Origin of the sequence: Chromobacterium aquaticum (genome assembly GCF_021129195.1) — a bacterium.
Classification (GTDB): domain Bacteria; phylum Pseudomonadota; class Gammaproteobacteria; order Burkholderiales; family Chromobacteriaceae; genus Chromobacterium; species Chromobacterium aquaticum.
The window spans coordinates 1-55,562 of record NZ_JAJOHW010000108.1; the positions used below are offsets into that span (position 1 = coordinate 1).

Below are 55,562 nucleotides of genomic sequence, written 5' to 3' on the forward strand. Positions count from 1 at the left end.
GTCAGCGGCCGAGCACACCAGGATAGCGCCGTCCATCTGGGCAGCACCGGTAATCATGTTCTTAACGTAGTCGGCGTGACCCGGGCAGTCTACGTGAGCGTAGTGACGGGACTCGGTTTCGTATTCTACGTGAGCGGTATTAATGGTAATACCACGAGCCTTCTCTTCCGGCGCGCTGTCGATCTGGGAGTAGTCTTTGGCTTCGCCGCCGAACTTCTTGGACAGAATGGTGGTGATAGCAGCGGTCAGAGTGGTTTTACCATGGTCCACGTGACCGATGGTGCCGACGTTTACGTGCGGTTTAGTCCGCTCGAACTTTTCCTTAGCCATGGCAAAATTTCCTGAATACGAAACAATACAAAGTAAATGGTGGTGCCCATGGGCAGAATTGAACTGCCGACCTCTCCCTTACCAAGGGAGTGCTCTACCCCTGAGCTACATGGGCCCTTAAAAACAGGCTATACGCTTGGAGCGGGTGAAGGGAATCGAACCCTCGTCGTAAGCTTGGAAGGCTTCTGCTCTACCATTGAGCTACACCCGCCTGCAACAACAACCTACAGCAACTTTCGTCGCACACGCCAAGACGTCAAATTCTGGTGGAGGGAGAAGGATTCGAACCTTCGAAGGCAGAGCCGTCAGATTTACAGTCTGATCCCTTTGACCGCTCGGGAATCCCTCCTGAAAGAGACCCGAATAATATAGATAGCTCTGAACACCGTCAACAGCTTTTTGCGCTTTTTTCTAATTATTTTACGCAAAAAACGAAAACGCCCTGGCTCTGCCAGGGCGATCTCAATGAATTCATGAGCTTAGCGTTTACGCCTGCCCAGAGATTTTCAAATATTTCTGATGCAGCTGATCCTGCGTCTCCGGATGGGCCGGATCCAGCGGGATGCAATCCACCGGACAGACTTGCTGACATTGCGGCTCATCGTAGTGACCTACGCACTGAGTGCACAGATTGGGATCGATCTGGTAGATCTCTTCGCCCTGCGAGATCGCATTGTTCGGGCACTCCGGCTCACAGACGTCGCAGTTGATGCATTCGTCGGTAATCATCAAAGACATAGTAAATTCCTCAAGTATTCCACATCATGAATTTTGTCACCCGACAGTCGGGCTCGCAAGCTCGCCCCGTTATATATTTATGAGCCCGCCTGCGGATACTGGCTCAACCGGGCTCCTCCGCCCGGCGCAGCAGGCCGTAGTGCACCTGCCCGGCCTTGGCCTGTTTCAACACTTCCCAGCCCGGCAATGCTTCCGGCCAGCGCCGTGCCTCGACATATACCACGCCGTCCTCGCTCAGCATCGGCGGCAACAACGGCAGCACCTGCTCCAGTAGGTCGGAATCGAACGGCGGATCGACGAAGACGACATCGAAACGCTCGCGGCAAGCTTTCAGATAAGCCAGGGCCTCCTGCGGCGCCACGTCTATCGCCATCGCGGACAATAATTGCCGATTGGCTTTCAAGGATTCGGCCACGACGCGGGATTTCTCCACCATCACCACCCGACGCGCTTCGCGCGACGCCGCCTCGAAGCCCAGGGCACCGCTGCCGGCGAACAGATCCAGGCAGGATTTGCCGTATAGCTGCTGCCCCAACCAGTTAAACAGCGTTTCCCTCACCCGGTCCGGCGTTGGCCGTAAACCCTGAGCGTCAGGAAATGGCAGCAGACGGCGCCGATACTCGCCACCGATGATTCTGACCGTGTTACGCGACTGACTCATAATGCCCTGCCCAAAAAACAAGGGGCTGAGTGTACCCCGATACGCGCCGACGCGCCTCATTGTTGCGCAAACCCGCCACCATCTGTCGCACACGATGTCACAGTAGGCAGTTTATTCCTTATATATAGATTCCGGATTTTCTCGTTCGTCGCCACCTGGCAGCAACAATTGGGTAAGCCATCTCATTTGAGGATACAATTTAGCCATTTACCGAATTCAGCCGGCCTTAACGCATGTTTAGCTTCTTCAAAAGAAAAACCAAATCCGAACCCACGCAGCCGATGGAGGCGCAAACCGATAGCACGGTGGAGCTCGCCCCGATTGAGGCAATGGAGTTCCCGGCACCGCAAGCACATGCCGAGCCCTTGGCGCCAGAGCCCGCCCCGGTCGCGCCCGAACCTATCGCCGAGCAAGCCCCTATCGCCATCGCCGCGGAGCCCAGCGCCCCCGAGGCCGAACCTGCCTCCTTGAAAAAGATGAGCTGGACCGAGCGGCTGAAAGCCGGCCTGTCCAAAACCAGGGACAAGCTTGGCAAGTCCCTGGCCGGCCTGTTTGGCGGCGGCAAGATCGACGAAGACTTGTATGAGGAGTTGGAAACGGTGTTGCTCACCGCCGATATGGGCGTGGACGCGACCAACCATCTGCTCGGCGATGTGCGCGAACGCGTCTCACTGAAAGGACTGAAAGACTCCGCCGAACTGAAAGGCGCGCTGAAGGAATCGCTGAGCGACTTGATCTCCCCGCTCGAGCAAGGCCTGGACGTCAACGGCAAGAAGCCTTTCGTCATCATGATGGCCGGCGTCAACGGCGCCGGCAAGACCACATCGATAGGCAAGCTGGCCAAGTACTACCAGAGCCAGGGCAAGAGCGTGCTGCTCGCCGCCGGCGATACTTTCCGCGCCGCCGCCCGCGAGCAATTGATGGCCTGGGGCGAGCGCAACAATGTCACCGTGATCGCCCAGCAAGGCGGCGACTCCGCCGCCGTCTGCTATGACGCGATTCAGGCAGCCATCGCCCGCGGCATCGACATTGTACTGGCCGACACCGCTGGCCGCTTGCCCACCCAACTGCACCTGATGGAGGAAATCCGCAAGGTGAAGCGGGTGATCCAGAAAGCGCTGCCGGAAGCCCCGCACGAAATCATTCTGGTGCTTGACGCCAATATCGGCCAGAACGCGATCAATCAGGTCAAGGCCTTCGACGATGCGCTGGGCCTGACCGGTCTGATCTTGAGCAAGCTGGACGGCACCGCCAAGGGCGGCGTGATCGCCGCCATCGCCAAGCAGCGCCCGGTTCCCTTACGCTTCGTCGGCGTCGGCGAAAGCATAGACGACCTGCGCCCGTTCAAGACCAAGGACTATATCGACGCGCTGTTCGACTGAACGCGCAGTCCTTTGCGCGCTCTCACACATGCCGTCACCAGCTAAAGCGGGAACAGAATAATGATCCAGTTCGACCAGGTTACCAAGCGCTACCCCGGTGGCAATGAAGCCCTGAAAAACCTGTCCTTCAACATCGACACCGGAGAAATGGTCTTTCTCGCCGGCCACTCCGGCGCGGGCAAATCCACCTTGCTCAAACTGGTCGCCGGCATTGAGCGGGCTACCGCCGGCGGCGTTATCGTCAACGGCCAGAACCTGTCCAAGCTGCGCTCCAGCCAGATTCCCTATGTGCGCCAGCATATCGGCCTGGTGTTCCAGGATCACAAAATCCTGTTCGACCGCAGCGTGTTCGACAATGTGATGCTGCCACTGGACATCATCGGCTTCGACCGCCGCGACGCCGCCAAGCGCGTGCGCGCGGCGCTGGATAAGGTGGGCCTGCTCAGCAAGGAAAAAACCATGCCGATCCGCCTATCCGGCGGCGAGCAGCAGCGCCTGTGCATCGCCCGCGCCGTGGTGCATCGCCCCAGTATTCTGCTGGCAGACGAGCCATCGGCAAACCTGGACCGCGCCTATGCGCTGGACATCATGGAATTGTTCAAATCCTTCCACCAAGTCGGCGTCACCGTACTGATCTCCGCTCACGACGAAACCCTGATGGAAGACTACGGCCGCCGGATCATCCGGCTGCGGGAAGGACAATTTGCCGCATGAAACACTATCTCTACCTGAACTGGCAAAGCGCCAAACTCGCGCTGCTCAAGATTTTGCGCCAACCATTCGGCAGCCTGCTGACCCTGCTGATGCTGTCGCTGGCGCTCGCCCTGCCGCTATCGCTCTACCTTGCCATCAGCAGCGTGCAAGACTGGGTGGGGAGGCTGAGCGCCACGCCTCAAGTCACCTTGTTCATGGAGTTGTCAGCGGAAGAAGCGGATCTGGCCGCGGTGACTTCTACCTTGACCCATCACCCCAAGGTCAAGAGCTACAGCTTTGTCAGCAAGGGCCGCGCGCTGGCCGATATGGAAAAGCGCAATGGCTTGCCAGGCCTGACCGATGGCCTGGACAGCAACCCCCTGCCCGACGCCTTCGTGGTTACTCCGAAGGCGCTGGAGCCGCGCGAACTGGAGATGCTGCAAAAAGAGCTTTCCGGCCTGCCCATGGTGGAGCAAGCCCAGTTTGACGCGGACTGGGCCAAGCGCCTGTACGGCATGGTGGAAATGGGCAAGCATCTGACCTGGTTCCTCGCCGCCGCGCTCGGCATCGCACTGGTCCTGGTCACCAACAACGCGATCCGCATGCAGATCCTGGCGCGCCAGGATGAAATCGAAGTGTCGAAACTGATAGGCGCGCCGGACAGCTTCATCCGCCGTCCCTTCATGTACCACGCGATGTGGCAGGGCATACTCGCCGGACTCGCCGCCTGGGGGCTGACCGCCTGGCTGACCACGGTGGCCAACCCGGCGATTCGCGACTTTGCACAGCTTTATGGCGAACGAGTCGAATTACGCAATTTGAGCCCGGTTGAACTCGCCATCGCCATCGCCGCATCGGCAATGCTGGCCATGCTCGGCGCCCGCTTGGCCTCGGATCACCACCTGCGCAAGATAGAGCCCAAATAACCCGTGACGAGCCGCTATGTAAGCGGCTCAACAACTATTAATCAGTCTGTTCACGCCGCTAGAAGGCCACTGCGTTACTATCGAGTCAATAGAAAAAATCATTGACGCAGGAACCTTTCATTGCTAGCACTCTCCATATACGAGTGCTAACATATCACTACCCAAGGAGGTAGTTATACAGATGACCACAACATTTGCTTTGCCCGTCCCGTCCACCAGCGGCAGCCTGGAGCAATACATCCAAGCTGTTAACAGCGTACCCATGCTGACGCCTGAGCAGGAAAACGAGCTTGCAACGCGCTTTCAGGAGCAAAATGACCTGGAAGCCGCGCGCCAGCTGGTGCTTTCGCACCTGCGCGTGGTGGTATCAATTTCCCGCGGCTACTCCGGCTACGGCCTGCAGCAAGCCGACTTGATCCAGGAAGGCAATATCGGCCTGATGAAGGCGGTCAAGCGCTTCGAGCCCGATCGTGGCGTGCGCCTGTTCTCCTTCGCCGTGCACTGGATCAAGGCCGAGATTCACGAATTCATCCTGCGCAACTGGCGCTTGGTGCGTATCGCCACCACCAAGCCGCAACGCAAGCTGTTCTTCAATCTACGTAGCATGAAGAGCAGTTTTTCCGCGCTGTCGGAAAACGAGGCTCGCCAGATTGCCGACGATCTTGGCGTCAAGCCGGAAGAAGTCCGCGAGATGGAAACCCGCATGAGTGGCCAGGATATCGCGCTACTGGCGGACGACAACGATGATGACAGCTACGCGCCGATTGACTGGCTGGCCGACCATCACAATGAGCCGACCAAAGAACTGGAGCGTCGCGCTTTCGACCACCTGCAAACCGAAGGACTGCAGCAGGCGCTGGCCACGCTGGACCCGCGCAGCCGCCGTATTGTCGAAGCTCGCTGGCTGGCCGACGACAGCGGCTCCACGCTGCACGAATTGGCCGCGGAGTTCGGTGTATCCGCCGAGCGCATCCGCCAGATCGAAGCCAAGGCGCTGAGCAAGATGAAAACCGCGCTGAGCCAGGGCGTCGTCATCGACGGCTGATTCCGGCCCCGAAGCCACAAAAAAACCACAGGCCTGCCTGTGGTTTTTTCTTTGGACGAACGGCCAAGTTACTCGGTGATGGTCTGGTATTTGGCCGGCAGCTTGGCATAAGCGTCACGCGCCACTTCTCGCAAGGGTTCCCAGTCGGCATTATCATCGTCCAACGTCCCCAGGAACACCCCAGCGTAAGTCGGGAATGACGCCAAAGTCATCCGCAGCGTCTGCTCCGCCTGCGACTGCTGGCCCGCCAGAATCTCCAGCTGCGCGCGTTTCAACATCACCTCGGGATACGGCCGGAACGCGGTCAAGCGATTTTCCAAGGCCAGCTTGCGCGCCAGCTGATCCGGACTTACTTTCAGGTAATCATCCACCGTGTACAAGGCGTGGTAGGCAAACAGCGGCTGGGTCTCGGCGATCTCGATCAGACGCCCCATCCGCGCGGCATCGCGCTTGGCGTCATTGGTCGGCGTGTATAAACCCACCAGCTCCCAGAACATGGACAGACTGCTGAACGAGAGCCAGCCCACCCAGATCAAGGCGGCGAACAGCGGCAGCCGCAGAGGCCAGGCCAGCTGTCGCTGCCCACGCGGCGCCATCGCCGCGAACACCACCAGCATTGCCAGGAAATAGTAATACCACAGCGGATACTCCAGCATGCTGTGCGTCAAGGTCACGGCCAGACAACCCAGCGCCAGCACACCTTCCAGGCTGGCGCGCTGACTGAAGAACGGCCACAACACCCAGATGAAACCAGCGACGATCAATACCGTCACCACGCCGCCCATCTCCGCCAGCAACTGCAAGATCAGATTATGGGAATTGGTGAACAAGCCGCTATTGAAACCGGCGGCGGCGAACTGTGGCAGGGGTTGCAAGCGCACGCTCTCAGCGGCGAATTGCGACCAACCCACTCCCGTGACCGGATGCGCCCGGAAGCTCAACCACGCCTTATGCATTTCCGCGAAGCGGCGCGAGCCCATATCGTCGCCATTGGCCGCCAGGCGGGCCAGGCCAGACGCGTTCTGCAGATTCTCATGCGTCAACCAGGACAATAGGTGATTGAACCAAGGCAAGGCGAACTGCATCGCCAGCACTGACAAGCACGACAGCCACATCGCCCACAGCATGCGGCGCGACTCAGCGCTGCCGATGCGCCAGTGCCACAGCCCTGCCAAGACGGACAGCGCCACCAGATACAGCAGTATGGTGCGCGAACCGGCCCATCCCAACATCAAGGACAGGCCGAAAATCAGGATGGCCAGCCCCCAGCGCGGCAAGTTGCCCGCCGCGTACAAATAAACGGCGGCCACCACCGACCACATCAGATAGTGCGCATACTGATTGCGCTGGCCGATATGGCCGAAAATATTCGTCGTCGGATGCGCGCCATCGTAGAACAAGCCCAGGTCGGCGGCATAACCGGTAAGCTGGGCCACTCCGATCGCTGCCTGCACCAAGCCGCCAGCGAGCAAGCCCCAAGCCAGCCACACCGCGAACCGCCGTTCCCCCAACTCCTCGCGCAAGGACGCCGTGACCGCGGCCAATAATGCCGCCGCCAGCCACGCCAGCGCCACCGCGTAGTTCATGCCGGGAAACAACAGGGCAAGCCAGTATGGCTGCAGCGCCCAGATAGCGGCCAAAGCCAAGCACCACCAAGCCGCTCGCGGCAGCTGCCGGAACAAGCCGCCGCTGGGCAGCAGGAACACCGCGGTGGCCAACAGCAGCCAGACTACATTGATCTCGCCAAACCACTGCGGCAGCGGCACATAATGGATGCGCGAGGCGAAAGGCAGGATGGCGATCAGGCACAAGGCCAGCATCGCCAAACGGGAAGTCAGGGTTCGGAAGGTCATGCCACTAGAAACAATCTTGCTGAGTCAAAGCCGAAGCATACCTGATGTCACGGGAAGCTCAAGCTCGGGTGTACTTAAAAAAGAGGTTTTCTTGTGACAGGTTCGGCAACTGTCATTACAGAAGCAAGACGCGCTTGATCTGGGTCGGCTGGATATTTTGTTGATGCCGCAGCTGCACTCATTGCGACCGCTTGCAATGGCCGCATCTCGCGCTCTGGCCGCGCGGCGAGCATCAGCACAAAACGGGCGGTGTAGTCTGGATAATTGGCAATAGCCATGCGCATCGTCTCCCGCGCCAGTTCAGGCTGCCCATTTAATGCTTGCAACATGCTTAGCTTTACCAAAACCCCTGGATATGGACGGTAGTTTGCGATTCGCGAAAAAAGTTGCAACTTGACTGGCAGCCGCTCCGTCGAAGGCTCAATATAATTTGCCAGGGCCATGTCTACATCTAATGACCAAAGTGGATAACCAGCAACAGAAGTAAGCTCCTCAATCGCATGAGCTCTCATTTTAGGAGCGGCAGCAGGCACACTGTAACGAACAAGTTTTACAAATACAGTACTACCCAAAGCCACATAGAAAAAACATATAACTACAACAAGCACAGAAGCAAATTTGAACAAAGAAGAATTCACCTCCATGGCTCTACCTTGACCAGGTGACAATGCGCATACCAAACAAAACATTAACAAATAAGGCAAGTACCACAACGGATATTCAAAAAAGCTGTGGAAAAGTATAACCATAGCCACTGAAATCAGCAACAGATTTTCAGCAGACTGCCTTCCTCTGCACAGAAATCCCAAAAGGGAAGCAACAACACCAACAACAACAATAAAACAACCGACAAGACCTGCCTCCGCCAACAATTGAAATACAAGGTTATGACTATGAGTAAATAGCCAGCTTTCCGGCGATTTCGGCAGCCCAGCATATACTTCCATGCGAACCGACTCAGCTGAAAATCCACCTACTCCAACTCCAAAAAAAGGATATTCTTTAAAAATATACCATGCTTTAGTCCATTCAATAAAACGCCGCCCCCCCAAGCCCGCTCTCAACAGCCGCTCTGAGCCGCTTTGCACATTAATACTCAAACCACAGCAGTGAAGCACTTGAATTATTGTATGGCTAAAAATCTGAACAAGACACAGCAATACAACGAACCCCAAAAGAGCAGCAACCATACGCCGAACAATCACATCCGGCCGAGATCTGCACCACCAAAACCAAGCCAAAAAAACCAAACCAGCCCCATATACTAAAGACATCCTGGATCTAGACCAAGCCACCATGAGTGCAAAGACAATCAAGCAAAGAATTAAAAAAAACCCATTCAATCTCGAAATAGCAAATAAATAGCAAGCTGAGACCACGCCCCACATTAAAAAATCAGCATACAAATTTCTCTGCCCAATATTTCCGAACACAGCTCCATTAGCATCAAACAATACAAATCCATGCATCTTTGGAGCCAAAGCAAGCAATTGCATCCAACCTAACAAGCTTTGAAGCAAGGCGGAAAAGACTATAACCCTTGCCAAAATAGCCACAAAGCATTCCAAATTCTCTTCGGCACAAAAAGGCACATAGAGCAGCAAAACAAAAAACAGAAAAAGAACTAGAGAAAAAGAATACCCCTCCACACCAGACTGGAGCAAACAATAAATAGCGAAGAAAAGAACAGTCAAAGCCGCATTGGAAAACCTCTCTCGAGCTTGACTAAAAACTGCCACCAAAATAGCCAGAGCAACAAAAGCGAGACAAGCTGCACTCGAGGACCAATCCGGCAATGGATAAAACCGAAAAAAACTAAACATTGGCAACACAACAGCCAAAGATAGCACACCTGCGAATGCCCCTACTCGGTTTAAAAGCATATTACCCCACAAATAGTAAGAGCTCCAAAAGGAGCCCTTAATTCAACACAGCAAAACTATCTGCAGTTGGCTGGCAAGTACTGAGGTGGGACCCCTGTTGAAGGAGCACTACATACCCAAGTTACAGCGCCACTTGCCAAGGTACCAGTCAAAAGGAACGTATTTGCAGTGCCGGTCACATTACCACCCACATTGGAGGCGTTGAGGGTGACAGTCAATACACCATTGCCACTAGTTAATGCATAAGACACTCCAGTTACGTATTTAGTACTAGGAGAAGTAAAGGCAACTCCAGCAGCGCCGGAGCCGGTGCTTGGCATCGTTCCATTCGAAATTGCCATTTCAGAAATAGCAGTTTTGGCTGCTGCTGCTGCGGACAGCCCCTCCGTCACCTTGGCTCGCACCGTATAATCCTGATAAGCCGGGATAGCAATCGCAGCCAAAATACCGATGATCGCAACCACAATCATCAGTTCGATCAGGGTAAAGCCCTGTTGCACTCTATTATTCATAAAACCTCCTGAAATAACACTAACGACAAGAAGACGGCAGATATTGCATATTCTGCCCTTGTCCCGAACAACTCCACAGCACCGCGCCGCTGCTTGCTACACTTGGAGTAAATACCACCCCTAAACCAGGAACCGCGCTAGCTTGAAACGTGGCTGTAATCACGCTCACCCCATTATTAAGAGCTACTTGCACATTGCTTACATAATTTCCAGTTAGTGTACTGGGCATTCCCGCACTGGCATTATTAGCCGGCCATGTATTATTTGCCAGATAAGATTCGCTGACCGTGGTTTTGGCATGGTCAATAAAGGTCAAACCCTCGGATATTTTTGAACGAATCACGTAGTCTTGATACGCCGGTATTGCTATCGCGGCCAGAATACCGATAATCGCCACCACGATCATCAACTCGATCAGGGTAAAACCAGACGCTCCGCTCCTCGTCATCTATCGGCTCCATAGCCTGGTCTGTGCCCGCGTTTCAGCAGGAATCATGCCATCTCTATATCACCACGCTGTCCTTCGCCATATGCCCTACCGCGATGACTGTTTAACGTAAAAGAGTGACGTTTTTGGTCAGTTCCCAAGCTCCAAACCACACTGTGATAGCATCTTAAGTCCTTGTCTTTGCCAGAGCCGTTAGTAACGTTATGAGTTCCAACCACACCTGGCTGCAACGCAGCTTCAATGCCGTCTGGCACCCTTGCACCCAGATGAAGCGCCATGAGGCCTTGCCCATCGTGCCCATTGCCAGCGCCGAAGGCGTATGGCTGACCGACTTCGATGGCAAGCGCTACCTGGATGGAGTCAGTTCCTGGTGGGTCAATCTGTTCGGCCATGGTCATCCGCGCATCAAGCAGGCGATCAAGAATCAGCTGGACTCTCTCGAACACGTGATGCTGGCCGGCTTTACCCATCGCCCAGTGGTGGAGTTGTCGGAGCGGCTAGCCGAGGCCAGCGGCCTGGCGCACGCGTTTTACGGTTCGGATGGCGCCAGCGCGACCGAGATCGCGCTGAAAATGAGCTTTCACTACTGGCGCAACAAAGGGCTTCCGGGCAAGAAGCGTTTTATCAGCCTGGAAAACAGCTATCACGGCGAGACCGTCGGCGCCTTGGCGGTGACTGATGTGCCGCTGTTCTCACATACCTATGCCGAATTGCTCAAGCCCGGCTTGCGCGCGCCTTCGCCTGACGCGCGCCGGGCCTTGCCAGGACAGAGCGCGGCGGATGTCGCGCTCGCGGCAATCCAAAGCATGGAAAAGCTATTGACCGAACATGCCGGCGAAGTCGCCGCCGTCATCGTGGAGCCGCTGGTGCAAGGCGCGGCGGGAATGGCGATGTACGATCCGCTCTACCTCAGCGAGTTGCGCCGGCTCTGCGATCAATTCCAGGTACACCTGATTGCCGATGAGATCGCCGTCGGCTTCGGCCGCACCGGCAGCCTGTTCGCCTGCCAGCAAGCCGGAATCACCCCGGACTTCCTCTGTCTGTCCAAGGGCATCACCGGCGGTTTCCTGCCTCTTTCCTGCGTGTTGACCAGCAGCCCGATTTACCAAGCCTTCTATCACGATGACGTCAGCCGCGGCTTCCTGCACTCGCACAGCTACACCGGCAATGCCTTGGCTTGCGCCGCGGCGCTGGCGGTACTGGATATCTTCGCTGAAGAAGATGTGCTCACACAGAACGCGGCCAAGGCGGCGCGTTTCGACGCGATGATGACAGGCCTGCAAGCTCGCCCGGATGTGCGCGATTTCCGTCGCATCGGCATGATCTGGGCCTTTGAAGTCGCCACCTGCCGCGCCGACTTCGCCCAGGCTTGCTTCGCCGCCATGCTGCATCGCGGCTGCCTGTTGCGCCCGATAGGCAACACCATTTACTTCATGCCACCCTATACGATCAGCGATGAGGACATGGCGTTCTTGATCGCCGCGACCACAGCCGCGCTGGATGAACTGGCGCATGCATCCAACAGCCCGGACGGTCACGGCATCGCTTTGCCTTGATCCGCCTTGCCATGACGGTGGAGTGCAAATAGCATGGGATTTGGCAAGATTTACATCATGAATCCACTTGCATGCGCTCACTCAGCCTGCCACAACAAAACATGGATCCTCTGCTGATAGACACTCAACCGGATAGCGTGGCGGCATGGCTGGATCGGTTGCCATTCACCGACTTGCCTGAATGCGGGCGTTTGTTGAGCCAGTCCTTGCAAAACCTGTCCCGGATTGCGCTGGACAGCCATTTGCGCCACAAATTGCTGAAGCTGTACTTGAAGGCGCTGGATCGCTACTACCCCTTGCTGGAAAACGAGATCCGCCAACATGACAGCCTGGGCAATCAGAAGGTGCGCCAGCTTGCCCTGCTGAGCGTTGAGTTGTTTGCGCTGATCTTCATCACCTTCAAGCAAATCCTGCACGATCGGCTGAACAAACGCAGCCTGCTGGATAGAGAGCAGCCCAAGATCGAGCTGATGGCCTATACCATGATGGCCGCGCGCCAGTTGCTCAGCATCAGCCAGCAATGTTATTGCCCAACTCCACCAGAGTTCTGGTACGACTGTCATCAACTGCACGCCTTCGCCCGCGGCCGTGGCTGGCTGGATAAGGGTCTGGCCAATGACGACACCATCCAGACCATCTATCTGCAGCTATTGCTGATGGGCCTGACGTCCAGCAACCGGCTGGCGCCCACCGAACAAGCGCTGTCGCGGCAATTGATCTTCGACCTGGCGCCCAAGTCCCGCTTGATACCGGTCGAAGCCTTGTCCCAGGCTGTCCATGGCTATCTGGTGGACCAGCAGATCGACTCGCCGCCGCGCTTTCTGCCGATTTCGGCGAACAAGCTCGGCCCCAACTGCTTTCTATTCGATCTTGAGCCGCTGCGCGATATCCTGGAAAAAAGCCGAGAAGCCTTGCAAAAGGCACAGAACAATCGCCAGCAAGGCCTGATGACCGACGAATTGCAGCTTTTGTCTATGCTGGTGGAAGAGTGGCACCAGCCCAAGCGACGCCGGCATCCGCGCCTGAAAACCCAAGCCATCGTCGAAATCATCGCCTCGGTGCCCGGCGTCTGGTTCCATTGCAATGATCTGAGCTGGCAATTGCCGGGCATGGAGGAAGAAAGCGCCGGCCGCCTGCGCGCGCCACCGCCTCCTTGCCTGCTGGCCATTGCCAATCAAAACGACAACGGCCTGCTGCTGCATGGCTTGCCGCGTGAACAATCGCTGCGCGCCGGCGAATTGCTGCTGACCACCCCGCCCGGTCAAGCGGAGAACGCCCGCCTGGCCATCGTCCGCTGGATCTCGCTGCGCGCGGATGGCCGGGAAATCGAATGCGGCGTGGAATTCATCGCTCCCCCGCCACACGCGGTGCTGGCCATGCCCAGCATCACCCACGCTGGTGACAGCTTCCAGTTCGCATTGCGGCTGGAAGAGCGGCCGGGCACACCCAAGTTGCTGCTAATGGCTGGACGTCCGTACAGCCAGCTGCGCGAATTCCATTTGCGCGACGGCGAACAGGAAACGCTGATACGCGTGTCGCGACTGCATCTGCAAACGCCGCTGTTCCAGATCATGGAATATCGCAATAGCAACCATTTCTGATTCAGATCAAGCTTTTAACTCGACACGCCCCTTCCGCTCGCCCAAGATGCAGCGCCAAACCGTATTGAATCAATGAGCTACGCGCTCAAGCGGGCGGCAAACCCGCAACCAGCCCGGCGTCAGCGGCGCGGCTGCGTTTTTTTCGGGTAAACTCCCCGGCATCTATCGTTTGATTCATGGAGTTTTGGATGCGCTCGGTTATTCACGCCGCCGACCGGATTGTGGTCAAGGTTGGCTCCAGTCTCGTCACCAATGATGGCAAGGGCCTGGATATGGCGGCGCTCAATCGCTGGGCCGCGGAAATTGCCGAACTGAAGCGGCGCGGCAAACAGGTGGTGCTGGTTTCCAGCGGCGCTATTGCCGAAGGCTGCCAGCGCCTGGGCTGGACCGTGCGCCCCAAGGGCGTGCACGAATTGCAGGCTGCGGCGGCGGTCGGGCAAATGGGTTTGTGCCAGGCTTATGAAACCGCCTTCCGCGGTTTCGGCCTACAAACCGCGCAGATTCTGCTGACGCATGAAGACCTTGCCGATCGCACGCGCTACCTGAATGCCCGCTCCACGCTGACCAGCCTGTTGAACCTGAACACGGTGCCCATCATCAACGAGAACGACACCGTGGTCACCGATGAAATCCGCTTTGGGGACAACGATACCTTGGGCGCGCTGGTGACCAATCTGATCGAGGCCGACGCGCTGATCATTCTCACCGATCAGCAAGGCCTGTACAGCGCCGACCCGCGCAAACACCCGGACGCGGAATTCATTCACGAGGCCGTTGCCGGCGAAGCCCGGCTGGAAGAGATGGCCGGCGGCGCCGGCTCCAGCGTCGGCACCGGCGGCATGATCACCAAGATACTCGCCGCCAAGCGCGCGGCGCGCAGTGGCGCGGCCACGGTCATCGCCTGCGGCCGCGAGCATCAAGTGCTGTCGCGCCTGGCCGACGGCGAGGGCATAGGCACCCAGTTGCTGCCGCCCACCAGCCGCATGGCGGCGCGCAAGCAATGGCTGGCCGATCACCTGAAGCTGTCCGGCCGCCTGGTGCTGGATGCCGGCGCCGCGCAAGCGGTGCGCGAACGCGGCACCAGCCTGCTGCCTATCGGCGTTTGCGCGGTGGAGGGCGATTTCCTGCGCGGCGAAGCAGTCGCCTGCGTCGATCAGGACGGCGCGGAAGTCGCCCGCGGCCTGGTCAACTACAGCTCCAGCGAGGCGCGCACCATCATGCAGAAGCCGACGCGGGAAATCGAGGCCGCGCTCGGCTACATGATAGAGCCGGAGCTGATCCATCGCGACAATATGGTCGCCTTGTAACACCCTGCCGGCCCGCCGCGCGCGTGGCCGCACCCCAGGCGGTAAGCCGGTCCAGGCTTGCCGTTCACTTAATCACCTGCTTTTTAGAGGATTCACGCGTATGAAAAAGCTGGCCCTTTCGGCGCTTCTGGCTCTGACTTGGGGCTCGGCAATGGCCGAGGACGTACTCCATATCTACAACTGGAACAACGCCCTGTCCGCGGATACCGCCAAGCGTTTCGAACAATCGTGCAAATGCCGGCTGGTACAGGACTACTACGGTGACAACGAGGAAATGCTGGCCAAGCTGGCCGCCGGCGCCAAAGGCTACGACATGGTGTTTCCCACCGCCTTCGCGGTCAGCACCTTGATCAAGCAGGGCAAGACCCAGCCGTTGAACAAGGCGCAACTGCCCAATTGGAAAAACCTCAATACAGGCTACCTGGCGCTGAACGCGCCATTCGACGCCGGCAACAAGGTGGCGGCGCCCACCGTGGTATCGCTGACCTTATTAGGCTACAACGAGACCCAGCTGCAAAAAGCCGGCGTGCTGGCCCAGGCCAATAGTTGGGCGCTGCTGTTCGACCCCGCGGTGCTGGCCAAGATCAAAGGCAGGGTCACCGTGCTGGATTCGCAGCGCGAACTGATGTCCGCCGCCCTGCTCTACCTAGGCAAGGACGCCAATTCCACCTCCCCCGCCGACTGGAAAGCCGCCGCTGAAGTGATCCGCAAGGCCAAGCCCTACTGGGCCGCCTTCAATAACCAGAGTTATATCAAGGAACTGACCGTCGGCAATATCTGGGTGGCCCACGGCTATTCCAACGATCTGTTCCAGGCGCAGCAAGATGCGCAGCACGCCAAACGTCCATTCAAGCTGGCTTACCAGCCGCAGAAAGAAGGCAATATCCTGGCGGTGGACAATATGGTGGTGCTGAAGGATGCGCCGCGGCCGGACCTGGCGCACCGCTTCATCAACTTCATGCTGGACGGCAAGAACGCCGCCGAGATCTCCAACCAGATCGGCGCCACCAACCCGGTCAAGGCCGCGGAAGCGTTCTTCAAGCCGCAGATCAAGGCCAACCCGGTGATCATGCTGGACCCGGCCAAGGGCAAGTACGTGGCCTTGAAGGACCTGGATGTGAAGTCCCGACGCGAATTGAACCGCTTATGGTCGCAAATCAAGATCGGTCGTTGATCGATGCAAAAATCCCGGTCCTGAGACCGGGATTTTTTTCATTCACTGGGCGGGTGCTCGCCCTTGCGCATTTCCACCGCCTTCATGATCACATGGGCCAACATCGCGCACAGGAAGAACAACAGCATCACCCAGGCGATGGAGCGCAGCGTGTCGATGAAGGTATTGAATAATTCCAGCAGCCAGCGTTCACCGGTCAGGTCCAGTGCGGTGCTGCCCTTGCCCGCGGCTGGCGGCAGGTATTTCTCCAGCGACCATTGCCGCACCCCGCCGGACACCCCGGTGACCACGATGGCGAAGAAAATGTATTTGCGCCAGGCGTCGGTCAGATCCTGTCCCAGGATGCGCGCCAGAATCTTGTTGACCGCCGGATCGAAAAAACGCGCGGTGAATACCGAAGTGGCAATCGCCACCGCCAGGGTCAGGCCAAACAGAGCGTAAAACATAATCGTCCCCCGCCGCAGCGGAATGCCGTGTCAAAGCCGGGATTGTACGCCTGAGCGGCGGCGGCGGCGATCAAGGGATTGCCGTGCTGCTGCGCACAAGCGACACCGCCTCAATCCTTGAGCGGCAAGCCGAAATGCTGATAGGCCAGCGCTGTCGCCATCCGACCGCGCGGAGTGCGCTGCAAATAGCCTTGCTGGATCAGGAAAGGCTCGATCACATCCTCGATGGTATCCGTGGACTCGCCTATCGCCGCCGCCACATTGTCCAGACCCACAGGTCCGCCGGAGAACTTCTCCAGAATCGCCTGCAGCAGCTTGCGGTCCATGATGTCCAGACCGGCCGGGTCCACATCCAGCATCGCCAGCGCGGCGTCCGCCACCTCGGCGCTGACCGTGCCGTCGGCCTTCACTTCGGCGTAATCGCGCACCCGGCGCAGCAGCCGGTTGGCGATGCGCGGCGTGCCGCGGCTGCGGCGCGCCACTTCGAACGCGCCGTCGTCCGCCAGCTTGACGTTCAGCAAGCCGGCGGAGCGGCTGACGATGCGGGTCAGTTCTTCCGCGGTGTAGAACTCCAAGCGCGCGACGATGCCGAAGCGATCGCGCAGCGGATTGGTCAACATGCCGGCGCGGGTGGTGGCGCCGACCAGGGTGAACGGCGGCAGATCTATCTTCACCGAACGCGCCGCCGGCCCCTCGCCTATCATGATGTCGATCTGGTAATCCTCCAGCGCCGGATAGAGGATTTCCTCCACCACCGGGCTCAGCCGGTGGATCTCGTCGATGAACAACACATCATGCGGCTCCAGATTGGTCAGCAAGGCGGCCAGGTCCCCCGCGCGCTCCAGCACCGGCCCCGAAGTCTGCCGCAGATTGACGCCCATTTCGCGGGCAACGATGTGCGCCAGCGTGGTCTTGCCCAGGCCGGGCGGCCCGAACAGCAAAACATGGTCCAGCGCTTCCTTGCGGCGCTTGGCCGCCTCGATAAAGATTTCCAGCTGCTCGCGCGCCTTTTTCTGGCCGACATATTCGTCCAGCTGCTTGGGGCGCAATGCGCGTTCCAGCGCCTCTTCCTGGCTGGACAGGCTTTGCTGGGTAACGACGCGCGGCTCGGGCGCGCCGCCGTACAAGTTGTCGGTTTCAATCATGGTGTCAGCCGCCGGCCAAAAAAACGAATGCCCAATCTTACCACCGCGGCGCTATAATCGCCGCTGGTCCGCCCAATCCTGGCGGACCAACGCAACGTCTTCAGGGCGGGGTGCAACTCCCCACCGGCGGTATGATCGCAAGATCGAGCCCGCGAGCGCTTCCGCCTCCCGGCGGAGGGTCAGCAGATCTGGTGACAGGCCAGAGCCGACGGTAATAGTCCGGATGAGAGAAGACGACAAGGCCGCGTGCCGCGCTCAGTCGCCGCCCGCGGCGTGGTCGCTGCGCGCTTGGCGCGCGGGCAGGCTTGCGCCGGCCCTTTTCACGCCCTGGAACCTGTTTCTCAAACTATCAGAGGACCGTTTCCATGAGTATCGCCTTATCCCCCGACACCTTGTCCCAACGCATCGAGGCGGCGCTGAGCGCCTTGCGGCTCGGCCTGCCGGTCATCGTTCCCGACGATGACGATCGCGAAAACGAAGCCGACCTGATCCTGGCCGCCGACGTGCTGAGCGAAGCCGAAATGGCGCGCCTGATCCGCGATTGCAGCGGCATCGTCTGCCTGTGTCTGACCGCCGAGCATGCCGCCCGGCTGCAATTGCCGCCGATGACGCAGCGCAACGGCAGCCGCTACGGCACCGCCTTCACCGTCAGCATAGAAGCCGCTCAAGGCGTCAGCACCGGCGTATCCGCCGCCGACCGGCTGCGCACCATACAAGCCGCCGTCCATCCACAGGCGCAGGCCGACGACGTGGTCAGTCCCGGCCACGTCTTTCCTCTGGTCGCCGCCGCCGGCGGCGTATTGAGCCGGCGCGGCCACACCGAGGCCGCGGTGGAACTGGCGCGATTGGCCGGCTTCCAGCCCGCCGGCGTGCTGTGCGAGTTGATGAATCCGGACGGCAGCATGATGCGCGGCGCGCAAATCCAGGACTATGCGCAGCGGCATGCGCTGCCCATTTTGAGCGTGGCCGAGCTCGCGACCTGGATCGCCGGCCAGAACTTAGCCGCCGCGCCGCTGTCTGCTTGATCTTTGCCTCCAGCCGCGGGCAACTGCCCGCGGCTCTACCGCCGATCCGACCATGCTTCGCTTTCTCTCCTTCCGCAGTCTGCTGCTAAGCAGCTTTCTGATCGTCGCCGTCGTGCCCTCCGCGGTGCTGATCCAACTGCGCAATGAACTGGGGCAGGCCGCCACCACGCTGCGCTCGCACCAGGAGCAGGCCAAGGACTGGCAGGACGCCAACCGCGTGTCTCGCGAGCAATCCGCGCAGTTTGAACGCGCCACGCGCCAGGCCCAGATTCTGAAAGACCGCGCGCTGGCCAATGCCGCCGCCGGCGCCTGGCAGGAAATCGCGCTGTCCCAACAGAAGCTGCTGCGTAGCGGCAATCCGGCGCTGACGCGCAGCGCCGAATCGATCCTATCGATACAACCACAGTTACAGGCGCTGCCTGCGCGCGCCGGCTCACAACGGGACCGCCTGTTCCGGCAACTGGATCAGCACCTGAGCGCGCAAAGCCTGCAGATCAACCAACAATTGGACCAGAGCCAGCGCGAATGGCAGTCCTCGATCACTGAGATGCGCCGCACCGCCGATCGGCTGGCCTGGCTGTCGCTGGTCTCCGCCCTGCTGTTGGCGCTGGCGATGACGCTGCTGATCAGCTGGCCGCTGCGCAAGCTGCAAGCCAAGATTGCGCGCATGAGCGATGGCGCTCGCCTGCAGGACTGGCGGCAATCCGGCCCCGCCGACCTGCAGCGCCTGGCGCTGGAGCTCGCTCAGCTGGATCGGCGGCTGGCGGCGCTGGAAGAACAGAAAGGCCGTTTCTTCCGTCAGGTTTCCCATGAATTGAAGACCCCGCTGGCCGCCATTCACGAAGCCGCCGCGCTGTTGCGGGAAGAAGTGCTGGGCCGCTTGTCCCCGCAGCAGCAGGAAATCGTGCTCATTCTGCAGAACAACGCGCAAACCCTGCGTCTGCGCGTCGAGGCCTTATTGCGCTATGATGCCGGCCAATGGCTGTCCGATATCTTGACCGTCGAAGTCTTCGATCTGCCGGCGCTGATAGCGGACCGGCTGCAGGCCAGCCGCCCGCTGCTGCAAGCCAAGCGTCTGGGTGTCGATGTCGCCGGCGCGGCGTCCCGGGTTCGCGGCGACCGCTCCAAGGTGGAAACCATTCTCGACAATCTATTGATCAACGCCATCCGCCACAGCCCCGCCGGCAGCGCCTTGTCCATCCGCCATGGCCGCGACACCGGCGGCGTCTGGCTGGAAGTCTGCGATCAGGGTCCCGGCGTGCCGACGGCGCAACGCGAGCGGATTTTCGAACCATTCTGGAGTGGCCCGCCGCCGCCGGGCGAACAGCCCGGCACCGGCTTGGGCTTGGCGATGGCGCTCGGCTTCGCCCAATTGATGCGCGGCGAACTGACGCTGGAACAGCGCCAGACCGCCGGTGCCTGCTTCCGCCTGAGCTGGCCGGAACCGGAGAATTTATCATGACGTTCCCCTTCATTGACGCCTGGCCGCGCCGGCTATTCTGGCTTTGCTGTCTGTTGAGCCTGGGCGCCTGCGCCCAGCCACGCCCGCGCGCCACCGCGCCGGCGGCGCCCATCATCCGCTGCCCGGATGCCAACCAGATCTTGTTGCTGCAAGGTCAGACCCGCGATGTCCAGGCCTTGGCCCTCGCGGGCCGGGAAAGCTGCGGCAGCAGTCGCTTACTGGGGCTGTTGCAACAGCTCCAAGCCCCGGAAAACCGCGCTGATGCGCAACGGCTGCAAATCCAGTTCGAAAGCTTGCTAAGCAAACCCGAGCAATTGGACCCCGCCAGCCTCAGCCTGGCGCGCTCAGTGCTGCAACAATTGCAGGAACGCCGCAAGCTGACCGAGGCGCTGGAGCGACAGCAGGCGCAAAACCGCGACTTGCAGAAACGCTACGATGATCTGAACGCCAAGCTGAACGCATTGCGCGAAGTGGAGCGCGATCTGCAATTGAAACCCAGCAAGACCAAGGGAGCACAGCCATGAGCACGCCCGCCCGCATCATTCTGGTCGACGACGACCCGGATTTGCTGCGCCTGGTCGGCTTGCGCCTCGGCGCCGCCGGCTACGAAGTGGAAGCATTGGGCAGCGCCGAGGCGGCGCTGAACGCGCTGGCCGCGCGCCGTGCCGACTTGCTGCTGACCGATTGGCGACTGCCCGGCATCGATGGTCTGGAGCTATTCGAACAAGTACGCCAACGTTATCCGGCCATGCCGGTCATCCTGCTGACCGCCCACGGCACCGTGCCGGACGCGGTAGACGCGGTCAGCCGCGGCGTGTTCGGCTATCTGGTCAAGCCCTTCGACGGCAAGGCGTTGCTGGACAAGGTTGCCCAGGGGCTATCGCTGGCGAGCCCCGGCCGCGCGGTCGATCAGGCGGCCGCCGGCTGGCGCTCCGGCCTGGTCAGCCGCAGCCCGGTGATGGAGGAACTACTGGCCGAGGCGCGCATGGTAGCCTCCACCGGCGCCAGCGTGCTGCTGCGCGGCGAGAGCGGCACCGGCAAGGAAGTGCTGGCCAAGGCCATCCATCTGGCCAGCCCGCGCGCCGGCCAAGCCTTCATCGCGGTCAACTGTGGCGCGATTCCGGACAATCTGCTGGAAAGCGAGTTGTTCGGCCATGAAAAAGGCTCCTTCACCGGCGCCAGCGCCCGCCAGACCGGCCTGGTGCAACAGGCCGACGGCGGCACCCTGTTCCTGGACGAGATCGGCGACATGCCGGCGCCGCTGCAGGTGAAACTGCTGCGTGTGCTGCAGGAGCGCGAAGTGCGCCCGGTGGGCGCGGCGCGGGCAACCCCGGTGGATATCCGTCTGGTATCGGCCACGCATCGCGAACTGGAAACGCTGATTCAGGAAGGCAGCTTCCGCGAGGATCTGTTCTATCGCCTGAACGTGGTGTCGCTGCGCTTGCCGCCGCTGGCCGAGCGGCGCGAAGACATTCCATTGCTGGCCGCGCATTTCCTGGAAAAAATCGCCTCCCGTTACCAGAAAGCCGTCAGCGGCTTTGCCGCCGATGCGCTGGAATACCTGAGCGCCGCCTCCTGGCCAGGCAATATCCGGCAATTAGCCAATGTGGTCGAACAATGCTGCGTGCTGACCACCGGCTCGCTGGTGACGCTGGCCCAGGTGCAGAAAGCAGTTGCCGGCGAGGCCAGCGCAATCCCAACGCTGGCGGAAGCCAAACGCCAGTTCGAGCGCGATTACCTGGAGCGCCTGCTGCGGCTGACCGGCGGCAATGTCAGCGATGCCGCGCGCTTGGCCGATCGCAACCGCACCGAGTTTTACCGCCTGCTGCAAAAACACGAACTGACGCCGGCGGCCTTCAAGCAGGAATAAGCACCAGGCAGGCGCCGCTCACCGCTGGGTCAGGCGGCGCCGTCGACTGTCGCCTGGCAGCGACAAAAAAAATCCCTGCAAAAACACCAGCTTGCCTTTCACGCCTTCAATGCTGTCGCCACCTGGCGACAAATCAGCCTGCCCCAGCCTCGCCCCCCGCCGTCAGAACAAATAAAAACCCTTTAAAAACAAAGACAAAAAAGAACTGGCACGCCTTTTGCCCTAGGGGAGGTGCAAAGTTCGCGGCGCCTCAAGAAGTTCAGGCGCAAACGCTGTACCTCACTTTATCGAAAGGCTGATCCCATGAAAAAAACCACTCTTGCCCTTGCCCTGATGAGTTCCTTGCTGGCCGGCACTAGCTGGGCAGCTCAAGACGCCAGCGCTCCGGTCAATGACCAAGCTCAACGCGCCACCGCCGCCAAGGGCGATGCCAGCGCTCCGGCCGACGACCAGGCTCAACGCGCCACCGCCGCCAAAGGCGATGCCAGCGCTCCGGCCGACGACCAGGCTCAACGCGCCACCGCCGCCAAGGGCGATGCCAGCGCTCCGGCCGACGACCAGGCTCAACGCGCCACCGCCGCCAAGGGCGATGCCAGCGCCGCGGAAGCCATGGTGGCGGAAGCCGCGCCCAGCGCACCTGCAGCCAACCTGAACCAGGCGGTTCAGGAAACGGTATCCAAGGCTGCGGCCCAAGTCGGCGCCAATATCCAGAGCAGCGTGAAAGCGGGCGAAGTCATTCTGACCGGCACCGCGCCCAGCGAAGAAGCGCTGCGCCGCGTAGCCGAAGAAGCCTCTCGCGTGCCTGGCGTGACCGCGGTTCGCACCAACGTCACTCTCAAAGCCGCAGGCTAAACCCCTAGTGTTCATCGGCGCGCTGCCCCCTGGCTCGCTTGCCCTGAGTACAGCAGCGCCGACCCTCGCTTTACCCGGAGTCGTCCCAAGGGACGCACGCAAGTGTGCCCGCCTCCATTCGCCGCCCTTCTGGGCGGCCTTTTTTATTCGCGGATGCTATCGTTTTCCACCGGCCCACACCGCTGCCGCGGCCTCGTCCCTGCTCATATAGCGGCTGATCAGCCGCAGCATGGTGCCGTCGCGATTCATGCCGTCCAGCAGTTGATGCCAGGCCCGGGCTTCGCCTTCGGAAAAACCGCGCTTGTTCAGCACCAGGCTGCGCGGACTTGGCGTCTCCTCGCGCTCCCAGTCAGCCACCCGCACCTTGCCCTCCAAACCATGCAGGCGGATCTTCTGGCGATAAACCATGGGCGTGGAAAAGATGCCGGCGACACGGCGCTGGGCCAGCAATCGGAACAAGGCATCCTCGTCGGCGACCTCGATCAGCCGGCGTTGCACCGCTAATTGGGTCACCAAGGGATCGAAGTAGCGGCTGGTGCTATAACTGCGCACGATGGCCCAGCGGCTGGACGGGGCGTCCTGGATAAAAGCTTCCATGGACTGGATGGAGGCCGATACCTCGGCCGATAGAATCGCGTACTGACGCAACTGGATATAGTTGAAGAACCAGTAAATCTTGCTCCGCTCCGGGGTTTCGATCGCGGAGCCGGTCATGTCCAGCATGCCGGCCTCCAACTCCTGCCAGATGCGCGCGCGCGGCATCACCAGGTACTCGAAACGGCAGCCGCTGCGGCGGCGCAGTTCTTCGGCGACATCCCGATCCAGCCCTTGACCGGCGCTATAAAACTGGCCGATTTCATAGAAGGCGAAGCGAATGGGACGCGGCGGACACGCCACGCCGCCCTCGGCGCCCGCCCAACAGGCCGCCAGCGCCAAACCGCTCAGCACCATCCATGTCTTCACGATGAACCCGCCTCCCCGCCGCGCCACAGTGTCGCGCCATGCCCGCGCATGGCTCCCCCCACTATAGGCGAGCAGTAAGCGGCTTTAGAAGCCGTTCACGCTCAGCAGTGCCCGGCGAGGCTAACTCGGTGAAAACCGCTTCGAAGAGCACAGATATCGCGAATACCTTCCGCTGCCTCGCCCTTGCCCTCTGGACAGGTGCTAGAACTTCATCAGGCTCTTCAAGGCCAGGCGCACGCCCTCGCTCACCGTCACCTCGGCCGGCAGGCCCTTGATGGCGGCCGCCGCCTCTTTCTCGTTATATCCCAATGCCAGCAGGGCGTTGACGATGTCGCTCTTCTCGTCCGGCGTCGCGGCGAAAGCCAGCCCGCCCGGCGCGGTCAGCGTGCTGCCAGTGGCCAGCTTGCCGCGCAGTTCGAGCACCAGGCGCTCGGCGGTTTTCTTGCCTATGCCAGGCACCGCAGACAGACGCTTGATGTCCTCGCTGGCCACCGCCACCGCCAGTTCATCGGTGGTCATGCCGGAAAGAATGGCCAGCGCGATCTTGGCGCCGATGCCGCTCACCTTGATCAACTGACGGAAAGTCTGGCGATCTTCCTTGCTGGCGAAGCCGAACAGCAGATGAGCGTCCTCGCGCACCACCAGATGGGTGAATAGCGTGGTTTTCTGACCCAGCGCCGGCAGTTGGTAAAACGTGGTCATCGGCACATCGACTTCGTAGCCGACGCCATTGGCGTCCAGCACCACTTGCGGCGGCAGTTTTTCGATGAGATTGCCGCTCAGGCGTCCGATCATGTTCTGGTTCTTTCTTCAAGCGATAACAGGCAAGCGGCTATACCAGCCGGCCGCCGCGAATTTTCAAGCCGCTCTGCGCCAGTTGGCCCAAGGCGCCGGCGCTGAGGTTGGCATGCGCCAGGGCCACCGCCAGCGCATCGGCTGCGTCGGCCTGCGGCGTGCCGGACAGATTCAGCATCCGCACCACCATGTGCTGCACCTGCTCCTTGGCGGCCTTGCCATGGCCGACTACGGATTGCTTGACCTGCAGCGCGGTGTATTCCGCCACCGGCAGGTCCCGCAACACCAGCGCGGCGATGCAGGCGCCGCGCGCCTGTCCCAGCATCAGCGTGGCCGCCGGATTGACGTTGACGAACACTTGCTCGATCGCCGCCGCCTGTGGTTGGTAGGTATCGATCACGCCGAACAGGCCGTCGACGATCACGCGGATGCGTTCGCTCAGCGGCGCGCCTGGCGGCGTGCGTATGCAGCCGGACGCGACATAGTGGCGCTGTTGGCCCAGCAAGTCGATCACGCCGAAGCCGGTGATACGGCTGCCGGGATCGATGCCGAGAATGCGACGCGCGCCGGGAAGGGATGGAGCCGACATCGCCTCAACCCGGGACGGCGCGCAATTGCGCATCCAACTGCTGCAATTGCTGCGGCGTGCCCACATTGTGCCAAGCGCCGTTGAAATACTCGCCGCTGGCTCTGCCCGCCGCGATGGCCGCATCGTAAAACGGCCGCATCGGCACAAAGCTGCCGGCCTGGATGGCGGCGAACATGCGGGTATCGTACAGGCCGATGCTGGAGAAGGTCAGCTTGCGCTCGCCGTCCGCCCGCAGCAGGCCATCCGCCGCCAAGGCGAAGTCGCCGCCGGCGTGGAAAGCCGGATTGTCGGTCATCACCAGATGCATGCCCGGTTCAACTCCGCGCTCCAGCGCATCCAAGCGTGGCAGCAGGCGGGCATAGTCGAAATCGGTGTAGATATCCGCCGCCACGCACAGGAAGGCGCAATCGCCCTCCTCGCGCAACAAGGGCAAGGCTTTGGCGATGCCGCCGGCGGTTTCCAAGGGCTCGCCCTCGGCGGAGTAGGCGATGCGCGCGCCAAAGCGCCGGCCATCGCCCAACTCTCTTTCAATCTGCGTGCCAAGCCAGGCGTGGTTGATCACGATATCGGCGAAACCGGCCGCCACCAAGCGCTCGATCTGCCAGACGATCAAGGGTTTGCCGTCCACGGGCAACAAGGGCTTGGGCGTGTGATCGGTCAGCGGCCGCATCCGTTCACCGCGGCCGGCCGCCAGAATCATGGCTTTAGGCATGCTCACCCCTTGTAGCTCAGCACCGGATAGGCCGCTTGCAGTTCTTCGTCAGTCTCATCCTTGCCCACCAATTGCAGCAGCAACTGATAAAACGGCGCCAGTTCCTGATAACGACGGGAGGTTCGCTTCAGATATTTGATGAAACGCGGAATCTCGGCGCGGTATTTGTCCTTGCCGTCTCGGTGGAACAACCGCGCGAAAATGCCGGCCACTTTCAGGTGACGCTGCACCCCCATCCATTCGAAATCACGGTAGAAGGCATCGAACTCGGCCGGCACCGGCAGACCCGCCGCGCGCGCCTTTTCCCAATAGCGGATCGCGATATCGAGCACGAAGGGCTCGTCCCACTCGATGAAGGCATCGCGCAGCAGACTGACGATGTCGTAGCTGATCGGACCGAATACCGCGTCCTGAAAATCCAGGACCCCGGGCTTGCCCGGTGTCAGCATCAGGTTGCGCACAATGAAATCTCGATGCACGAACACCCTGGACTGGGCCAGCAGCACCGGCAGCAAGGCCTGGACCCCGGCGTCCCATAATTGGCGCTGGGCGAAATTCAGCGGCTGGCCCAGCTCCTTGGCACAGAACCATTCCGGAAACAGATTCAACTCGCGCGTCAGCAGCGCTGCGTCGTATTCCGGCAACACTCCCGGCTGGCTGGCGGACTGGATTTCCACCAGGGTGTCCAGCGCCTCCAGCAATAGATGACGCCGCACCTGTTCGCGTCCATCGTGTTCCAAGGCGGCCAGATAGGTCACCCGCCCCAGATCCTCCAACAACAGCAGGCCCTGTTCGCGATCACGCGCCAGCAGCTTGGGAACATTGACCATCGCGAAAACGTCGCGCACTTGCACATAGGCATCGGTGCTCATTTTTTCCGGCGGCGCGTCCATCACGATGCAACTCGCGCCGTCCGGCCAAGTCGCACGAAAGTAGCGCCGGAAATCGGCATCCGCGGCGGCGAATTCCAGCCCGATGTCCTGCCCGGGATACAAATCCGCCAGCCATTTCTTGATGAGTTCCTGTCTGTGCATGTCGCTTCGTCTTGGTGCTGATAGAATTGGCTGATTTTATACTGCCCCGCCGCCCCTTAGATATGGCTTTGTGCATGCCCAGAATCAAACCCCATCCGCTAGCCTTGGCGCTGGCAGCCGCGTTTTCGCTGAACCCCGCGCTGGCGCTGGCCGATGAAGACGCGCCGATCGCCCTGCCCACGCCGCCCAAGGCCGAAGGCCAAACCCATGTCACCGCCGACGATATGGACGGTGAAATGAATGTGGAATTGAAAGCGCGCGGCAATGTGGTGGTCACCCGCGACGACCAGAAGCTGGAATCCGACTGGCTGGACTACTACCAGAACAAGGATCGGGTCAAAGCCGGCGACCGCTTCAAGATGACGCGCGGCGTCGATGTCGTCACCGGCACCACGCTGGATTACAACGTCGCCGACTACAGCGGCACCGGCATGGACCCGGTGTTCGCGATGGGCAAGCCGGCACCGGCCGCCAAGGGAGCACCGGCGAGCACCCGCCCGATGAGCACGGTGCCGATGCGCGGCGATGGCCAGCAAGTGGACTTCCGCGGTCAGAATCTATACCGGGTCTACAATAGCCGCATCAATAGCTGCGAGCCCGGCGACGACTCCTGGTATCTGAACTCTTCCTTGCTGGATCTGGACTACGTCAACGGCGTCGGCACCGCCCGCAACGCGCGGCTGAATTTCTACGGCGTGCCCATCCTGTACACCCCGTGGATGGATTTCCCGCTCAATGGCAACCGCAAGAGCGGCTTCCTGCCGCCCACCTTCAAGACCGGCAGCAACGGCACCGAGGTCGCGTTGCCGTATTACTGGAATATCGCGCCCAACTACGACGCGACCATCACCCCGCATTTCAACGACAAGCACGGCACAATGCTGGGCGCGGAGTTCCGCTACCTGCAACCCAACTACACCGGTTCGATCTACACCGAGCAATTGCCCAAGGACAAGGTTACCGACAAGAACCGCTACGCCTGGTATGCGACACATAACCAGACGCTGGCGCCGGGCCTGAGCTTCGGCTACAACGCCAACTACGTCTCCGACCCGAACTACTTCAAGGATTTCGGCGACCGTCTCAGCATCGCCGCCAACGTCAACCTGGTGCGCGAAGCCTGGCTCAGCTACGGCTTTGGCTGGCAGGGCGGTTCGGCCAACGCCACCTTGCGCGCGCAGCGCTACCAGACCTTGCTGGAAAACCCGGCCCCAGGCGATATCCCCTATGCGCGGCTACCGCAGCTGATCTTCAACGCCAACCAGCAGTTGCCACAAGGCTTCAGCGCCAATCTGCAAAGCGAGCTGACCCGCTTCTCGCACCCTACGCTGCAAAACGGTGACCGTCTGGTCGCCTATCCCAGCCTGAGCTGGAGCCTGGACAAGAGTTGGGGCTTTCTGCGGCCCAAGATCGGCGTGCATCTGACCGAGTACCAGCTGGACGCGCTACCCGGTCAGCAAGCGCGTTCGGTGTCGCGCAGCCTGCCCATTTTCAGCACCGATGCCGGCCTCTACTTCGACCGCGACACCGAGTTCCTGGGGCAGGACCATCTGTTGACGCTGGAACCGCGGCTGTTCTACGTCAATATTCCGACCCGCAATCAGAACAATCTACCCAACTTCGATACCTCGGAAAACGACTTCAACTTCGCTCAATTGTTCACCGAGAACCGCTTCTCCGGTTCCGACCGTGTCAACGGCGCCAATCAGCTGACCACGGCGCTGACCAGCCGCCTAATCAGCCAGGAAAACGGCATGGAACGGATCCGACTGACGGTGGGCAAGCGCTACTACTTCAACCAGGACGACATCACGCTGGCCGGCGTGCCACAGCAACGCACCGTCAGCGGCTCCAACCTGTTGCTGGGCGCCAGCGGTGACTTGGCCAAGGGCTGGCGGCTGGACAGCTCCTATGAATGGAACGAGGCGCTGAAAACCACCGAGCGTTACAATGCCCAGCTGCGCTACAACCCGGCGGCGGGCAAGGTGCTCAGCGCCCGCTACCGTTATGGCCGCTACGAGCAGCTCGACAACTCCTCGCTCTACGGCCCGCTGCGCCAGGTGGACATCGCCGCGCAATGGCCGATCGCCAAGAAATGGTATGCGCTAGGCCGCTACAACTACTCGCTGGCCGACCGCAAGCCGCTGGAACAACTGGCCGGTTTCGAGTACAACGACGGTTGCTGGTCGGCGCGCATGGTCGGTCAGCGCTATGTCAGCGATCTGACCACCACCAAGAACGCCATTTATTTCCAACTGGAATTCAAAGGCCTGGGCGGTTTCGGCAACAACCCAGTCAACACGCTGAAGCTGGCGATTCCCGGTTATAGCAAGACTAACGACTTATAAGCGATGATCATGAAACAGACTCTGCTCGCCCTGTTGCTGGCCGGCGCCCTGCAAGGCGCCGTCGCCGCTCCCGCCACCCCGGTCAAAGAAGTGGACCGCATCGTAGCGGTGGTCAACAAGAACGTGATCACCTGGCTGGACCTGCAAGCCCGCGTCGACGAAGCGATCAAACAGCTACAGGCTCAGAAAGTGGCGCCTCCGGCGCGCCAGGTGCTGGAAAAACAGATGCTGGAGCAGATGATCACCGAAGAAGTGCAGCTGCAATACGCCGCCAGTGGCGGCCTGCGCATCGATGACGCCGCGGTGGACCAGGCCGTGGCCAATCTGGCCAAGCAGAACAAAATGGATCTGGCCGGCCTGAAAGCGCAGCTGGCCAAGGAGGGCCTGGCCTTCGACAAGCTGCGCGCCGAAGTGCGCAAGGAGCTGACCATCGCCCGCCTGCGCGACAGCGAAGTCGCCGCCAAGGTAAATGTCAACGAGACCGAAGTCGACCAGGTGCTGAAAAGCGCGCAGAGCGGCAACCGCGCCGAATACCACCTGGCCAGCGTCCTGATCAATGTGCCGGAGCGCGCCGATGCCAAGCAGATCGACACCCTGTCGAAGAAAGCGGAGAAAGCCCTGGCGGAACTGGACGCAGGCCAGCCCTTCGCCAAGGTCTCGGCCAGCTACTCCGACGCGCCCAATGCGCTGAAAGGCGGCGATATGGGCTGGCGCAGCGCGGTGTCGCTGCCAGTGGAGTTCGTGCAGATGCTGGAGCAGCTGAAAACCGGCCAGCACACCAATGTAATCCGCACCCAGCAAGGCTTCTTCATCTTCCAACTGCAGGACAAGCGTGACAGCGGCGCGCCGATGATGGTGGAGCAATACCATGTGCGTCACATTCTGATCCGCACCAACGAGGCGGTATCGGCCAATGACGCCAAGACCCGCATCGAACAGGTGCGCGACCGCATCCAGCGCGGCGCCAAGTTCGCCGACATGGCCAAGCTATACTCCGAAGACGGCAGCAACGCCAAGGGCGGCGACCTGGGCTGGGTCAACCTCGGCGACCTGGTGCCGGACTTCGAGAACGCGATGACCCAGTTGCCGATCGGCCAGCTGTCGCAGCCGGTGCGCACCCCGTTTGGCTGGCATCTGATCCTGGTCGAGGGCAAGCGCAATCAGGACGTGTCCGGCGACCGCGAACGGCTGGCGATCAAGCAGCAGATCCGCTCCCGCAAGATCGAACAGGCCTACGCCGACTGGGTGCGCCAGCTGCGCGACTCCGCCTTTGTCGAAGAACGGCTGGACGAGAAGTAAGCATGAACGTCCCGGTATTGGCCATCACCACCGGCGAGCCGGCCGGGGTCGGCCCGGACCTGGCGCTGCAGCTGACCGAAGCCGGCGTCGATGCGCGTTGCGTGCTGATCGGCGACAAATCGCTGCTGGCGGCGCGCGCGCGCCAACTGGGCCTCGCGCTGCCGCTGCATGATTATGTTGCGGACACGCCCCCGCCGACACAGGGACTGGAAGTCTGCCATGTGCCGCTGGCGGCGCCCGTCGTCGCCGGGCGGCTGGACCCGGCCAACGCCGGCTATGTGCTGGCAACGCTGGACCGCGCCATCGACGGCTGCCTGACCGGCGAATTCGCCGCCATGGTAACCGCGCCGGTGCACAAGGGAATCATCAACGACGGTGGCGTCGCCTTCTCCGGCCACACCGAATACCTGGCCGAGCGCACGCACACGCCCAAAGTGGTGATGATGCTGGCCGGCGGCGGCATGCGCGTGGCACTGGCCACCACTCATCTGCCGCTGCGTGAGGTCGCCGACGCCATCACCCCGGACAGCCTAGAACAGGTCAGCCGCATCCTGCACGCTGACCTGCGCGCCAAGTTCGGCATCGCCGCGCCACGCGTGCTGGTGGCGGGCCTGAACCCGCACGCGGGCGAAGGCGGTCATCTGGGCCGCGAGGAAATCGAAATCATCGAACCGCTGCTGACGCGGCTGCGCGGCCAGGGCATGGACTTGATCGGACCCTTGCCGGCCGACACCCTGTTCAACCCGGACAAACTGGCCGGCTGCGACGCGGTGCTGGCGATGTACCACGACCAGGGCCTGCCAGTGCTCAAGCACGCCAGCTTTGGCGCCGGCATCAATATCACCCTGGGACTACCCATCATCCGCACCTCGGTCGACCACGGCACCGCGCTAGACCTGGCCGGCAGCGGTCATGCCCACCCGGGCAGCCTATTCGAAGCCGTGCAGCTGGCCCAACGCCTGGCCCTCAACTCCTCCACGCGCTGATCCTCGTCTAGCCGGCGGCCATCCTGGCCGCCGCCACCCACGCAGCGGTGTCGCCACCCAGCCCTATCCATTCCTCCGAAACGCTGCCGCCATGCACCGCCCAGAGACGGTAGGACAATATCCAATCTCCGCAATATCTTGAAGTAAAGAGGGAAATCCCTAGCGAATACGGGTTTTTCGCAACGCAACAATTGGGCTACACTGGTGGACGTTTTTCCAATAATGACAGCTGCACGGACAATGACCACCACCACCCAAGCCCGTGTGCGGGAGATCCCGTACAACTACACCTCGTACTCCGATCGCGAAATCTTCATCCGTCTGCTGGGCGAGCCGATGTGGAAACTGCTGGAGGAGCTGCGCGCCGAGCGCAAGACCGGCCGCTCCGCCCGCATGCTGTTCGAGGTCTTGGGCGATATCTGGGTGGTGGACCGCAACCCCTATCTGGTCGACGATCTGCTGGACAATCCCAAGCGGCTGGCGGCCTTGGTGGACGCGATGCGCCACCGGCTGGCCGAAGTGGAAAAACGCCGCGAAGGCAATGACAAGGTGGGCAAGATGCTGACCGCGGCGCGCGCCGCCGTCGAGCGCTTCGCCGAACAGTTCGAGGACACTCGCGAGCTGCGCGCCAAGATCCTGAAGAAGCTGTCCCGGCTCACCCGCCGCGACAATATCCAGTTCGACGGCCTGTCCCGCGTCGCCCACGTCACCGACGCCACCGACTGGCGCGTCGAATATCCGTTCGTGGTGCTGAGCCCGGACAGCGAAGCCGAAATCGCGCCGCTGGTGCGCGCCTGTATCGAGCTGGGCCTGACCATCATTCCGCGCGGCGGCGGCACCGGCTACACCGGCGGCGCGGTGCCGCTGGACCGCATGAGCGCGGTGATCAATACCGAAAAGCTGGACCGCCACCTCGGCGTCGAACAGATCGAACTGCCCGGCCTGGACGGCCTCCGCGCCACCATACAATGCGGCGCCGGCGTGGTCACCGCCCGCGTCGCCGAGGCCGCCTCCGCCGCCGGCCTGGTGTTCGCGGTGGACCCCACCTCGGCCGAGGCCTCCTGTATCGGCGGCAATATCGCGATGAACGCCGGCGGCAAGAAGGCGGTGCTGTGGGGCACCACGCTGGACAACCTCGCCAACTGGAAAATGGTGGACGCCAACGGCCAATGGCAGTTCATCGAACGCCTGGAGCACAACTACGGCAAGATCCACGACGTCGACGTCGCCCGCTTCCGCGTCAGCCAGCTCAAGGACGACGGCCAGACCGTGGAGTCCAGCCGTCAGCTGGACATCCCCGGCAGCGCCTTCCGCAAAGTGGGCCTGGGCAAGGACGTCACCGACAAATTCCTGGCCGGCCTGCCCGGCGTGCAGAAGGAAGGCTGCGACGGCATCATCACCAGCGCCCGCTTTGTGCTGCATCGCATGCCCGCGCATATCCGCACCGTCTGCCTGGAGTTCTTCGGCACCGTGGCCGAAGCCACGCCGGCCATCGTCGAAATCACCGATCTGTTCAAGCCCGGCGGCACGGCGCTGGCCGCCGGCGTGCAGCTGGCCGGCCTCGAACACCTGGACTGGCGCTATGTGCGCGCGGTGTCCTATGTGACCAAGGCCAAGAGCAAGGGCCGACCCAAGATGGTGCTGATCGCCGACCTGGTGTCGGACCACGAGGACGCGGTGGCGGAAGCCGCCAGCCAAGTGGTGCGGCTGGCCAACGCGCGTCACGGCGAAGGCTTCATCGCCATCACCCCGGAAACGCGCAAGCGCTTCTGGCTGGACCGCAGCCGCACCGCCGCCATCGCCAAGCACACCAACGCCTTCAAGATCAACGAAGACGTGGTGATCCCGCTGCCTCGGCTGGGCGATTACAGCGACGGCATCGAACGCATCAATATCGAGCTGTCGATCCAGAACAAGCTGCGCCTGCTCGATACCTTGACCGAGTATTTCCACGGCCGGCTGCCGGTGGACAAGCTGGACACCAATCTGCCATCGGAAGAACTGATCGGCGACCGCCGCGCCTCGGCGCTGTCCCAGCTCGCCATCACCCGCGACCGCTGGCAGTGGCTGTTGGAACACCTTGACCGTCCCTTCCACGAATACCGCGAGCGTTGGCCGCACGCGCCGCTGGAAGACGCCGCGGCGACGCCAGCCTCGGTGTTTCACGCGCTGCGCGACATGGTCGTGCGCGTTAGCTGGAAGCGCGAAATGCAGGCCGAACTGGAGCAACTGTTCTCCGGCAACACCGACGGCCCCATCCTGGCCGCCATCCGCGCCATCCAGCAAAAAGTGCTGCGCAGCCGCGTGTTTGTCGCGCTGCACATGCATGCCGGCGACGGCAACGTCCACACCAACCTGCCGGTCAACTCCGACGATTACGAGATGCTGCAAAGCGCGCACAAGGCGGTGGAGCGCATCATGGCGCTGGCGCGCTCCTTGGGCGGAGTGATTTCCGGCGAGCACGGCATCGGCATCACCAAGCTGGAATTCCTCAGCGAGGAGGAAATCGCCCCCTTCCGCGCCTACAAGCAGCAAGTGGACCCCAACGGCCACTTCAACCGCGGCAAGCTGCTGCCCGGCGCCGACCTGGCCATGGCTTATACGCCGTCCTTCTCCTTGCTGGGCGCGGAATCGCTAATCCTGGAACAATCCGACATCGGCGCGATCAGCGATTCGATCAAGGACTGCCTGCGCTGCGGCAAGTGCAAACCGGTGTGCTCCACCCATGTGCCGCGCGCCAATCTGCTGTACTCGCCGCGCAACAAGATTCTCGGCGTCGGCCTGCTGACCGAGGCCTTCCTCTACGAAGAGCAGACCCGCCGCGGCGTCAGCCTCAAGCATTTCGAAGAATTATCCGATGTCGCCGACCATTGCACGGTCTGCCACCGCTGCGTCAAGCCCTGCCCGGTCAAGATCGACTTCGGCGATGTTTCGGTGGCGATGCGCAACTTCCTGCGCAAGACCGGCAACAAAAGTTTCAACCCCGGCACCGCCGTCGGCATGGCCTTTCTCACCGCCAAGGACCCGGCCACCATCAAGGCCTTGCGCACCGGCCTGGTCGGCGTCGCCTACAAGGCGCAGCGGCTGGGCAACGCGGTGGGCAAGCGCCTGGGCTTGATAGGCTCCCAGACCCGGCAACCGCCGGCCACCGTCGGCAAGGCGCCGGTCAAGGAGCAGGTGATCCACTTCATCAACAAGCCCATGCCCGGCGGCCTGCCCAAGAAAACCGCGCGCGCGCTGCTGGACGTGGAAGACGCCAGCATCGTGCCCATCATCCGCAACCCCAAGCTGTCGGAAGACGCGGAAGCGGTGTTCTACTTCCCCGGCTGCGGCTCGGAGCGCCTGTTCAGCCAGGTTGGCCTCGCCACCCAGGCCATGCTGTGGCATGTCGGCGCGCAGACGGTGCTGCCGCCCGGCTATCTGTGCTGCGGCTATCCGCAGACCAGCGCCGGCTATCAGGACAAGGGCGACGCGATCACCACCGAGAACCGGGTGCTGTTCCACCGCGTGGCCACCACGCTGAACTACCTGGACATCAAGACCGTGGTGGTCAGCTGCGGCACCTGCTACGACCAGTTGTCGCAATACCGCTTCGAGGACATCTTCCCGGGCTGCCGCATCATCGACATCCATGAATACCTGATGGAGAAGGGCGTCAAGCTGGACGGCGTCGGCGGCCAGCAATACCTGTATCACGATCCCTGCCACACGCCGATGAAGGCCTATCAGCCTATGAAGGTGGTCAACGAGCTGCTGGGCGGCGGCGTGGCGCTGTCAGACCGCTGCTGCGGCGAATCCGGCACCTTCGCCGCCAGCCGGCCGGACATCGCCACTCAGGTGCGCTCGCGCAAGGAAGAGGAAATCAACAAGAACCTGCAGGCACTGACCGGTGGCGCCAAGCCTGCCCAGCCAGTGAAGATCTTGACCTCCTGCCCGTCCTGCCTGCAAGGCCTGTCGCGCTACAGCCCGGACACCGGCACCGAAGCCGACTACATCGTGGTGGAAATCGCCAAGCATGTGCTGGGGCCGAACTGGTTGAAGCAGTATGTGGACCAGGCGCGCGATGGCGGCATCGAACGCGTGCTTCTATAAGGTTGGAGAACAACCCATGGGCAATAAAGCGTTGATCATCATCGACGTGCAATACGGCCAGATCGAAGGCCAGCCCCGCGCCGGCCGCGCCGACGCCGTGCTGGCCAATCTCAACCGCGCCATCGCGCTGGCGCGCCGCCAACACATGCCGGTGATCTTCATCCAGCACGACAGCGGCCCCGGCAGCGATCTGGCGCGCGACAGCGAGGCCTGGCGGCTGCATCCGGCGCTAGCGCGGCAGGATGGCGATGCCGTGGTGCACAAACGCTTCAGCGATAGCTTCCAGCACACCACGCTGACCGAGCTGCTGCGCGGCGACGATATCGACGAGCTGTGGCTGGCCGGCTCCGCCACCGAGTTCTGCGTGGACAGCACGCTGCGCTCGGCGATGTCACAGGAATACAGCGTCACCCTGATCGCCGACGCTCACACCTGCAAACCACGACCTCAACTGAACGCGGAACAGGTGATCGATCACTTCAACTGGGTCTGGTCCAATCTGGACGAAACGCCCAAGCCCTTACGCGTGCGCGGCATCGCCGAGTTGGAAAGCGGCGCGGCTTAAACGAAAACCGCCGGGCACGCCCGGCGGTTTCTCTTTGCTGCTTCCTTGTTACTTCAACGGCGATGCGGCCGAGGCCTTGGCCGCCGCCTTCTTCTTGGCCGCGGCGGAGTCCTGACGCACTTCGCTGGTGGTCTTCAACAAAGTGCCTTGGGCGTCGTCGCCGTCCAGGGACCAGCTGAACACCCCACCCAGTTGCTGCTGACGCACATAATCCAGCTTGGTGCGGATGGTGGCCGGGTCGTCGTAGCTCCAGAACTCATTGCCGTCGTAAGTCCACAACTGCTTGCTGACCGGATGCACGAACTGCTTGGCAGAACGCGTCTTCAGCACCTTGTAATCCTCGATGCCGGCCTCGTAAGTGCCCTTGCCGGCTCCGGTCGCCACTTGATACAGGCCATCGCCCTTGGCTCCCGCCGCCACGCCGGCCCAGCCGCGGCCATAGAACGGGATGCCCACGTTCAGCTTGGCCTTGGGCACGCCGGCGGTGACCAGGGTCTGGATCGCGTCGTTGACGTTGTAGTAGACGCGGTCGCCAGTCACCGGCGCGGCCGGATCGCGGAACAGATTGGACTGGAAGTTGGTCGGCCCCTTGGCGTCCCAGCCGCCGTTGAAGTCGTAAGTCATCACATTGATCCAGTCCATATAAGCCGCGTACTTGGCCGGCTCGGTCTGGCGGATCTTGTCGACGCCGGAGCCAATCGCCGCGGTCAGGTAGTAGCGGCGCTTGTTCTGCGCGGTCAACGCGTCCAACTGGCTGCGGAATTCCGCCATCAGCAAGGTGAAGTTCTGCTTGTCGTTGGGATCCACGCTATTGCTCGGCAAGCCGCCGCCGCCCGGGTATTCCCAGTCGATGTCGATGCCGTCGAACACGCCCTTGGCCACGCCGGCGCCACCGGCATTCTCGCCTACCGGCAGATTGCCTTTCAGATACAGATCGATGCAGGACGCGACCATGGCCTTGCGGCCGGCGTCGCTGGCGGCGAACTTGCCGAAGTTTTTCGACCAGGTCCAGCCGCCCAGCGAAATCAGCACTTTCAGCGAGGGGTTGGCCAGCTTCAGCTTGCGCAACTGGTTGAAGTTGCCGCGCAGCGGATCGCTCCAGCTATCGGCCTTGCCATCCACCGACTCATTGGCGCCAAAGGATTTCTGGTAATCGGCCCAGGCATCGCCACCGTCGCCATTACCGTTCTCGGCGCGAGTCACCATGCCGCACTTGCCGTCGGCGTAGACATTGCCGAAAGCGTAATTCAGGAAGGTCAGCTTCTTATCGCCGCCTGCGTCCACCAGATTGCGCAGCTTGTAATTGCGGCCGTAAATGCTCCATTGCGCAAAATAGGAGCCGACATGGCGGCCCACGGTCGGCGTCGGTTCCGGCGGCACGCCGGTGCCCGGACCCGGGCCGGGATCACCGCCACCGGGCGTGCATTCGCTGGCCGGCCGCTCTTCCCACGGCCCCCATTGATCCGCGCCTGGTTGATTGTTCTGTGTCCACCATTTGGCGCGCCAGGTCTTGTTGGCGTGCAGGGCGTAATCGCCGCCGTTATAGGTCTGCGCACCACTCCACGCATTGCAGGCCGGCGCGGCGAATACCGCCGCGCTGCTCAACAACAAGCCGGCCCCTCCAAACAGCGCCGACAACGTCAACGAAAGCTTCGACATTCGGACCTCCTCAATTCTGTCAGTGATCACGGCAGCGTCATGCTGTCCCCGCTGCAGCACCGCAAGCCGGCGTTTTAGTTCGGACATGTGGTATTACAGTGGTATCAGATTCGAGCAATCACTCCACCGCTGCCAACCCAAATTTCACCAACCTGTCCTTAATAACAGTTAAAACAGGTCAAAAGTATTGCCTTACGTCGCCGACAATACAGCCAGCTCCAACAAGCCGGAACAAGCCTGAGCTTAAGTGAATTTCAATGAATTTAACGCAAGAACCACCATGGGCAAGGTGGAAATGGGAGTCTTCCAGCAGGCATTACAGCGCGGCGCCGCGGAGAAGGGGAACTTGAGAATGCCTGTTGGCAATTTGAGACAGAAACAACACGGCAATAGCATTGGCTTCATAAAACCATGCCACTACAAAACCATTAAATTTTCAATGGCATCCGAAACGGGAATCGCCCACGGCTCCGGAAATGCAAAGAGGAGGCCGAAGCCTCCTCCCGATACCCTGCCTGTAGCCGCAGAATCAAGCCGCTTTTTTCACGTGCGCTTTTTTGTGATGCTGCTTCTTCACGTGTTTCTTGGCGGCTTGGGCTTTTTGCGCGGCCGGAGTGGAAGCTGCCTTTTTGGCATGCTTCTTATGATGATGTTTCTTGGCGTGATGCTTCTTGGCGTGCGCCGGAGCGGCGGCCTTGGCGGCCGGGCCGGAAGCGTCGGCGGCGAAGGTGGCGGCTGAAGTCAGGCCGATTACGGAAGCCAGGATCAGTGCGGCGATCTTTTTCATGGTGATTCTCCAAGTCTGCGACTTATCGGTTGTCAGGGCACCGTCCTGGTGCATCCTTGAATTCATCATATGCAAGCCGCCTCGCCGTAGTCTGTGAGGCCTGTGTTAAATCATGTAACCGATCGTACAAGCGCTTAAACCTGCGCCGGCTCCTTGGCCACCACCCGCGTCACCAGGATCTGGTCGATCTTGTGATTGTCGATGTCCACCACCTCGAACTTGTAGCCGGCGTATTGCACGCAATCGGTGCGGCGCGGAATCTTGCGCAGCATATACATCATGAAGCCAGCCACGGTTTCGTAGTTCTGATCGTCCGGCAGCTCATCGATCTCCAGCACTCGCAATACATCTTCCACCGGCGTGATGCCGTCCACCAACCAGGAGTTTTCGTCGCGCTTGACGATCTGCTCTTCCTGACCCTGGCCCACCAGATCGCCCATCACCGTGGACATCACGTCATTGAGCGTGATCAGGCCAACGACGAAAGCATATTCATTCAAGATCACCGCGAAATCCTCGCGCGTGCCCTTGAACTGATCCAGCGACTCGGACAGGGTCAAGGAATCCGGGATCAAGAGCACGGTCTTCAACAAGCCCGGTTCCTTCAGCGAGATCGCGCGGCCCGCCAGCACCCGGCGCAGCAAATCCTTGGAATCGACGTAACCGACCACATTATCGATACCGTTGTCGCACACCAGGAACTTGGAATGCGGCTGCTCGGCCACCTTGGACTTGATGCTGTCCTCCGCCTCGTCCAGCGTGAAATAGATGATGCTCTCGCGCGGCGTCATCGACGACGGCACCAGCCGGCTTTCCAGCTCGAACACATTCTCGATGACCTGATGTTCCTGCCGATGCAGCACGCCGGCTTCGGCGCCAGCGTCCATCATCGCCGAAATATCGTCACTGGTGATCTCGTCGCGCGGGCTGGTGGGCATGCCCACCAGGCGCAGCAACAGGCCGGACAACTCGTTGAACAGCCACACCAGCGGCTTGAACAGCAGCACCATGAACAACATCGGCCGCACGATGCGCACCGCCACCGTCTCCGCCGCCACCATGCCCAGACGCTTGGGCGTCAAGTCGGCGAACAGGATGAACAAGCTGGTCACCAACAGGAAGGATGCCAGGAAGCCCAGGCTCTGCGCCAAATCCGGCGACAGGAAAAACCCCAATACACGGGCGAAGAAGGGCGTGAACGCCGCTTCGCCGACGATGCCGCCCAGGATGGCCACCGCATTGACGCCTATCTGCACCACGGTGAAGAAATGGCCGGGATGCTCCTGCAAGGCCAGCACTTTTTCGGCATTGGCATTGCCTTCGTCCACCATTTGGCGCAAGCGAATCTTGCGCGAAGCCGCCAGCGAAATTTCCGACACCGAAAAAAAGGCGCTGGCCAGAATCAGCGCCAAGATAATCATCATATCCGTCATCAAGCTCTCCACTCTTGCCCATCGCAGCGCCTGAACACCGCTGCAGGCGGGCTAGGGCAGAAGGCATGATAAATAGTTCAAATCATAATTTCTGTAATGATAGCAGCGAACCGTGGTTTCACCGAAGCCCACGGCAACCGTTACAATGACCGCTCCACATTTCAGTAAGGCCGCAACCATGGATTGTGAATTGTGCCAGGCTCCAGCCGGGCAACTACTGCATGAAGACGAGCGCCTCAGAGTGCTGTTGGTGGACGAGGCCGGCTACCCTGGCTTCTGCCGCGTGATCTGGAAGGCCCATGTCCGCGAGATGAGCGACCTTTCCGATAAAGACCGCCTACACTTGCTCGACTGGGTCCAATATACCGAAGCCGCGCTGCGCCACATTCTAAAGCCGGCCAAGATCAACCTGGCCAGCCTGGGCAATATGGTTCCCCACCTCCACTGGCACGTGATTCCGCGCTTCGAAGACGACGCCCACTTTCCCGCCCCGATCTGGGCCGCCGCGCGCCGCGATGGCGCGGTACGCCACTGGCCAGACCTGGCCGGACAACTGCGCTCACAACTAGCCGACGCCGCCAGCCATTGCTGGCTGAACTATCAAATCCAGGTGACCCAGGTTCCGGACGGGCTGGAAGGCGCCGATCTGGCCTGCTACCGCTTCTTCGCCGAATCCGGCCTGGCCTGGCCGGTGGACGGCGTGGATGCCGACGGCCGCCACTGGCTGGCGCTGCGCCGCGTCGACGACAACGGAGCTAGCAGTGTCGAGACACTGCGGCTGGAGGCCGGCAGCTACCGCCTGGTCCCCGGCGTCCCGTCCTACCAAGCCACGTTGCTGCGCTGAGCAGCCAGACTCCATTCAAGAGGTATGCCATGTACCAAACGCTGATTTCCGCCGAACAACTGGCCACTCTGCCCGATGAAAACCTGGTGATCCTGGATTGCCGCTTCCGGCTTGAGCAGCCGGACTACGGCCTGGCCGCCTACGAGGCCGGCCACCTGCCCGGCGCTCACTACCTGCACCTGGACTACCACCTGTCCGGCAGCAAGACCGGCGACAACGGCCGCCACCCTTTGCCAGACGGCAGCCGGCTGGCGGTGGACCTGGGCGCCATCGGCGTGACGCCGGGCACCCAGGTGGTCGCCTACGACGATATGGCCGGACAATACGCCGCCCGTGCCTGGTGGCTGCTGCGTTGGCTCGGTCATCCCGCCGTCGCCGTGCTCGACGGCGGCATCGCCGCCTGGAGCCAGGCCGGCCACGCGCTCAGCAGCGAAGCCGGGCAGCGCCGTCCCTGCCGCTTCTCCGTCCGCGCGCCACTGGTGGATAGCGTCGACGCCGCGGCCGTGCTGACCAATATAGAGCAGCCCGCCTTCACCGTGGTGGATGCCCGCTCCGCCGAGCGCTTCCGCGGCGAAGGCGAGACGCTGGACCCGGTGGGCGGCCACATTCCCGGCGCGGCCAACCGCTTCTTCATGCACAACGTCGACGCCGAAAATCGCTTCAAGAGCGCGCAGCAGCTACGCGCCGAATGGCAGGCACTGCTCGGTGAATTCGATCCAGCCTCCATCGTCCACCAGTGCGGCTCCGGCGTCACCGCCTGCCATAATCTGCTGGCGATGAGCCATGCCGGCTTCGCGGGCAGCCGGCTCTACCCCGGCTCCTGGAGCGAATGGTGCAGCGATCCGGCGCGGCCGGTTGAGCGCTGAGCCCGCTCAAGCCAGCATCAGTTCCTGCAGCAAATCCTGGCCGAAGCGCCACTGCCCCAGCCGCGCGGCGCTGCCCAGGTGTCCATGCGCGCCGGCGTCGACCAAGGGACAGCCCCAGGCTTGCGCCATCGCTTCGGCCTCGGCCATGTCGCAGAACAGGTCGTCGCGACTGGCCACCAATAAGGCCGGCGCGGACAAGCGCAGCGTCGGCGCATTAAAGCCGGCGAAAGCGGGCAAGGGCGCGTCCTCCGGCAGTTCGCCGCTGGCGCGCGCCCGTATCTCGCTGATCGGCAAGGCCGGCGGTGCCACCAGCAACAGCCCTTGCAGCCGCTTCTGTTCGCGCAGCGACAAGGTTCGCAGCCAGGCCGCCGCCGCATGGCAGCCCAGGCTGTGCGCCGCCAGCATCCAGCGGCCCGGCACCTGTTCCAAGGTACGCCGGATACCGTCCACCCAGGCTTCGCATTCCGGGTAGAGCCAGTCGTCCTGCTCCACCCGGCGCGCCAGCGGATAGCTGCGCTCCCAGGCGGTCTGCCAATGCTCCGCTCCGGAGTTGCCCCAGCCCGGCACCGTGATCAAGGTGATGTCGTCCTCGTCCAACATCACAGGCTACGCTCGTAATCGACGATCAGCGGCGCATGGTCGGAAAACTTCTCGTCCTTGTACACCGAGGCGTTGCGCGCCAGCGCCATCAGCGACGGGGTCACGATGTGATAATCGATGCGCCAGCCCACGTCCTTGGCGTAAGCCTGACCGCGATTGCTCCACCAGGTGTAGCCCGGCGTGTCCGGGTACAGGCTGCGCCAGGCGTCGCACCAGCCGACACGGCCCAGCAAATCGGTCATCCAGGCGCGCTCTTCCGGCAGGAAGCCGGAGTTCTTCAGGTTGCCCTTCCAGTTTTTCAGGTCGATCTCATGGTGGGCGATGTTCCAATCGCCGCAGATCACGATGTCGCGACCGGCCGCGCGCAGTGTTTCCAGATGCGGCATGAACACGTCGAGAAAGTCGAATTTCACTTGCTGGCGCTCGTCGCTGCTGGAGCCGGATGGCAGATACAGCGAGATCACGCTGAGATTGCCGAAATCCAGTTGCAGGAAACGGCCTTCGGCATCGATCCAGTCCACGCCCAGCCCTTCCACCACCGCGTCCGGCAGATGGCGGGTGTACAGGCCAACGCCGCTATAGCCCTTCTTCTCCGCATAATGGAAATAGCCGGTCATCCCATCCGGCTGGCGCATGCGCTCTGACAAGTCGCCAGCCTGGGCCTTCAGTTCCTGCACGCAGACAAAGTCGGCGTCCATGCCGGCCAGCCAGTCGAAGAAACCTTTTTTATCGGCGGAACGGATGCCGTTCAAATTGGCGGAAACGATTCGAAGCAAGAGAGTCTCCCGTGATATGCTTGCCGGCAATTTTTTCAGCCGTTCAAACAGTTAACAGTTAATAAGGAGTAATGATGAGCGATTTCCGTCAGGATTTTATTCGTTTTGCGCTCGACAAGCAGGTTTTGAAGTTTGGCGAGTTCATCACCAAGGCCGGCCGCAAGTCTCCCTACTTCTTCAATGCCGGCCTGTTCAACGACGGTCTGTCCACTTTGCACTTGTCCCGCTTCTACGCCAAGTCGATACTGGAAAACGGCCTGCAGTTCGACATGCTGTTCGGCCCGGCCTATAAAGGCATCATCCTGGCCGCTGGCGCGTGCATGGCCATGGCCGAGCAAGGCCGCAACCTGCCCTTCGCCTACAACCGCAAGGAAGCCAAGGACCATGGCGAAGGCGGCACCCTGGTGGGGGCGCCGCTGCAAGGCAAGGTGCTGATCATAGACGATGTGATCTCGGCCGGCACCTCGGTGCGTGAATCGGTGCAGCTGATCCGCGCCGCTGGCGCCGAACCGGCCGGAGTGGCCATCGCGCTGGACCGCATGGAGCGCGGCAGCGGTGAGTTGTCCGCGGTGCAGGAAGTCGCTCAGCAGCATGGCCTGCCGGTCATCGCCATCGCCACGCTGAAAGACCTGCTCGGCTTCCTGGAACACAGCCCGGAACTGGCGGCGCACCTGGACGCGGTGCGCGCCTACCGGGCGCAATACGGAGTCAACGACTGATGAAAACGCTTGCCGGACTGCTACTGCTGCTGGGAACCGCCGCCAATGCCGGCGGCCTCTACAAGTGGGTGGACGAGTCCGGCAAGGTTCATTACAGCGACTCCCCGCCGCTGCAGAGCCAGCAGCAGGGCGTCGCCGAGCTCTCCAAGCAGGGCACCGTCACCAAGCCGGCGGAAAGCCCCGCCGCGCGCCAGGCGCGCGAAGCCGCCGAGGCCGCGCAAAAACAACACGACGTCCAACGCTTGGAAAACACCCGCCGCGACAACGCGCTGGTGGAAAGCTACGCCAGCCTGCAACAGCTGCAAGCCGAGCGCGCCAAGCAGCAGGCCGTGCTGCAAAGTGCGCTGGACGCGCTGCAGCTGCGCGCTCAAGGACTGGCGATGCAAGTCCGCAATACCCAGCAAGACATCGCGCAAAGCCAGCGCAACAAGCAAGCGCCGCCGCAAAACAGCCTGCGCAATCTGAAAGTGCTGCAGGCCGAACAACAGGATCTGGCCAAGCAGATTACCGTCAAGCAACAGGAACTGGCGGCTTTTCGCCAGAAAACCCAGAACGACCTCAGCCGCTATCGCCAACTGCGCGGTGAATAAGACTTGGCGCCGCGAAGCTTCTCACAACAAGCCTAAGGCCGCTGTTATTGGCCGCCTTCCTTGCGCTGCCAAGCCTCGTTCAAGGCCTTGGTGGCCGCCTCGCTAGCCTGCGCCGCCGCCGCTTGAGCGGTCTTGGCCGCCTCCAGTTCGGTATTCGCGCCACTCAGCCCAGCCTGGGCATCCGCCAGCCGCTGCTCGGCTTTGGCCTTGTCCGTCTCCGCCTGCGTCAAGCGCGCATCGGCTTTCTGTTGCGCACCGCGTACCTGCTGGTAATACATCTGCGCCGCCAGCAATTGCTCATCCGCCGTCTGCGCCAGCGCCGGCATCGACAATAGCAAGCCCGCCAGCGCCGCGGCGATTCCGTTCACTTTCATCTCAGCTCCCGTTTTTCGGTTTCAACGACGCAAGCTTAACGCGGCCACCGGATTTTGGCTAAATCCCGACGCTCAGCCGACGGCGCGCGATGGCCGCGACAGCAGGTAGAGCAGGACGCTCAGCTCGATCGCCCCGACCAGCCACGGCACCCAATGCGGCGGCCGCGCCAACAGCAGGGCGGCGAACCCCGCGCCCATGCCCAGGCCGGCGAACCACTTGGCCTTGACCGGCACCACGCGCTGCTCGCGCCAAAGCCGCAGCGCCGGGCCGTAGCGCGGATGCGTGAGCAAACGCTGCTCCAGCCGCGGGGACGATTTGCTGAAACAGGCCAGCGCCAGGATCAGAAAGATCGTGGTCGGCATCACCGGCAGCAAGGCGCCTATCACGCCCAGCGCCAGCATCAGCATGCCGGCGCACAGATACAGCCAGCGCACCGCCGGGTGCCGCGCTCGCCCGCTCAAGCGTACACCTGGTCCAGGTGGCTGTTCATGCAGGCGAAAGCGGCCACGGCGCCGGCGGTGACGCGTTGCTCGGCCGCCTCATCCAGCAGCAGGCCGTCCAACGCGGCGGTGAACGCGCGCCAGTGGCGGGCGCGGCCATCCGGATGGCCAGCCAGGTGGCGGGCGCCGCAATTCTCGTCCAGGCCCAATTTGCCGGCCAGCTTGTACAGAATGGCCGCGCCCAGCTTGGAGCCTTCCACCACGTAGAGCCAGCCCATCGCGCTGGCCACGTCCAGCGTGCTGCTGATCGGCGCTTCGCGCAATTCCGGCAGCGGCCGGTCCAGGTCCCGCAGATCGGCGGCGATACTGTCGTAACGGCGGCGCTCGGCCAGATCCGGGAACAGGCGGGCCAGCTCGGGGTTGTCGTACAGCGCGTCTGCATCGCGCAGGAAGCGGTATTGCGCCAACAGGAAGCGCGCGTAGTTTTCACGGGTGGCGAACGGCTGATTCGCCATGATGCGCTGGTCCAGCGCGTCGTGGGTTTCGTGGGTGCGGGCTTTCAGATCCTGGGTGCGGGTTTTCTCGACAACGGTAGTCATGCTCGTGTTTCCTGTTTGATGCGAACCCGGCGCCTGCGCGCGGCGGCGAGGGCGCCGGGATGAGGCGATTAACTCGCCATTATAATGCGAATGATTCTTACAATCATTATCAAATTTACCATAACGACGGCATGCTCGAGAGAAAGGCGCGCCACGACGGCCGATCAACGCTAATCAGAGAGGGGAAACACGAGGAGAACAGCGAAAAACAAAAAGGCCAGTTCTTGCGAACTGGCCTGATTGCTGTAAATTGGTGGGTCGTGCGGGATTCGAACCTGCGACCAACGGATTAAAAGTCCGCTGCTCTACCAGCTGAGCTAACGACCCGATCCAGTATGCGCAGAAAGTTTTGAGTGGTGGGTCGTGCGGGATTCGAACCTGCGACCAACGGATTAAAAGTCCGCTGCTCTACCAGCTGAGCTAACGACCCTCTAACAAAACTCCTGGCAATTTCCGGTATCGGAAACTGGTGGGTCGTGCGGGATTCGAACCTGCGACCAACGGATTAAAAGTCCGCTGCTCTACCAGCTGAGCTAACGACCCAAGAGAGAGCGCAACTATAATGAAACAGTTCAGGGTCGTCAACGGGTTTTTGCATTTTTTTTTACATGAATGACGTTGGCACGCGGCGAAAAACCTCAAGCCGGCAGGAACCGAAAACGAGGAAGAACCATCTAAGCCCGAACGATAAGCCAGATCCCGACTTGTAAAGTCGCCGGACCATACCCATGTGTATAACAAGGGATCAGGCGGCGACCGCAAACGCCGGATCGCGATCACCCACTTACCGGATACTCAGCTCGCTCATGCGCACATTCCTCATCCTGTTATTGCTGTACCCCTTCGCAGAAATCGCCGCCCTGGTGGCGCTGGCGGACCGCTTTGGCGGACTCGCCGTCTTCGTCTTCGTCGTGCTGTCTTCGCTGCTGGGGCTATGGATGCTGCGCAACCAGCAAATCGGCGCCCTGTTCACGCTGGGCAGCGTGATGCGCCAAGGCGAGCGCGTATCGCTGTATTCCCTGCTTTGGCCGCTGCGCTACTTGCTGGCCGGCGTGCTGTTCCTGATTCCAGGCGTCATCAGCGACCTGGCCGCAGTGCTGTTGCTATTGCCCTTCAAAGGCCCCAACATTGCCGTCAACGCTCGTGGGGCCGCTGGCGGCGGCCACAGCTCCGCCGATAATGACGTGATCGACGGTGAATACACTCGGGTGGACAAGGAAACTCCGGCGGACCGGCGTCTTCATTGAATGCCCAGCAGCCGCAAGACCTCCTCGTCGGTTGCCGTGAACTGAATCAACACCACCTTGTGCCGGCTCTTGTCGCCGGACAGCAGTTGAACGTCGCGTTTGGCCACGGCGAAGCGTTGCGCCAGCCAAGCCAGCAGCGCAGCATTGGCCTTGCCGTCCACCGGCGGCGCCGCCAAACGTATTTTCAGGCAATCGCCGTGTTCGCCCGCCGCCTCGGTCTTCTTGGCGCCGGGCTGAACATGCAAGCTAAGACGGACTGTGCCCTTACTGCAGTCCAGCCAGGGTTTCATGATCTTTTTCCCGCAAAACGGGAGAGTGTAGTCGAAAAGCCGCCGCGTCGGCACCGCCGGCCGCGGCCTCCGCTCTCCCTTCACTTATGAGGATATCGCGATGGATATTGGAATCAACGAACAAGACCGCCAGGAAATCGCCCACGGCTTGTCCCGCCTGCTGGCCGACACCTACACCCTGTACTTGAAGACTCACAATTTTCACTGGAACGTCACCGGGCCGATGTTCAACACCCTGCACCTGATGTTCGAAACCCAGTACAACGAGCTGGCGCTGGCGGTGGACGCCGTGGCCGAGCGCATCCGCGCGCTGGGCCACCACGCGCCGGGCAGCTACGCCGACTACGCCAAGCTGACCGCGATCCCGGAAGCCGCCGGCACCCCGCCCAAGGCTGAGGAAATGATCCGCCAGTTGGTGGACGGCCATGAAACCGTATGTCGCACCGCGCGCAGCATTTTCGCCGTGGTTGACCGCGCCGGCGACGAGCCCAGCGCCGACTTGCTGACCCAGCGCCTGCAAGTGCATGAAAAAACCGCCTGGATGCTGCGCAGCCTGCTGGAAAAATAATAGGCCGCAACGCCCTCTGCCCGACGCCGCGCTCCACGCGGCGTTTTTGCTTGCCATCGTGCTACACTTTCAGCAGCGCGCGCCCCGCCTGCGGCGGCATCTGTCGGCGCTCCGCCTACCCGGTAAAAGATCAGCCACCATGTCCACTAGTCCGCTTTCGCCCTCGTCGTCCAACGCAGCCATGCTGCCCTTGGCCACGACGCTGTTTGCCTCGCTGCTGGTTCATGCGCTGCTGTTCAGCCTGGAAATCCGGCCGCGCTCGAGCCCGCCGGCGCCGGCCTCGGTCCAGATCATCAATGTGCAATTGAACCAGGCGCCCAGCCGGACCGTGCCCAAGACCCGCCGACTGGCGGAACAAAACAATCTGGGCGCCGGCAACAGCGCGCAAACCGACCGGCTGGCTAGCCACCGCGCCAAACCGCCGGCCGCGCCAGTGGATCCCGGCACTCCCGAACCCGCCGACGCCTCGCCGCGACAGCAGACCATTACCCGGCCACCGGACACCGGCAAAAAACCTGCGCTGCCGCCAGCGCAATCCGGCAACGTCGGCCACGTCAGCGCCGGCAGCCTGCTGGCGCAAGTCGGCGACCTGAGCCGGCAATTGGGCGACAGCGGACTGGCCGACCAGCAGCAGGAAAGTGGCGGCAAGCAAGGCCGGCTGGCGGAAAGCGCGCGCGGCTACCCCTGGGCCCGCTACCAGGAAGACTGGCGGCTGAAAGTGGAGCGCATCGGCAACCTCAATTATCCGGAAACCGCGCGCCGTCAGAATATTCACGGCGCGGTCACGCTGGAAGTGCTGATTGCAGCCGACGGCGGCCTGCGCGAAGTCCGCGTGCTGCGCAGTTCCGGTTTCGATGTGCTCGATGACGCCGCCCGCCGCATCGTCGAACTGGCCGCGCCCTATCCGCCGTTCCCGGCCTCGCTCGCGCAGCAATACAGCTCGCAGCGCATCCGTCAGAAATTCGTCTTCACCCGCGACAATCAATTATCCAGTCGCTGACACATCATCAAGGAATCTCCATGTACGAAGTCAACCGCAGCATCGCCCTGATCCGCCCATTGGCGCCCTTCCACGCCTGGCTGCAACAACTGCCCGGCGGCTTGGACGGCGGCATGTCGCTGGACCAGCTGGGTCAGGATTGCAACGCGCTGCTGATCCCGCCGGCGGAGGATTACACCGATGCCCAGACCTTCATCCTCGAACGCTACCAGCAATTGTTCGAAGCCGAACTATCCGACTGGTGCGATGACGATGGCATGTGGCCCGGGGCATTGACACTGGAGCTGTTCCAGCAATGGTTCGCGGTGGAAATCCACTCCATCGTCACCGACCTGGTCGACGAGCCGCTGGAGCGCGAAGCTTTCGTGCCGCTGGAACTGGGCGAATAACACGGAGAAACGGCGGCGCTCATCGGCGCCGCCACCAACACCCAAGGGGGGAAACACCATCATGCAGCACAATACCAAGATCAAAGTGCGCGGCTATCACCTGGACCTGTACGGCCATGTCAACAATGCCCGCTACCTTGAGTTCCTGGAAGAGGCGCGCTGGAATTACTTCGAAAGCCGCGGCGACCTGCCCTGGTTCCTGCAATCGGGCCTGGCCCTGGTCGTCGTCAACATCAATATCGATTACCGCTACCCGGCCACCATGGGCGACGAACTGCAGATCGACACCGGCGTGAAATCGATAGGCACCCGCAGCGCGGTGATGCACCAGCGCGTGACGCTGGCCGGCAGCGGCAAACTGGTGGCCGAGGCCGATGTCACTTTCGCCGTCTTTGACGCCAAACAGGGCAAGGCGGTGGCGCTGGATGGCAAACTGAAGGAACTCCTCGAACAGATGCTGGCCGAACAAGCCTGATCATCATGGCATGAACCGTCCGGGCCGCGCCCGGACCTTACCCGCAGGACAAGGAAATGAAGAAAGCTCTGCTCGCGCTGCTTGGCGTCGCTCTGCTCGCCGTCATCGGCTATATGACGCTGTTCGCCGGCACGCCGGCGCCGCAGGTCAGCTATACCTCGCTCAGCGGCCAGACCGCCAGCACCGAGTCGCTGAAGGGCAAGGTGGTGCTGGTCAACTTCTGGGCCACCAGCTGCCCGGGCTGCGTGGAAGAGATGCCGGAAATCAAGAAGATGCATCAGGAGTTCGCCGGCAAGGGCTTGGAAACCATCGCGGTGGCGCTGAGCTACGATCCGCCCAATTACGTAAAGAGCTTCGTCGACAAATATCAATTGCCCTTCTTTGTCGCGCTGGACGGCAATGGCGAGATCGCCAAGGCCTTCGGCGACATCCAGCTGGCGCCGACCACCTTCCTGATCGACAAACAGGGCAAGATCATCAAGCGCTACGTCGGCGTGATGGACTTCAAGGAAGTGCGCGCGCTGGTGCAGCAGCATCTGTGAGCCCGCTCGCCGCCGCCAAAACCAACGCCCCGGTCAGCCGGGGCGTTTTTCATCGCGTGGCGCACACCGCGCAAGTGGGATCACGCGGCACCCGGATCTGGCGGAACTCGCCAGCCAGCCCATCGTAAAGCGTCAGCCAACCCAGCCGCGGCGCGATGCCAGCCAATAGCTTGACCGCCTCCACTGCCTGCAAGCTGCCTATCACCCCCACCAGCGGCGACAGCACGCCGAAAGTCGCGCACGGCCCATCGCCGGCCTCGCCCTCGTCAGGGAACAGACAGTGGTAGCAGGGAGACGCCGCGTCGCGCGGATCGAACACCGCCAACTGCCCGGAAAAACGCACCGCGGCGCCGGACACCAGCGGCGTGCCGGCGGCGACGCAGGCGCGGTTCACCGCGTGGCGGGTGGCGAAATTATCGCTGCAATCCAGCACCAGCTCGTGGTCGGCGGCCAACTGCGCCAGCTCCTCTGGGCCCAAACGCCGCGCCAGCGGCGTTACCGTCACTTCGGGGTTGATCGCGCGCATGCGCTCGGCGGCGGACTCCGCCTTCAAACATCCGAGGCTATCACTGTGGTGAATAATCTGGCGCTGTAGATTGGACAGCTCCACCACATCGTCGTCGGCGATGCTGATCTGCCCTACGCCGGCGCTGGCCAGGTACAACGCCACCGGCGAACCCAATCCGCCGGCGCCGACGATCAGCGCCCGCGCCTGGCCCAAGCGCTGCTGGCCTGCGATATCGATTTCCGGCAGCAGGATATGCCGGCTATAGCGCAATAGCGCTTCGTCGTTGAGTTCCATCATCTTTCCAGCCTAATCCGAACGTAGCCACCACGCCATCGCCCAAAAGCATAAGGCCAGCCGTATGCTGGCTGGCCTTATGTTCAAAGCTGAAACGCGGACTTATTCTTCCACCGTCTTGCGGGCGAACTTGATGCCCAGCTGCTTGAGCTTGCGGTACAGATGGGTGCGCTCCAGGCCCACCTTCTGCGCCACCCGGCTCATATTGCCGTTCTCCAGCGAGATATGGTACTCGAAGTAGCGCCGCTCCAACTGCTCACGCAGTTCGCGCAGCGGCATATTGAAGTCGAAACCGGACTCCTCCACCGGCTTCTCGTGGCGGAACTGCGCCAGCACCTTGTTGACCTCGCCGGCATCCACCTCGTCGGACTCCGACGTCAGCGCCAGGCTCTTGATGATGCTGCGCAGCTGCTCCAGATTGCCCGGCCAGTCATACTGACGCAGCGCGTTGAGCGCGGCGGTGGTCAGTTTGCGCGCCGGCACCTGCTTGGACTCCACCAGCTCGGTCAGGATTTGCTCGGCGATGAAGATGATGTCCTCGGAATGCTCGCGCAGCGGCGGAATCGGCACGATCACGCTGGACAAGGCGGTCAGCAGCCGGTTGTCGCACTCGGGATCGACCAGCAATTCCTGCAAGGGACGGCTGCAGGAACACAGCAGCCGCACATTGAAACGGTCCAGCTTGGACAGCAGGAACAGCAGGCCTTGCTGCACGCGGCGGCCGTACTGGCCGATCTCCGGCAGGAACAACACGCCGTTATTCGCCTTTTGCAGCAGCTCCAGCGGCGCGTCCGCCAATTGCTCCTGCTTGGCCGGCGTCACCCACGGCGTATTTCCCTGGTGGAAAAAGCGCGCCACCAGCTCGAAGCCGGAGCCAGGTTCGCCGGTCAGCAACACCGGAGACTTGACCTTGGCCACGCGTTCCAGTTGCCGCTTCAACTCCTGGATCGGCTCGCTGCGGCCCAGCTTGTCCAGGTTCAGCGAGGTATTGGCCTGCATGTCGCCATACTTCAACGCGCGCTGCACCGTGGTCAGCAACTTTTGCAGCGCGATCGGCTTCTCCAGGAAGTCGAACGCGCCGATGCGAGTGGCTTCCACCGCGGTGTCGATGCTGGCATGGCCGGACATCATCACCACCGGCATGTTCAGCTGGCCGGACTTGGCCCACTCCTTGAGCAGCGTCACGCCGTCGCAATCCGGCATCCAGATGTCCAGCAACACCAACGCCGGACGCGTCTGGTTGCGCAGCTGTCTGGCCACCTCGGCGTTTTCCGCCAACGCAACGGTATACCCCTCGTCCTGCAGTATCTCGGAGAGTAATTCACGGATACCGATTTCGTCGTCAACAATCAAAATATCGCTGCTACGCATTAGGCCTCCAGCAATGGCAGGGAGAGAAGGATGCGCGCGCCGTTCGGTTCGAGATTGCCCACTTTGATCTGCCCGTGGTGGTCTTCAAGAATCTTCTTGACCACCGCCAGGCCAAGACCGGTGCCCTTGGTCTTGCTAGTCACATAGGGTTCGAACACGCGTTGCAGGATCTCCGGAGCAAAGCCCGGACCATTATCCTCCACGCTAACGAGCGCATAGCCTTCTTCTTTTCGGCTGCTAATTTGAATCATCGGGATGTCAACGTCAAGGACCGCATCTTGCGCGTTCTGAATCAGGTTATGTAAAACTTGGCGCAACAATGCCGCATCCGCCATGATCATCAACGGCCTTTCATCAAGCGCCATCTTAACAGCAGAGTTGGATTCGTAAAGAGCCATCACCTCCCGCACCACTTGATTCAGGTCCAATTCGGTCAACTTGGTGCGCGGCGCGCGCGCGTAATCGCGGAAGGCGTCGACCATGGCCTTGAGCGCGCCCACCTGCTTGATGATGGTATCGGTGGAGCGGCGCAGCATGTCGGAATCGGCGCCGGCCAGCTTGTCCTGCAACTTCATCGCCAGCCGTTCCGCCGACAATTGAATCGGCGTCAGCGGATTGCGGATCTCGTGCGCCAGCCGCTTGGCCACCTCGCCCCAGGCCGCGTCGCGCTGGGCGCGCGCCAGTTCGGTAATGTCGTCGAACACCACCACATAGCCGTCCGCCGACGCTTCCGGCAAATGTGCGCCGCGCACCAGCAAGGTGCGCTCGCCCTGCACCGTCAGATAGCTGAGCTGGGTTTTCCAATCGCTGTCGCTGTTCTTGGACGCATACTCCAGCACGCACTCCACCAACGGCGCCACCGCCGGAATCGTGGTGGCCCAGTGCGGAAAATCGCGGTCGGACACCTCGGCGAAATCCACGCCCAGAATGCGCGAAGCGCTGGTATTGGCCGCGCGCAGCTGCCAGTCGGCGCCGAAGGCGATCACGCCGGCGCTCAGGTTGGCCAGGATGCTTTCCAGGTAAAGCTTGCTGCTTTCCAGCTCGCTGCGGCTCAGGTCGGCGGCGTGGCGCGCGTCCTCCAGCTGCTGCGTCATGCGGTTGAACAGCGTGGTCAGCATGCCCAGTTCATCGCGGCGGTATACCGGATGGCGCTTGGAAAAGTCGCCCTGCGCCACCGCCCGGGTGCCGGCGGCCAGTTCGGACAGCGGCGCCGACAGCCGCTCGGACAGGAATAAGGCGAAGGCCAGCGCCGCGGTCAGCGCCAGCAGCGCGGACAAGGCCAGCGTCAGCATATAGAAGGTGGTCAGGCCCTCGCGCCCCAGCAGCAGTTGCCGGTATTCCGCGCGCGCGGTCTCGATCTGTTCGGCGTCCTGGGCAATGCTGCCCGGCGCCGATTGCAAGGCCTGCAGCACGCGCTGCTGGCTGTCCAGATTGCGATAGATCAGCAGTGATTTCAGCACCAGGCCGCTGCCGCCGTCGTTCTCGAAACTGTCCAGAGTTTGACGCGGCCTGAGCTTGGCTATGCTGTCGCGCCCCAAGGAAGGAGGCACTCGCTCGCTGAGGCCGCCGGCAAAGGCCAGCAGCTGGCCGCTGCGGCTATAGACAGCAAGCTCGCGCAATCCCAATTGCTCGCGCAGCCGCTCCAGCCGCGCCGGCAGCAGCCCTTCCGGCAAGGACTCGATCTCGTCCTGCACCGAGCGCGCACGCCGGCTCAGATCTTCCTGCACATAGTGCAGCGAATTGCGCGCCAGCCCCAGGCTGCGGTCCAGCGCCGATTCGACGCGCACATCGAACCAGCTCTCAATGCTGCGGGTCAGGAACTGGGCGGAGACGGTGAACACCAGGATGCCGGGCACCAGGGCCACCACCGCGAACATCATCACCAGCTTCTGGGTCAGCTTGGCGCCGAACACCCGGTCGCGCACCCGCTGGCGCAAGCGCAGCAACTGGCGCGCCACCACGCCCAGCAGCGTGGCGAGCAAAAGGCCGTTCAGGCCGAACACCCACCAGTAGTAATCGTTAAGCTTGGAGGCGTTGCCAGTGGCCAGCGCCAGCAAATAGAGCAGGATGGCGCCCAGCGTCGCCAGCGCGACAACCGCGTAGCGCATCAGCTGCCATCCTTTACGTCCAGCTTGACCCAGTCGGATGACAGCGACCAGTCCGCCGAACCCAGCGCGTTCAGCTGGAAGGGCTTGGGCAGTTCGCCGATATCCAGCAGCAGCCGCACCTGACCGGCCACGCGCCCCGGCGCGCGCGGGTCCAGCGTGCCGTTATTGAGCACGCGCCAGCCCTGGATCGCGCCCACGGCGCCCAGCGCCTCGCGCAATGTGGGATAGAAATTGGACAGTCCGCCGATGGTGACCCGGTAGCGATTGGTCAAGGACTGGTAGGACAGCTTGAAGCCAAGCTGGGCGTGCGGATCGAACCATTCGCTGAAATTCAGATAGTAAGCGGTCAGCCGCGGCTTGGTCAGTTGGAACTCCAGCCGGAACGGCAACACCACGCCTTGCTCCAGCGCATCGCTGAGACTGGGCGTCAAGCGCGTCTGAAAGCGAGTGCTGACGGACAGCTGGCCGTCCGCCGTCACTTCCGCCTCGGCCCGCCGCGAGCTGATGGTCTCGGCCTGCGCCGCCATGGCGAGGCCGGCCAGCAAACACAGCAGCAGGCTAATGTTTTTCAAGCAACGCGTAATAAAAGCCGTCATGACGCTCACAAGGAAGCAACTGCTCCTGCTTCAGGCACGCGGCGTCCGCGTGGCGGTTCAGGAAGGAGTCGAGCTGTTGCTGATTCTCTTCGGGGAAAATGGAGCACGTAGCGTAAAGCATTTTGCCGCCGGAGGCGAGCAAAGGCCACAGCGCGTCGGCAATCGCCGCCTGCTGCACGCCCAGCGCGGCAAAG

56 protein-coding genes, 6 tRNA genes and 1 riboswitch (1 of these 63 running past the window's edge) are annotated in these 55,562 nt (G+C 61.7%); of the genes, 28 read left to right on the forward strand and 34 right to left on the reverse strand.

Features of this window, described 5'->3' with window-relative positions; genetic code table 11:
- The 6 genes from LQT98_RS16615 to rsmD all read right to left on the reverse strand — a co-directional run.
- The coding region (locus LQT98_RS16615; protein WP_231463655.1) for a GTP-binding protein at positions 1-330 on the reverse strand (330 nt) is incomplete at its 3' end.
- 40 nt (positions 331-370) lie between these two features.
- Positions 371-445, reverse strand: a tRNA-Thr gene (locus LQT98_RS16620).
- A gap of 22 nt (positions 446-467) precedes the next feature.
- Positions 468-541 (reverse strand) — tRNA-Gly (locus LQT98_RS16625).
- Positions 542-594: 53 nt separating this feature from the next.
- Positions 595-679 (reverse strand) — tRNA-Tyr (locus tag LQT98_RS16630).
- A gap of 137 nt (positions 680-816) precedes the next feature.
- Positions 817-1,068 (reverse strand): YfhL family 4Fe-4S dicluster ferredoxin, encoded by a 252-nt coding sequence (locus LQT98_RS16635; protein ID WP_048411456.1) that lies wholly within the window; start codon positions 1,066-1,068, stop codon positions 817-819.
- 103 nt (positions 1,069-1,171) lie between these two features.
- Entirely contained in the window at positions 1,172-1,729 is a 558-nt protein-coding gene (gene rsmD, locus LQT98_RS16640; protein WP_231463656.1) for a 16S rRNA (guanine(966)-N(2))-methyltransferase RsmD, read from the reverse strand.
- Positions 1,730-1,962: 233 nt separating this feature from the next.
- Here rsmD and ftsY point away from each other — a divergent pair, with 233 nt between their 5' ends.
- The 4 genes from ftsY (at position 1,963) to rpoH (ending at position 5,775) form a co-directional block, all read left to right on the forward strand.
- The gene (gene ftsY, locus LQT98_RS16645; RefSeq protein ID WP_231463658.1) at positions 1,963-3,111 is read left to right on the forward strand and encodes a signal recognition particle-docking protein FtsY; all 1,149 of its coding nucleotides are present in this window, start codon (positions 1,963-1,965) and stop codon (positions 3,109-3,111) included.
- Positions 3,112-3,171: 60 nt separating this feature from the next.
- Positions 3,172-3,825 (forward strand): cell division ATP-binding protein FtsE, encoded by a 654-nt coding sequence (gene ftsE, locus LQT98_RS16650; protein ID WP_048411454.1) that lies wholly within the window; start codon positions 3,172-3,174, stop codon positions 3,823-3,825.
- Complete coding sequence (ftsX, locus tag LQT98_RS16655; RefSeq protein ID WP_231463661.1) at positions 3,822-4,730, forward strand: permease-like cell division protein FtsX; 909 nt, start codon at positions 3,822-3,824, stop codon at positions 4,728-4,730. The genes ftsE and ftsX overlap by 4 nt, the downstream gene beginning before the upstream one ends.
- A 181-nt stretch (positions 4,731-4,911) precedes the next feature.
- Positions 4,912-5,775, forward strand: coding sequence for an RNA polymerase sigma factor RpoH (rpoH, locus tag LQT98_RS16660; RefSeq protein ID WP_048411452.1), 864 nt, complete (start codon positions 4,912-4,914; stop codon positions 5,773-5,775).
- Positions 5,776-5,843: 68 nt separating this feature from the next.
- On the opposite strand, the gene LQT98_RS16665 is transcribed toward rpoH, so the two are convergent.
- The 4 genes from LQT98_RS16665 to LQT98_RS16685 form a co-directional block, all read right to left on the reverse strand.
- On the reverse strand, positions 5,844-7,628 hold the full coding sequence (locus LQT98_RS16665; protein ID WP_231463663.1) for a PglL family O-oligosaccharyltransferase: 1,785 nt from the start codon (positions 7,626-7,628) through the stop codon (positions 5,844-5,846).
- Between the two features lie 74 nt (positions 7,629-7,702).
- A complete protein-coding gene (locus tag LQT98_RS16670) occupies positions 7,703-9,460 on the reverse strand; it encodes a PglL family O-oligosaccharyltransferase (protein WP_231463764.1) in 1,758 nt (585 codons plus the stop codon).
- A gap of 107 nt (positions 9,461-9,567) precedes the next feature.
- Positions 9,568-10,023, reverse strand: a complete 456-nt coding sequence (locus tag LQT98_RS16675; RefSeq protein ID WP_269326061.1) for a pilin — start codon at positions 10,021-10,023, stop codon at positions 9,568-9,570.
- 19 nt (positions 10,024-10,042) lie between these two features.
- The gene (locus LQT98_RS16685; RefSeq protein WP_269326062.1) at positions 10,043-10,471 is read right to left on the reverse strand and encodes a pilin; all 429 of its coding nucleotides are present in this window, start codon (positions 10,469-10,471) and stop codon (positions 10,043-10,045) included.
- Positions 10,472-10,674: 203 nt separating this feature from the next.
- Here LQT98_RS16685 and LQT98_RS16695 point away from each other — a divergent pair, with 203 nt between their 5' ends.
- From LQT98_RS16695 to LQT98_RS16710, 4 genes are all read left to right on the forward strand, one after another.
- A complete protein-coding gene (locus LQT98_RS16695; RefSeq protein WP_231463664.1) occupies positions 10,675-12,027 on the forward strand; it encodes an adenosylmethionine--8-amino-7-oxononanoate transaminase in 1,353 nt (450 codons plus the stop codon).
- 101 nt (positions 12,028-12,128) lie between these two features.
- Entirely contained in the window at positions 12,129-13,628 is a 1,500-nt protein-coding gene (locus LQT98_RS16700; protein ID WP_231463667.1) for a hypothetical protein, read from the forward strand.
- A 188-nt stretch (positions 13,629-13,816) separates the two neighbouring features.
- The gene (gene proB / locus LQT98_RS16705) at positions 13,817-14,935 is read left to right on the forward strand and encodes a glutamate 5-kinase (RefSeq protein WP_231463669.1); all 1,119 of its coding nucleotides are present in this window, start codon (positions 13,817-13,819) and stop codon (positions 14,933-14,935) included.
- Positions 14,936-15,035: 100 nt separating this feature from the next.
- Positions 15,036-16,109, forward strand: a complete 1,074-nt coding sequence (locus LQT98_RS16710; protein ID WP_048411448.1) for an ABC transporter substrate-binding protein — start codon at positions 15,036-15,038, stop codon at positions 16,107-16,109.
- 38 nt (positions 16,110-16,147) lie between these two features.
- On the opposite strand, the gene LQT98_RS16715 is transcribed toward LQT98_RS16710, so the two are convergent.
- The gene (locus LQT98_RS16715; protein WP_231463672.1) at positions 16,148-16,555 is read right to left on the reverse strand and encodes a hypothetical protein; all 408 of its coding nucleotides are present in this window, start codon (positions 16,553-16,555) and stop codon (positions 16,148-16,150) included.
- Between the two features lie 110 nt (positions 16,556-16,665).
- Positions 16,666-17,700: a Holliday junction branch migration DNA helicase RuvB gene (ruvB, locus tag LQT98_RS16720; protein WP_048411446.1), complete on the reverse strand. Its 1,035-nt coding sequence runs from the start codon at positions 17,698-17,700 to the stop codon at positions 16,666-16,668.
- 92 nt (positions 17,701-17,792) lie between these two features.
- A riboswitch (FMN riboswitch) is annotated at positions 17,793-17,939 on the forward strand.
- Between the two features lie 126 nt (positions 17,940-18,065).
- On the opposite strand from ruvB, the gene ribB reads away from it, so the two are divergent.
- The 5 genes from ribB (at position 18,066) to LQT98_RS16745 (ending at position 22,909) form a co-directional block, all read left to right on the forward strand.
- Entirely contained in the window at positions 18,066-18,725 is a 660-nt protein-coding gene (ribB, locus tag LQT98_RS16725) for a 3,4-dihydroxy-2-butanone-4-phosphate synthase (protein WP_231463674.1), read from the forward strand.
- Between the two features lie 52 nt (positions 18,726-18,777).
- Positions 18,778-20,187 carry a sensor histidine kinase gene (locus LQT98_RS16730; protein WP_231463676.1) on the forward strand — a complete coding sequence of 470 codons (1,410 nt, stop codon included), beginning with the start codon at positions 18,778-18,780 and terminating at the stop codon, positions 20,185-20,187.
- Positions 20,184-20,711, forward strand: a complete 528-nt coding sequence (locus tag LQT98_RS16735; protein ID WP_048411443.1) for a hypothetical protein — start codon at positions 20,184-20,186, stop codon at positions 20,709-20,711. The genes LQT98_RS16730 and LQT98_RS16735 overlap by 4 nt, the downstream gene beginning before the upstream one ends.
- Positions 20,708-22,057, forward strand: a complete 1,350-nt coding sequence (locus LQT98_RS16740; protein ID WP_231463678.1) for a sigma 54-interacting transcriptional regulator — start codon at positions 20,708-20,710, stop codon at positions 22,055-22,057. Before LQT98_RS16735 ends, LQT98_RS16740 begins: the two co-directional genes overlap by 4 nt.
- A 303-nt stretch (positions 22,058-22,360) precedes the next feature.
- Positions 22,361-22,909, forward strand: a complete 549-nt coding sequence (locus tag LQT98_RS16745; RefSeq protein WP_231463680.1) for a BON domain-containing protein — start codon at positions 22,361-22,363, stop codon at positions 22,907-22,909.
- A 156-nt stretch (positions 22,910-23,065) separates the two neighbouring features.
- Here the strand turns inward: LQT98_RS16745 and LQT98_RS16750 are convergent, their stop codons facing one another.
- From LQT98_RS16750 to amgK, 5 genes are all read right to left on the reverse strand, one after another.
- Complete coding sequence (locus tag LQT98_RS16750; RefSeq protein WP_231463682.1) at positions 23,066-23,872, reverse strand: substrate-binding periplasmic protein; 807 nt, start codon at positions 23,870-23,872, stop codon at positions 23,066-23,068.
- A 201-nt stretch (positions 23,873-24,073) separates the two neighbouring features.
- Positions 24,074-24,667 carry a Holliday junction branch migration protein RuvA gene (ruvA, locus tag LQT98_RS16755; protein WP_231463684.1) on the reverse strand — a complete coding sequence of 198 codons (594 nt, stop codon included), beginning with the start codon at positions 24,665-24,667 and terminating at the stop codon, positions 24,074-24,076.
- Between the two features lie 37 nt (positions 24,668-24,704).
- Complete coding sequence (ruvC, locus tag LQT98_RS16760) at positions 24,705-25,256, reverse strand: crossover junction endodeoxyribonuclease RuvC (RefSeq protein ID WP_231463686.1); 552 nt, start codon at positions 25,254-25,256, stop codon at positions 24,705-24,707.
- A gap of 4 nt (positions 25,257-25,260) precedes the next feature.
- Entirely contained in the window at positions 25,261-25,968 is a 708-nt protein-coding gene (gene murU / locus LQT98_RS16765; protein ID WP_197081362.1) for an N-acetylmuramate alpha-1-phosphate uridylyltransferase MurU, read from the reverse strand.
- 2 nt (positions 25,969-25,970) lie between these two features.
- Complete coding sequence (gene amgK, locus LQT98_RS16770; protein ID WP_048408269.1) at positions 25,971-27,002, reverse strand: N-acetylmuramate/N-acetylglucosamine kinase AmgK; 1,032 nt, start codon at positions 27,000-27,002, stop codon at positions 25,971-25,973.
- Between the two features lie 74 nt (positions 27,003-27,076).
- On the opposite strand from amgK, the gene LQT98_RS16775 reads away from it, so the two are divergent.
- The 5 genes from LQT98_RS16775 (at position 27,077) to LQT98_RS16795 (ending at position 36,292) form a co-directional block, all read left to right on the forward strand.
- Complete coding sequence (locus LQT98_RS16775; protein ID WP_231463688.1) at positions 27,077-29,350, forward strand: LPS-assembly protein LptD; 2,274 nt, start codon at positions 27,077-27,079, stop codon at positions 29,348-29,350.
- Positions 29,351-29,359: 9 nt separating this feature from the next.
- The gene (locus tag LQT98_RS16780; RefSeq protein ID WP_231463690.1) at positions 29,360-30,649 is read left to right on the forward strand and encodes a peptidylprolyl isomerase; all 1,290 of its coding nucleotides are present in this window, start codon (positions 29,360-29,362) and stop codon (positions 30,647-30,649) included.
- Between the two features lie 2 nt (positions 30,650-30,651).
- Positions 30,652-31,635 (forward strand): 4-hydroxythreonine-4-phosphate dehydrogenase PdxA, encoded by a 984-nt coding sequence (pdxA, locus tag LQT98_RS16785; protein WP_231463692.1) that lies wholly within the window; start codon positions 30,652-30,654, stop codon positions 31,633-31,635.
- A 240-nt stretch (positions 31,636-31,875) separates the two neighbouring features.
- Positions 31,876-35,727 carry a DUF3683 domain-containing protein gene (locus LQT98_RS16790; RefSeq protein ID WP_231463694.1) on the forward strand — a complete coding sequence of 1,284 codons (3,852 nt, stop codon included), beginning with the start codon at positions 31,876-31,878 and terminating at the stop codon, positions 35,725-35,727.
- A 16-nt stretch (positions 35,728-35,743) separates the two neighbouring features.
- The gene (locus tag LQT98_RS16795; protein ID WP_231463696.1) at positions 35,744-36,292 is read left to right on the forward strand and encodes a cysteine hydrolase family protein; all 549 of its coding nucleotides are present in this window, start codon (positions 35,744-35,746) and stop codon (positions 36,290-36,292) included.
- 48 nt (positions 36,293-36,340) lie between these two features.
- Here LQT98_RS16795 and LQT98_RS16800 read toward each other — a convergent pair whose 3' ends face one another.
- From LQT98_RS16800 to LQT98_RS16810, 3 genes are all read right to left on the reverse strand, one after another.
- Positions 36,341-37,951 carry a glycosyl hydrolase family 18 protein gene (locus tag LQT98_RS16800; protein ID WP_231463698.1) on the reverse strand — a complete coding sequence of 537 codons (1,611 nt, stop codon included), beginning with the start codon at positions 37,949-37,951 and terminating at the stop codon, positions 36,341-36,343.
- Positions 37,952-38,480: 529 nt separating this feature from the next.
- Positions 38,481-38,738, reverse strand: a complete 258-nt coding sequence (locus LQT98_RS16805; protein ID WP_231463700.1) for a hypothetical protein — start codon at positions 38,736-38,738, stop codon at positions 38,481-38,483.
- Between the two features lie 134 nt (positions 38,739-38,872).
- Positions 38,873-40,162 (reverse strand): hemolysin family protein, encoded by a 1,290-nt coding sequence (locus LQT98_RS16810; RefSeq protein WP_231463702.1) that lies wholly within the window; start codon positions 40,160-40,162, stop codon positions 38,873-38,875.
- 187 nt (positions 40,163-40,349) lie between these two features.
- Here LQT98_RS16810 and LQT98_RS24140 point away from each other — a divergent pair, with 187 nt between their 5' ends.
- Positions 40,350-41,015 (forward strand): HIT family protein, encoded by a 666-nt coding sequence (locus LQT98_RS24140; protein WP_331282563.1) that lies wholly within the window; start codon positions 40,350-40,352, stop codon positions 41,013-41,015.
- A gap of 29 nt (positions 41,016-41,044) precedes the next feature.
- Positions 41,045-41,881, forward strand: coding sequence for a sulfurtransferase (locus tag LQT98_RS16820; protein WP_231463704.1), 837 nt, complete (start codon positions 41,045-41,047; stop codon positions 41,879-41,881).
- A gap of 6 nt (positions 41,882-41,887) precedes the next feature.
- On the opposite strand, the gene LQT98_RS16825 is transcribed toward LQT98_RS16820, so the two are convergent.
- Both LQT98_RS16825 and LQT98_RS16830 read right to left on the reverse strand, forming a co-directional pair.
- Positions 41,888-42,481, reverse strand: a complete 594-nt coding sequence (locus LQT98_RS16825) for an RBBP9/YdeN family alpha/beta hydrolase (RefSeq protein WP_231463770.1) — start codon at positions 42,479-42,481, stop codon at positions 41,888-41,890.
- Positions 42,481-43,257, reverse strand: coding sequence for an exodeoxyribonuclease III (locus tag LQT98_RS16830; protein WP_231463706.1), 777 nt, complete (start codon positions 43,255-43,257; stop codon positions 42,481-42,483). Before LQT98_RS16830 ends, LQT98_RS16825 begins: the two co-directional genes overlap by 1 nt.
- 74 nt (positions 43,258-43,331) lie before the next feature.
- Here LQT98_RS16830 and pyrE point away from each other — a divergent pair, with 74 nt between their 5' ends.
- Together pyrE and LQT98_RS16840 are read left to right on the forward strand one after the other, a co-directional pair.
- Positions 43,332-43,976 carry an orotate phosphoribosyltransferase gene (pyrE, locus tag LQT98_RS16835; RefSeq protein WP_231463708.1) on the forward strand — a complete coding sequence of 215 codons (645 nt, stop codon included), beginning with the start codon at positions 43,332-43,334 and terminating at the stop codon, positions 43,974-43,976.
- Entirely contained in the window at positions 43,976-44,566 is a 591-nt protein-coding gene (locus LQT98_RS16840; protein ID WP_048408281.1) for a DUF4124 domain-containing protein, read from the forward strand. The genes pyrE and LQT98_RS16840 overlap by 1 nt, the downstream gene beginning before the upstream one ends.
- Positions 44,567-44,610: 44 nt before the next feature.
- Here LQT98_RS16840 and LQT98_RS16845 read toward each other — a convergent pair whose 3' ends face one another.
- The 6 genes from LQT98_RS16845 to LQT98_RS16870 form a co-directional block, all read right to left on the reverse strand.
- Complete coding sequence (locus LQT98_RS16845; protein WP_048408282.1) at positions 44,611-44,940, reverse strand: hypothetical protein; 330 nt, start codon at positions 44,938-44,940, stop codon at positions 44,611-44,613.
- Positions 44,941-45,012: 72 nt separating this feature from the next.
- Complete coding sequence (locus LQT98_RS16850) at positions 45,013-45,402, reverse strand: YbaN family protein (protein WP_231463710.1); 390 nt, start codon at positions 45,400-45,402, stop codon at positions 45,013-45,015.
- A complete protein-coding gene (locus LQT98_RS16855) occupies positions 45,399-45,980 on the reverse strand; it encodes a biliverdin-producing heme oxygenase (protein ID WP_231463712.1) in 582 nt (193 codons plus the stop codon). The genes LQT98_RS16850 and LQT98_RS16855 overlap by 4 nt, the downstream gene beginning before the upstream one ends.
- Before the next feature lie 251 nt (positions 45,981-46,231).
- Positions 46,232-46,307: transfer RNA gene (locus tag LQT98_RS16860), tRNA-Lys, on the reverse strand.
- A 27-nt stretch (positions 46,308-46,334) separates the two neighbouring features.
- A tRNA-Lys gene (locus tag LQT98_RS16865) sits at positions 46,335-46,410 on the reverse strand.
- Between the two features lie 37 nt (positions 46,411-46,447).
- Positions 46,448-46,523 (reverse strand) — tRNA-Lys (locus tag LQT98_RS16870).
- Positions 46,524-46,786: 263 nt separating this feature from the next.
- Here LQT98_RS16870 and LQT98_RS16875 point away from each other — a divergent pair.
- Positions 46,787-47,227: an FxsA family protein gene (locus LQT98_RS16875; RefSeq protein ID WP_231463714.1), complete on the forward strand. Its 441-nt coding sequence runs from the start codon at positions 46,787-46,789 to the stop codon at positions 47,225-47,227.
- Here LQT98_RS16875 and LQT98_RS16880 read toward each other — a convergent pair.
- Complete coding sequence (locus tag LQT98_RS16880) at positions 47,221-47,517, reverse strand: DUF167 domain-containing protein (RefSeq protein ID WP_048408285.1); 297 nt, start codon at positions 47,515-47,517, stop codon at positions 47,221-47,223. The genes LQT98_RS16875 and LQT98_RS16880 overlap by 7 nt on opposite strands.
- Positions 47,518-47,617: 100 nt before the next feature.
- Between LQT98_RS16880 and LQT98_RS16885 the strand changes: the two genes are divergently transcribed.
- The 5 genes from LQT98_RS16885 to LQT98_RS16905 all read left to right on the forward strand — a co-directional run bounded on the left by LQT98_RS16885 (position 47,618) and on the right by LQT98_RS16905 (position 50,491).
- A complete protein-coding gene (locus LQT98_RS16885) occupies positions 47,618-48,085 on the forward strand; it encodes a Dps family protein (RefSeq protein ID WP_048408286.1) in 468 nt (155 codons plus the stop codon).
- Positions 48,086-48,224: 139 nt separating this feature from the next.
- Positions 48,225-49,085 (forward strand): energy transducer TonB, encoded by an 861-nt coding sequence (locus LQT98_RS16890; protein WP_048408287.1) that lies wholly within the window; start codon positions 48,225-48,227, stop codon positions 49,083-49,085.
- Positions 49,086-49,105: 20 nt separating this feature from the next.
- Positions 49,106-49,474 carry a VacJ gene (locus LQT98_RS16895; RefSeq protein ID WP_231463716.1) on the forward strand — a complete coding sequence of 123 codons (369 nt, stop codon included), beginning with the start codon at positions 49,106-49,108 and terminating at the stop codon, positions 49,472-49,474.
- Between the two features lie 61 nt (positions 49,475-49,535).
- Positions 49,536-49,949, forward strand: a complete 414-nt coding sequence (locus LQT98_RS16900) for an acyl-CoA thioesterase (RefSeq protein ID WP_048408289.1) — start codon at positions 49,536-49,538, stop codon at positions 49,947-49,949.
- 56 nt (positions 49,950-50,005) lie between these two features.
- Entirely contained in the window at positions 50,006-50,491 is a 486-nt protein-coding gene (locus tag LQT98_RS16905; RefSeq protein WP_048408290.1) for a TlpA disulfide reductase family protein, read from the forward strand.
- A 49-nt stretch (positions 50,492-50,540) separates the two neighbouring features.
- Here LQT98_RS16905 and LQT98_RS16910 read toward each other — a convergent pair whose 3' ends face one another.
- The 5 genes from LQT98_RS16910 to rsmB form a co-directional block, all read right to left on the reverse strand.
- Positions 50,541-51,296, reverse strand: coding sequence for a HesA/MoeB/ThiF family protein (locus tag LQT98_RS16910; protein WP_231463718.1), 756 nt, complete (start codon positions 51,294-51,296; stop codon positions 50,541-50,543).
- A 99-nt stretch (positions 51,297-51,395) separates the two neighbouring features.
- A complete protein-coding gene (locus LQT98_RS16915) occupies positions 51,396-52,664 on the reverse strand; it encodes a sigma-54-dependent transcriptional regulator (RefSeq protein ID WP_019100015.1) in 1,269 nt (422 codons plus the stop codon).
- On the reverse strand, positions 52,664-54,772 hold the full coding sequence (locus LQT98_RS16920; RefSeq protein ID WP_231463720.1) for a sensor histidine kinase: 2,109 nt from the start codon (positions 54,770-54,772) through the stop codon (positions 52,664-52,666). Before LQT98_RS16920 ends, LQT98_RS16915 begins: the two co-directional genes overlap by 1 nt.
- Positions 54,772-55,344, reverse strand: a complete 573-nt coding sequence (locus tag LQT98_RS16925; RefSeq protein ID WP_231463722.1) for a DUF4390 domain-containing protein — start codon at positions 55,342-55,344, stop codon at positions 54,772-54,774. Before LQT98_RS16925 ends, LQT98_RS16920 begins: the two co-directional genes overlap by 1 nt.
- On the reverse strand, positions 55,331-55,562 hold the 3' end of the coding sequence (gene rsmB / locus LQT98_RS16930) for a 16S rRNA (cytosine(967)-C(5))-methyltransferase RsmB (protein ID WP_231463725.1). 1,019 nt of this gene lie beyond the right edge of the window; 232 of the gene's 1,251 nt are visible here — the last part of the coding sequence; its start codon lies off the right edge, out of view; it ends in the stop codon at positions 55,331-55,333. The genes LQT98_RS16925 and rsmB overlap by 14 nt, the downstream gene beginning before the upstream one ends.

Excerpts from the sequence above, each read along its gene's own strand:
- LQT98_RS16920 (WP_231463720.1), bottom strand. The coding sequence starts at position 54,772 with ATGCGCTACGCGGTTGTCGCGCTGGCGACGCTGGGCGCCATCCTGCTC.
- LQT98_RS16665 (WP_231463663.1), bottom strand. The coding sequence starts at position 7,628 with ATGACCTTCCGAACCCTGACTTCCCGTTTGGCGATGCTGGCCTTGTGC.
- LQT98_RS16880 (WP_048408285.1), bottom strand. The coding sequence starts at position 47,517 with ATGAAACCCTGGCTGGACTGCAGTAAGGGCACAGTCCGTCTTAGCTTG.
- LQT98_RS16730 (WP_231463676.1), top strand. The coding sequence starts at position 18,778 with ATGCTTCGCTTTCTCTCCTTCCGCAGTCTGCTGCTAAGCAGCTTTCTG.
- ftsE (WP_048411454.1), top strand. The coding sequence starts at position 3,172 with ATGATCCAGTTCGACCAGGTTACCAAGCGCTACCCCGGTGGCAATGAA.
- ruvA (WP_231463684.1), bottom strand. The coding sequence starts at position 24,667 with ATGATCGGACGCCTGAGCGGCAATCTCATCGAAAAACTGCCGCCGCAA.
- pyrE (WP_231463708.1), top strand. The coding sequence starts at position 43,332 with ATGAGCGATTTCCGTCAGGATTTTATTCGTTTTGCGCTCGACAAGCAG.
- proB (WP_231463669.1), top strand. The coding sequence starts at position 13,817 with ATGCGCTCGGTTATTCACGCCGCCGACCGGATTGTGGTCAAGGTTGGC.
- LQT98_RS16900 (WP_048408289.1), top strand. The coding sequence starts at position 49,536 with ATGCAGCACAATACCAAGATCAAAGTGCGCGGCTATCACCTGGACCTG.
- LQT98_RS16885 (WP_048408286.1), top strand. The coding sequence starts at position 47,618 with ATGGATATTGGAATCAACGAACAAGACCGCCAGGAAATCGCCCACGGC.
- amgK (WP_048408269.1), bottom strand. The coding sequence starts at position 27,002 with ATGCACAGACAGGAACTCATCAAGAAATGGCTGGCGGATTTGTATCCC.
- LQT98_RS16820 (WP_231463704.1), top strand. The coding sequence starts at position 41,045 with ATGTACCAAACGCTGATTTCCGCCGAACAACTGGCCACTCTGCCCGAT.
- LQT98_RS16675 (WP_269326061.1), bottom strand. The coding sequence starts at position 10,023 with ATGAATAATAGAGTGCAACAGGGCTTTACCCTGATCGAACTGATGATT.
- LQT98_RS16805 (WP_231463700.1), bottom strand. The coding sequence starts at position 38,738 with ATGAAAAAGATCGCCGCACTGATCCTGGCTTCCGTAATCGGCCTGACT.
- LQT98_RS16810 (WP_231463702.1), bottom strand. The coding sequence starts at position 40,162 with ATGATGATTATCTTGGCGCTGATTCTGGCCAGCGCCTTTTTTTCGGTG.
- LQT98_RS16635 (WP_048411456.1), bottom strand. The coding sequence starts at position 1,068 with ATGTCTTTGATGATTACCGACGAATGCATCAACTGCGACGTCTGTGAG.
- LQT98_RS16890 (WP_048408287.1), top strand. The coding sequence starts at position 48,225 with ATGTCCACTAGTCCGCTTTCGCCCTCGTCGTCCAACGCAGCCATGCTG.
- LQT98_RS16855 (WP_231463712.1), bottom strand. The coding sequence starts at position 45,980 with ATGACTACCGTTGTCGAGAAAACCCGCACCCAGGATCTGAAAGCCCGC.
- LQT98_RS16905 (WP_048408290.1), top strand. The coding sequence starts at position 50,006 with ATGAAGAAAGCTCTGCTCGCGCTGCTTGGCGTCGCTCTGCTCGCCGTC.
- LQT98_RS16825 (WP_231463770.1), bottom strand. The coding sequence starts at position 42,481 with ATGTTGGACGAGGACGACATCACCTTGATCACGGTGCCGGGCTGGGGC.
- rsmD (WP_231463656.1), bottom strand. The coding sequence starts at position 1,729 with ATGAGTCAGTCGCGTAACACGGTCAGAATCATCGGTGGCGAGTATCGG.
- LQT98_RS16710 (WP_048411448.1), top strand. The coding sequence starts at position 15,036 with ATGAAAAAGCTGGCCCTTTCGGCGCTTCTGGCTCTGACTTGGGGCTCG.
- LQT98_RS16735 (WP_048411443.1), top strand. The coding sequence starts at position 20,184 with ATGACGTTCCCCTTCATTGACGCCTGGCCGCGCCGGCTATTCTGGCTT.
- ribB (WP_231463674.1), top strand. The coding sequence starts at position 18,066 with ATGAGTATCGCCTTATCCCCCGACACCTTGTCCCAACGCATCGAGGCG.
- LQT98_RS16700 (WP_231463667.1), top strand. The coding sequence starts at position 12,129 with ATGGATCCTCTGCTGATAGACACTCAACCGGATAGCGTGGCGGCATGG.
- LQT98_RS16795 (WP_231463696.1), top strand. The coding sequence starts at position 35,744 with ATGGGCAATAAAGCGTTGATCATCATCGACGTGCAATACGGCCAGATC.
- LQT98_RS16775 (WP_231463688.1), top strand. The coding sequence starts at position 27,077 with ATGCCCAGAATCAAACCCCATCCGCTAGCCTTGGCGCTGGCAGCCGCG.
- LQT98_RS16915 (WP_019100015.1), bottom strand. The coding sequence starts at position 52,664 with ATGCGTAGCAGCGATATTTTGATTGTTGACGACGAAATCGGTATCCGT.
- LQT98_RS16845 (WP_048408282.1), bottom strand. The coding sequence starts at position 44,940 with ATGAAAGTGAACGGAATCGCCGCGGCGCTGGCGGGCTTGCTATTGTCG.
- LQT98_RS16745 (WP_231463680.1), top strand. The coding sequence starts at position 22,361 with ATGAAAAAAACCACTCTTGCCCTTGCCCTGATGAGTTCCTTGCTGGCC.
- ruvB (WP_048411446.1), bottom strand. The coding sequence starts at position 17,700 with ATGATTGAAACCGACAACTTGTACGGCGGCGCGCCCGAGCCGCGCGTC.
- ftsY (WP_231463658.1), top strand. The coding sequence starts at position 1,963 with ATGTTTAGCTTCTTCAAAAGAAAAACCAAATCCGAACCCACGCAGCCG.
- LQT98_RS16875 (WP_231463714.1), top strand. The coding sequence starts at position 46,787 with ATGCGCACATTCCTCATCCTGTTATTGCTGTACCCCTTCGCAGAAATC.
- LQT98_RS16740 (WP_231463678.1), top strand. The coding sequence starts at position 20,708 with ATGAGCACGCCCGCCCGCATCATTCTGGTCGACGACGACCCGGATTTG.
- LQT98_RS24140 (WP_331282563.1), top strand. The coding sequence starts at position 40,350 with ATGGATTGTGAATTGTGCCAGGCTCCAGCCGGGCAACTACTGCATGAA.
- murU (WP_197081362.1), bottom strand. The coding sequence starts at position 25,968 with ATGCCTAAAGCCATGATTCTGGCGGCCGGCCGCGGTGAACGGATGCGG.
- LQT98_RS16695 (WP_231463664.1), top strand. The coding sequence starts at position 10,675 with ATGAGTTCCAACCACACCTGGCTGCAACGCAGCTTCAATGCCGTCTGG.
- rpoH (WP_048411452.1), top strand. The coding sequence starts at position 4,912 with ATGACCACAACATTTGCTTTGCCCGTCCCGTCCACCAGCGGCAGCCTG.
- LQT98_RS16895 (WP_231463716.1), top strand. The coding sequence starts at position 49,106 with ATGTACGAAGTCAACCGCAGCATCGCCCTGATCCGCCCATTGGCGCCC.
- LQT98_RS16840 (WP_048408281.1), top strand. The coding sequence starts at position 43,976 with ATGAAAACGCTTGCCGGACTGCTACTGCTGCTGGGAACCGCCGCCAAT.
- ftsX (WP_231463661.1), top strand. The coding sequence starts at position 3,822 with ATGAAACACTATCTCTACCTGAACTGGCAAAGCGCCAAACTCGCGCTG.
- LQT98_RS16790 (WP_231463694.1), top strand. The coding sequence starts at position 31,876 with ATGACCACCACCACCCAAGCCCGTGTGCGGGAGATCCCGTACAACTAC.
- pdxA (WP_231463692.1), top strand. The coding sequence starts at position 30,652 with ATGAACGTCCCGGTATTGGCCATCACCACCGGCGAGCCGGCCGGGGTC.
- LQT98_RS16780 (WP_231463690.1), top strand. The coding sequence starts at position 29,360 with ATGAAACAGACTCTGCTCGCCCTGTTGCTGGCCGGCGCCCTGCAAGGC.
- LQT98_RS16910 (WP_231463718.1), bottom strand. The coding sequence starts at position 51,296 with ATGATGGAACTCAACGACGAAGCGCTATTGCGCTATAGCCGGCATATC.
- LQT98_RS16800 (WP_231463698.1), bottom strand. The coding sequence starts at position 37,951 with ATGTCGAAGCTTTCGTTGACGTTGTCGGCGCTGTTTGGAGGGGCCGGC.
- ruvC (WP_231463686.1), bottom strand. The coding sequence starts at position 25,256 with ATGTCGGCTCCATCCCTTCCCGGCGCGCGTCGCATTCTCGGCATCGAT.
- LQT98_RS16685 (WP_269326062.1), bottom strand. The coding sequence starts at position 10,471 with ATGACGAGGAGCGGAGCGTCTGGTTTTACCCTGATCGAGTTGATGATC.
- LQT98_RS16715 (WP_231463672.1), bottom strand. The coding sequence starts at position 16,555 with ATGTTTTACGCTCTGTTTGGCCTGACCCTGGCGGTGGCGATTGCCACT.